The 57671-nt window shown below is 40.9% G+C and carries 63 protein-coding genes (1 of these 63 running past the window's edge); 49 read left to right on the top strand and 14 right to left on the bottom strand.

Translation table 11 applies throughout. The annotated features are described in order from the left end of the window. Positions 1 to 84: 84 nt before the first annotated feature. From HNR43_RS10125 to HNR43_RS10150, 6 genes are all read right to left on the bottom strand, one after another. The gene (locus HNR43_RS10125; protein WP_183243579.1) at positions 85 to 315 is read right to left on the bottom strand and encodes a sigma-G-dependent sporulation-specific acid-soluble spore protein CsgA; all 231 of its coding nucleotides are present in this window, start codon (positions 313 to 315) and stop codon (positions 85 to 87) included. 54 nt (positions 316 to 369) lie between these two features. Continuing rightward, positions 370 to 1407 (bottom strand): iron-containing alcohol dehydrogenase family protein, encoded by a 1038-nt coding sequence (locus tag HNR43_RS10130; RefSeq protein ID WP_183243581.1) that lies wholly within the window; start codon positions 1405 to 1407, stop codon positions 370 to 372. Continuing rightward, positions 1404 to 2054 (bottom strand): MtnX-like HAD-IB family phosphatase, encoded by a 651-nt coding sequence (locus HNR43_RS10135; protein ID WP_183243583.1) that lies wholly within the window; start codon positions 2052 to 2054, stop codon positions 1404 to 1406. Before HNR43_RS10135 ends, HNR43_RS10130 begins: the two co-directional genes overlap by 4 nt. Positions 2055 to 2089: 35 nt before the next feature. Continuing rightward, complete coding sequence (locus HNR43_RS10140; protein WP_183243585.1) at positions 2090 to 3211, bottom strand: NAD(P)/FAD-dependent oxidoreductase; 1122 nt, start codon at positions 3209 to 3211, stop codon at positions 2090 to 2092. 81 nt (positions 3212 to 3292) lie between these two features. Continuing rightward, positions 3293 to 4282, bottom strand: coding sequence for a sodium-dependent bicarbonate transport family permease (locus HNR43_RS10145; RefSeq protein ID WP_183243587.1), 990 nt, complete (start codon positions 4280 to 4282; stop codon positions 3293 to 3295). A 115-nt stretch (positions 4283 to 4397) separates the two neighbouring features. Further along, positions 4398 to 4757, bottom strand: a complete 360-nt coding sequence (locus HNR43_RS10150; protein ID WP_032099579.1) for a Na-translocating system protein MpsC family protein — start codon at positions 4755 to 4757, stop codon at positions 4398 to 4400. Between the two features lie 300 nt (positions 4758 to 5057). Between HNR43_RS10150 and HNR43_RS10155 the strand changes: the two genes are divergently transcribed. After that, positions 5058 to 5975, top strand: a complete 918-nt coding sequence (locus tag HNR43_RS10155; protein WP_183243589.1) for a diacylglycerol/lipid kinase family protein — start codon at positions 5058 to 5060, stop codon at positions 5973 to 5975. 49 nt (positions 5976 to 6024) lie between these two features. On the opposite strand, the gene HNR43_RS10160 is transcribed toward HNR43_RS10155, so the two are convergent. Further along, positions 6025 to 6162, bottom strand: a complete 138-nt coding sequence (locus HNR43_RS10160; protein WP_183243591.1) for a hypothetical protein — start codon at positions 6160 to 6162, stop codon at positions 6025 to 6027. Further along, a complete protein-coding gene (locus HNR43_RS10165) occupies positions 6159 to 6314 on the bottom strand; it encodes a hypothetical protein (RefSeq protein ID WP_183243593.1) in 156 nt (51 codons plus the stop codon). The genes HNR43_RS10160 and HNR43_RS10165 overlap by 4 nt, the downstream gene beginning before the upstream one ends. A 190-nt stretch (positions 6315 to 6504) precedes the next feature. Here HNR43_RS10165 and HNR43_RS10170 point away from each other — a divergent pair, with 190 nt between their 5' ends. The 4 genes from HNR43_RS10170 to HNR43_RS10185 are packed head-to-tail and all read left to right on the top strand — an operon-like array spanning position 6505 to position 10084. Further along, positions 6505 to 6792: a MerR family transcriptional regulator gene (locus HNR43_RS10170; RefSeq protein WP_004890703.1), complete on the top strand. Its 288-nt coding sequence runs from the start codon at positions 6505 to 6507 to the stop codon at positions 6790 to 6792. 41 nt (positions 6793 to 6833) lie between these two features. Next, the gene (locus HNR43_RS10175; RefSeq protein ID WP_246346305.1) at positions 6834 to 7118 is read left to right on the top strand and encodes a hypothetical protein; all 285 of its coding nucleotides are present in this window, start codon (positions 6834 to 6836) and stop codon (positions 7116 to 7118) included. Between the two features lie 28 nt (positions 7119 to 7146). Then, positions 7147 to 7893, top strand: a complete 747-nt coding sequence (gene yidC, locus HNR43_RS10180) for a membrane protein insertase YidC (RefSeq protein WP_183243595.1) — start codon at positions 7147 to 7149, stop codon at positions 7891 to 7893. A 46-nt stretch (positions 7894 to 7939) separates the two neighbouring features. Continuing rightward, a complete protein-coding gene (locus HNR43_RS10185; protein ID WP_183243597.1) occupies positions 7940 to 10084 on the top strand; it encodes a DNA topoisomerase III in 2145 nt (714 codons plus the stop codon). A gap of 12 nt (positions 10085 to 10096) precedes the next feature. Here the strand turns inward: HNR43_RS10185 and HNR43_RS10190 are convergent, their stop codons facing one another. Beyond that, the gene (locus HNR43_RS10190; RefSeq protein ID WP_183243715.1) at positions 10097 to 10462 is read right to left on the bottom strand and encodes a rhodanese-like domain-containing protein; all 366 of its coding nucleotides are present in this window, start codon (positions 10460 to 10462) and stop codon (positions 10097 to 10099) included. A gap of 144 nt (positions 10463 to 10606) precedes the next feature. On the opposite strand from HNR43_RS10190, the gene cysK reads away from it, so the two are divergent. From cysK to HNR43_RS10340, 30 genes are all read left to right on the top strand, one after another. Further along, positions 10607 to 11524 (top strand): cysteine synthase A, encoded by a 918-nt coding sequence (gene cysK, locus HNR43_RS10195; protein ID WP_183243599.1) that lies wholly within the window; start codon positions 10607 to 10609, stop codon positions 11522 to 11524. A gap of 47 nt (positions 11525 to 11571) precedes the next feature. Continuing rightward, positions 11572 to 12849, top strand: coding sequence for an EF-P 5-aminopentanol modification-associated protein YfmF (gene yfmF, locus HNR43_RS10200; protein WP_183243601.1), 1278 nt, complete (start codon positions 11572 to 11574; stop codon positions 12847 to 12849). Beyond that, positions 12846 to 14126, top strand: coding sequence for an EF-P 5-aminopentanol modification-associated protein YfmH (yfmH, locus tag HNR43_RS10205; protein WP_183243603.1), 1281 nt, complete (start codon positions 12846 to 12848; stop codon positions 14124 to 14126). The genes yfmF and yfmH overlap by 4 nt, the downstream gene beginning before the upstream one ends. A 6-nt stretch (positions 14127 to 14132) precedes the next feature. Further along, complete coding sequence (gene ymfI, locus HNR43_RS10210) at positions 14133 to 14846, top strand: elongation factor P 5-aminopentanone reductase (protein ID WP_183243605.1); 714 nt, start codon at positions 14133 to 14135, stop codon at positions 14844 to 14846. 65 nt (positions 14847 to 14911) lie between these two features. Continuing rightward, positions 14912 to 15160, top strand: coding sequence for a DUF3243 domain-containing protein (locus HNR43_RS10215; RefSeq protein ID WP_004890680.1), 249 nt, complete (start codon positions 14912 to 14914; stop codon positions 15158 to 15160). A gap of 180 nt (positions 15161 to 15340) precedes the next feature. Continuing rightward, positions 15341 to 16132: a DUF3388 domain-containing protein gene (locus HNR43_RS10220; RefSeq protein ID WP_183243607.1), complete on the top strand. Its 792-nt coding sequence runs from the start codon at positions 15341 to 15343 to the stop codon at positions 16130 to 16132. A 9-nt stretch (positions 16133 to 16141) separates the two neighbouring features. Then, positions 16142 to 17002 carry a RodZ domain-containing protein gene (locus tag HNR43_RS10225; protein ID WP_183243609.1) on the top strand — a complete coding sequence of 287 codons (861 nt, stop codon included), beginning with the start codon at positions 16142 to 16144 and terminating at the stop codon, positions 17000 to 17002. Between the two features lie 29 nt (positions 17003 to 17031). After that, a complete protein-coding gene (pgsA, locus tag HNR43_RS10230) occupies positions 17032 to 17610 on the top strand; it encodes a CDP-diacylglycerol--glycerol-3-phosphate 3-phosphatidyltransferase (protein ID WP_183243611.1) in 579 nt (192 codons plus the stop codon). A 22-nt stretch (positions 17611 to 17632) separates the two neighbouring features. Then, positions 17633 to 18865 (top strand): competence/damage-inducible protein A, encoded by a 1233-nt coding sequence (locus HNR43_RS10235; RefSeq protein WP_183243613.1) that lies wholly within the window; start codon positions 17633 to 17635, stop codon positions 18863 to 18865. A gap of 107 nt (positions 18866 to 18972) precedes the next feature. Beyond that, on the top strand, positions 18973 to 20010 hold the full coding sequence (gene recA, locus HNR43_RS10240) for a recombinase RecA (RefSeq protein ID WP_183243615.1): 1038 nt from the start codon (positions 18973 to 18975) through the stop codon (positions 20008 to 20010). A 210-nt stretch (positions 20011 to 20220) separates the two neighbouring features. Next, complete coding sequence (gene rny, locus HNR43_RS10245) at positions 20221 to 21777, top strand: ribonuclease Y (RefSeq protein WP_183243617.1); 1557 nt, start codon at positions 20221 to 20223, stop codon at positions 21775 to 21777. Positions 21778 to 21876: 99 nt separating this feature from the next. Further along, positions 21877 to 22671 carry a TIGR00282 family metallophosphoesterase gene (locus HNR43_RS10250; protein WP_183243619.1) on the top strand — a complete coding sequence of 265 codons (795 nt, stop codon included), beginning with the start codon at positions 21877 to 21879 and terminating at the stop codon, positions 22669 to 22671. A 126-nt stretch (positions 22672 to 22797) separates the two neighbouring features. Further along, positions 22798 to 23058: a stage V sporulation protein SpoVS gene (gene spoVS, locus HNR43_RS10255; RefSeq protein ID WP_003181955.1), complete on the top strand. Its 261-nt coding sequence runs from the start codon at positions 22798 to 22800 to the stop codon at positions 23056 to 23058. A 105-nt stretch (positions 23059 to 23163) separates the two neighbouring features. Beyond that, positions 23164 to 24087: a dipeptidase gene (locus tag HNR43_RS10260; protein WP_055441355.1), complete on the top strand. Its 924-nt coding sequence runs from the start codon at positions 23164 to 23166 to the stop codon at positions 24085 to 24087. A gap of 201 nt (positions 24088 to 24288) precedes the next feature. Continuing rightward, positions 24289 to 26025: a 2-oxoacid:acceptor oxidoreductase subunit alpha gene (locus HNR43_RS10265; protein WP_183243620.1), complete on the top strand. Its 1737-nt coding sequence runs from the start codon at positions 24289 to 24291 to the stop codon at positions 26023 to 26025. Positions 26026 to 26027: 2 nt separating this feature from the next. After that, complete coding sequence (locus HNR43_RS10270; RefSeq protein WP_055441353.1) at positions 26028 to 26894, top strand: 2-oxoacid:ferredoxin oxidoreductase subunit beta; 867 nt, start codon at positions 26028 to 26030, stop codon at positions 26892 to 26894. A 119-nt stretch (positions 26895 to 27013) separates the two neighbouring features. Further along, positions 27014 to 28594, top strand: coding sequence for a tRNA (N6-isopentenyl adenosine(37)-C2)-methylthiotransferase MiaB (gene miaB, locus HNR43_RS10275; RefSeq protein WP_055441352.1), 1581 nt, complete (start codon positions 27014 to 27016; stop codon positions 28592 to 28594). Between the two features lies 1 nt (position 28595). Further along, complete coding sequence (locus tag HNR43_RS10280; RefSeq protein WP_183243622.1) at positions 28596 to 29027, top strand: YlbF family regulator; 432 nt, start codon at positions 28596 to 28598, stop codon at positions 29025 to 29027. 158 nt (positions 29028 to 29185) lie between these two features. Further along, complete coding sequence (locus HNR43_RS10285; RefSeq protein WP_183243624.1) at positions 29186 to 29722, top strand: outer spore coat protein CotE; 537 nt, start codon at positions 29186 to 29188, stop codon at positions 29720 to 29722. Positions 29723 to 29797: 75 nt separating this feature from the next. Next, the gene (mutS, locus tag HNR43_RS10290) at positions 29798 to 32362 is read left to right on the top strand and encodes a DNA mismatch repair protein MutS (protein WP_183243626.1); all 2565 of its coding nucleotides are present in this window, start codon (positions 29798 to 29800) and stop codon (positions 32360 to 32362) included. 13 nt (positions 32363 to 32375) lie between these two features. After that, complete coding sequence (gene mutL / locus HNR43_RS10295) at positions 32376 to 34202, top strand: DNA mismatch repair endonuclease MutL (protein WP_183243628.1); 1827 nt, start codon at positions 32376 to 32378, stop codon at positions 34200 to 34202. A 116-nt stretch (positions 34203 to 34318) separates the two neighbouring features. Next, positions 34319 to 35254 (top strand): tRNA (adenosine(37)-N6)-dimethylallyltransferase MiaA, encoded by a 936-nt coding sequence (miaA, locus tag HNR43_RS10300; protein WP_183243630.1) that lies wholly within the window; start codon positions 34319 to 34321, stop codon positions 35252 to 35254. Between the two features lie 35 nt (positions 35255 to 35289). Further along, entirely contained in the window at positions 35290 to 35514 is a 225-nt protein-coding gene (gene hfq / locus HNR43_RS10305) for an RNA chaperone Hfq (RefSeq protein WP_004890637.1), read from the top strand. A gap of 115 nt (positions 35515 to 35629) precedes the next feature. Continuing rightward, positions 35630 to 36559: a stage V sporulation protein K gene (gene spoVK, locus HNR43_RS10310; RefSeq protein WP_183243632.1), complete on the top strand. Its 930-nt coding sequence runs from the start codon at positions 35630 to 35632 to the stop codon at positions 36557 to 36559. Positions 36560 to 36688: 129 nt separating this feature from the next. After that, complete coding sequence (locus HNR43_RS10315) at positions 36689 to 38248, top strand: fatty acid--CoA ligase (protein ID WP_183243634.1); 1560 nt, start codon at positions 36689 to 36691, stop codon at positions 38246 to 38248. A gap of 12 nt (positions 38249 to 38260) precedes the next feature. Next, positions 38261 to 39403 (top strand): acyl-CoA dehydrogenase family protein, encoded by a 1143-nt coding sequence (locus HNR43_RS10320; RefSeq protein WP_183243636.1) that lies wholly within the window; start codon positions 38261 to 38263, stop codon positions 39401 to 39403. 11 nt (positions 39404 to 39414) lie between these two features. After that, positions 39415 to 40515, top strand: coding sequence for a CaiB/BaiF CoA transferase family protein (locus HNR43_RS10325; RefSeq protein WP_183243638.1), 1101 nt, complete (start codon positions 39415 to 39417; stop codon positions 40513 to 40515). Further along, a complete protein-coding gene (locus HNR43_RS10330; protein ID WP_183243640.1) occupies positions 40478 to 42085 on the top strand; it encodes a long-chain fatty acid--CoA ligase in 1608 nt (535 codons plus the stop codon). Before HNR43_RS10325 ends, HNR43_RS10330 begins: the two co-directional genes overlap by 38 nt. An 11-nt stretch (positions 42086 to 42096) precedes the next feature. After that, positions 42097 to 42942, top strand: a complete 846-nt coding sequence (locus HNR43_RS10335) for a 3-hydroxyacyl-CoA dehydrogenase family protein (RefSeq protein ID WP_183243642.1) — start codon at positions 42097 to 42099, stop codon at positions 42940 to 42942. A 14-nt stretch (positions 42943 to 42956) separates the two neighbouring features. After that, positions 42957 to 44111, top strand: a complete 1155-nt coding sequence (locus tag HNR43_RS10340; RefSeq protein ID WP_183243644.1) for a thiolase family protein — start codon at positions 42957 to 42959, stop codon at positions 44109 to 44111. A gap of 35 nt (positions 44112 to 44146) precedes the next feature. Here HNR43_RS10340 and HNR43_RS10345 read toward each other — a convergent pair whose 3' ends face one another. Further along, positions 44147 to 44755 (bottom strand): trimeric intracellular cation channel family protein, encoded by a 609-nt coding sequence (locus tag HNR43_RS10345; protein WP_183243646.1) that lies wholly within the window; start codon positions 44753 to 44755, stop codon positions 44147 to 44149. 146 nt (positions 44756 to 44901) lie between these two features. Here HNR43_RS10345 and hflX point away from each other — a divergent pair, with 146 nt between their 5' ends. The 4 genes from hflX to glnA all read left to right on the top strand — a co-directional run bounded on the left by hflX (position 44902) and on the right by glnA (position 49325). Next, a complete protein-coding gene (gene hflX / locus HNR43_RS10350; protein WP_183243648.1) occupies positions 44902 to 46149 on the top strand; it encodes a GTPase HflX in 1248 nt (415 codons plus the stop codon). A 13-nt stretch (positions 46150 to 46162) separates the two neighbouring features. After that, a complete protein-coding gene (locus tag HNR43_RS10355) occupies positions 46163 to 47431 on the top strand; it encodes a methionine gamma-lyase family protein (protein ID WP_183243650.1) in 1269 nt (422 codons plus the stop codon). A gap of 101 nt (positions 47432 to 47532) precedes the next feature. Further along, complete coding sequence (locus HNR43_RS10360) at positions 47533 to 47937, top strand: MerR family transcriptional regulator (RefSeq protein WP_183243652.1); 405 nt, start codon at positions 47533 to 47535, stop codon at positions 47935 to 47937. Between the two features lie 53 nt (positions 47938 to 47990). After that, positions 47991 to 49325 carry a type I glutamate--ammonia ligase gene (gene glnA / locus HNR43_RS10365; protein WP_183243654.1) on the top strand — a complete coding sequence of 445 codons (1335 nt, stop codon included), beginning with the start codon at positions 47991 to 47993 and terminating at the stop codon, positions 49323 to 49325. A gap of 39 nt (positions 49326 to 49364) precedes the next feature. Here the strand turns inward: glnA and lexA are convergent, their stop codons facing one another. Next, on the bottom strand, positions 49365 to 49982 hold the full coding sequence (lexA, locus tag HNR43_RS10370; RefSeq protein ID WP_183243717.1) for a transcriptional repressor LexA: 618 nt from the start codon (positions 49980 to 49982) through the stop codon (positions 49365 to 49367). Positions 49983 to 50129: 147 nt separating this feature from the next. On the opposite strand from lexA, the gene yneA reads away from it, so the two are divergent. From yneA to HNR43_RS10410, 8 genes are all read left to right on the top strand, one after another. Further along, the gene (gene yneA / locus HNR43_RS10375) at positions 50130 to 50432 is read left to right on the top strand and encodes a cell division suppressor protein YneA (protein ID WP_183243656.1); all 303 of its coding nucleotides are present in this window, start codon (positions 50130 to 50132) and stop codon (positions 50430 to 50432) included. Positions 50433 to 50447: 15 nt separating this feature from the next. Further along, complete coding sequence (locus HNR43_RS10380; RefSeq protein WP_183243658.1) at positions 50448 to 51143, top strand: YneB family resolvase-like protein; 696 nt, start codon at positions 50448 to 50450, stop codon at positions 51141 to 51143. 6 nt (positions 51144 to 51149) lie between these two features. Then, complete coding sequence (locus HNR43_RS10385; protein WP_032099542.1) at positions 51150 to 51380, top strand: DUF896 domain-containing protein; 231 nt, start codon at positions 51150 to 51152, stop codon at positions 51378 to 51380. A gap of 144 nt (positions 51381 to 51524) precedes the next feature. Beyond that, positions 51525 to 53528 (top strand): transketolase, encoded by a 2004-nt coding sequence (gene tkt / locus HNR43_RS10390; RefSeq protein WP_183243660.1) that lies wholly within the window; start codon positions 51525 to 51527, stop codon positions 53526 to 53528. 119 nt (positions 53529 to 53647) lie between these two features. Further along, complete coding sequence (locus tag HNR43_RS10395; protein ID WP_003398951.1) at positions 53648 to 53860, top strand: YneF family protein; 213 nt, start codon at positions 53648 to 53650, stop codon at positions 53858 to 53860. A gap of 113 nt (positions 53861 to 53973) precedes the next feature. Further along, positions 53974 to 54678 carry a cytochrome c biogenesis CcdA family protein gene (locus HNR43_RS10400; protein WP_183243662.1) on the top strand — a complete coding sequence of 235 codons (705 nt, stop codon included), beginning with the start codon at positions 53974 to 53976 and terminating at the stop codon, positions 54676 to 54678. Positions 54679 to 54704: 26 nt separating this feature from the next. Further along, positions 54705 to 55064, top strand: a complete 360-nt coding sequence (locus tag HNR43_RS10405; protein ID WP_183243665.1) for a response regulator — start codon at positions 54705 to 54707, stop codon at positions 55062 to 55064. 21 nt (positions 55065 to 55085) lie between these two features. Beyond that, complete coding sequence (locus HNR43_RS10410; RefSeq protein ID WP_183243667.1) at positions 55086 to 55553, top strand: CcdC family protein; 468 nt, start codon at positions 55086 to 55088, stop codon at positions 55551 to 55553. Positions 55554 to 55567: 14 nt separating this feature from the next. On the opposite strand, the gene HNR43_RS10415 is transcribed toward HNR43_RS10410, so the two are convergent. Both HNR43_RS10415 and HNR43_RS10420 read right to left on the bottom strand, forming a co-directional pair. Further along, positions 55568 to 56005, bottom strand: a complete 438-nt coding sequence (locus HNR43_RS10415; protein ID WP_183243669.1) for a DUF2621 domain-containing protein — start codon at positions 56003 to 56005, stop codon at positions 55568 to 55570. A gap of 78 nt (positions 56006 to 56083) precedes the next feature. Next, positions 56084 to 56227 carry a small acid-soluble spore protein P gene (locus tag HNR43_RS10420; protein ID WP_183243671.1) on the bottom strand — a complete coding sequence of 48 codons (144 nt, stop codon included), beginning with the start codon at positions 56225 to 56227 and terminating at the stop codon, positions 56084 to 56086. A 105-nt stretch (positions 56228 to 56332) separates the two neighbouring features. Here HNR43_RS10420 and HNR43_RS10425 point away from each other — a divergent pair, with 105 nt between their 5' ends. After that, the gene (locus HNR43_RS10425) at positions 56333 to 56593 is read left to right on the top strand and encodes a hypothetical protein (protein WP_035019584.1); all 261 of its coding nucleotides are present in this window, start codon (positions 56333 to 56335) and stop codon (positions 56591 to 56593) included. A gap of 17 nt (positions 56594 to 56610) precedes the next feature. Here HNR43_RS10425 and sspO read toward each other — a convergent pair whose 3' ends face one another. After that, positions 56611 to 56760 (bottom strand): small acid-soluble spore protein O, encoded by a 150-nt coding sequence (sspO, locus tag HNR43_RS10430; protein ID WP_032099534.1) that lies wholly within the window; start codon positions 56758 to 56760, stop codon positions 56611 to 56613. A gap of 170 nt (positions 56761 to 56930) precedes the next feature. Between sspO and acnA the strand changes: the two genes are divergently transcribed. Then, on the top strand, positions 56931 to 57671 hold the 5' portion of the coding sequence (gene acnA, locus HNR43_RS10435) for an aconitate hydratase AcnA (RefSeq protein WP_183243673.1). The gene runs 1968 nt beyond the window's last position; the window shows 741 of its 2709 coding nt (coding positions 1-741); its start codon is at positions 56931 to 56933; the stop codon falls past the right edge of the window.

Raw genomic sequence — 57671 nt, forward strand, 5'->3', positions numbered from 1 at the left:
CGTTATTTTCGTCGGTTCATCAAGGGAAACAAATATCAGAATGGAATAAAATGGTTGAAAGACAACTGTCTTTCAACCATTTTGTCAACAGTCTGGGACGCGAACAGCGTCTTGTTCTTCTTTTGCATATTTCATTTCTTGGCGCAACATGCGATCTAAAAATGCTGCTTCTTTTTGTGATAAGTCGCGGACGAATTGCTCTTCATTTTTGTACGGTTTACTTATTAGTTTTTTATATAAATGAATGGCTAGCGCGTGATGGCGGTCAGCATAGTTTGCTAATGCTTCACGCAAATAAGCTAACGTTTGATTCAACCGTTCCACCTCCTTAAACAGTAGGGTGGGCGGTTTTTTGATCAAATATGTGTGCTATGTAAAAATCTCTTGTAAAATAGGGTCTTTATCAAGAAGTTCGATTGCCCGCTTTCGATATGTTTCATCGTGAATGTACGTATAGCGGTTTGGTTTGATCGTTGGTGCCATATCGATCGCTTGTCGATATTCTTCTTTATTTAAACGCAACGTTTTGACGTAGTCAAATAATCCGGTACGTGTAAACACTTTTGTGATGCGTTCAGCTCGATGTTGTTGGACACGCGCCATGATATACGTAGCGATCCCAACTTGAATGCCATGCATATGTGGCGATGAACTAATTTTATCAAGCGCATGAGAGATCAAATGTTCAGACCCGCTAATTGGCGAACTATTCCCACTAATGACGGTTGAAATGCCGCTCATCGTTAAAGAGCTAATGAGTTCCTTTAGAAAAATAGGATGTTTAATATTTTGCATGGGCGTACGAATGAAGCTATTGACCGCTTTTTTACTAATCATCGCTGCAAAAGCGTTTACACGACTAACTCCGTGGCTTTGTTCGAACTCCCAGTCGTACAGCGCTGTAATGTTGGACATTAAATCGCCCACACCAGCTAAAATAAAGCGATCAGGAGCTTGCTGAATGATGTTTAGGTCAGCTAAAATGCCGAACGGTACCTTGGCGGGAACGGTTGTTTTTTTACCGTGAACAAGTAATGAACAGTTCGTGCTTGCAAACCCATCATTCGATGCGGATGTCGGAATGCTAATAAACGGCACTTGTCGTAAAAACGCCATATATTTGCCGCAGTCAATGACCGCGCCACCACCCATTGCCATCATGACATCACAATGAGGAAGTTCAAACGCTTTTTTCATAATGTCGACGATATCAAGCTGCGGTGGTAAGCAAACAGGATGAACAGAAGCAGATGAAATGGCTCGCTTCATTTCGTTCTCGTACGTTTGGTAAGTGAAATCATCAAATAAGATAACAGCTTTGGAAAAACGATACGTTTTCATCAGCTCGTCGATGCGCCAAATGACACCTTCGCCAATTTCAAGAATGGATGGAATGGGGATGTTCATGTTAATACCCCTTTTTCTTGTAAGTAACGTTCAACGTCCGCAAATGTGTTCACAGGAACAAAAGGAATATGTTGTTCGCGCAACAACGATTGTAAAGTGCCTTTTGCAAATGTGACATCTGCGACTTTCGCTGCATGAACATCTGGTTCACTATCACCGATAAAATAAACCGTTTCATACGTCTGTTTTAATGTACGAATGACACTTGATTTATCGATGCCGTATCGTTCTGAATAATGAATATGATTCGGGTCAATACGCATGTGAATATTTTTGTCATGATAATATCCTTCGTTAGAAAAAATGTCAACGCCACGTATATCGTACTTTTTAAAAATATGGCGAATATAATAATCGGTTCCGGCACTTAATACATAAAAATCACCTTCGCTTTGTTGGACACGTTTGATAAAAGGTAAGACCGTTTCATCAATCGGAATATGGTGAATATCTTCAATGATTTTTTCTTCATCTTGATGAATGGATGTAAATACAGTTTTTAAAAAATCGATATCCTTTATTTTTCCGGCACGCCATTGTTGGAATAATTGTTCGCCTTCTGGAAAATATTTCTCAATAACAATCCAGTAAAAGTCTTTATTCGAGATTGTTCCGTCAAAATCAGAAACAAAAGCCCATTTGTTCATTCGTGAACCTCCGTTTTTGTTGTTATTATATGCATTTATGAAAGAAATTGAATGGCTTGGGCAACATCGTAGTCGTTTTGTTGTAATGAAGTAGATTGTCCAAGAATGATTTTCGTAAGCTCCGCCCCAACATATGGACCGGCAGTCAAGCCGGATGCGCCAAGACCATTTGCCGCGTAAAGGCCTTCGATTTGTGGTACTGCCCCGAATACAGGCAAAAAGTTTGGGGCATGAGGACGGAAGCCAACGCGTGTTTCCGCATGAGTCCAATTCGCTAAGTGAGGAGCGATGGTTAATGCTTTATGTAACACTTCGTATAACCCACCGGCAGTCACACGACAGTCAATGCCAACACCGTCTTCATGTGTAGCTCCAACAACTATTTTTCCGTTCGGAAAGGCAAGTAAATATTGATTGTTTGGTGGCATGACGACAGGCCAATGATCCGTATGTTGTTTAGGGTGCTGTAGGTGGACAATTTGCGCTCGCTGTGGTGTGATAAGAAAATCAATACCTAGTGGCAAAAGTAATGATTTTGCCCAAACCCCTGCTGCAACAATGACTGCATCCGCCTCATAACGATCGTTTGCTACCATGGCACCAATAACTCGCTCATTCTCGTGCAAAAGTGTGGCGCTTCCTTTTATATATGTTGCCCCTAATTGAATAGCAGCATGAATAAGAGAACGTCGCAATGCACGTCCGTCCACCCGAGCCGCTCCGCTCACATATAGCGCTTCGTATTCGTCACTTAATACAGGAAATCGTGTTTTTACTTCTTTTGGGGACAAGCGAGTAATTTCTCCAATCTCAGGAGCTTCTTCCCGTCGTTTATACACGCGTTCTTCCATACTTTGTAATTTATCAGAATCATGATGCAAACAAATGGCTCCGACACGTTTGTATCCTGTTTCGTGACCGTATGCTTGTAATTGTTCAATTAACTGTGGATAAAATGCCGCACCGCCTTTAGCAAGCGCATACCACTTTTTATTTCGCCGTTGTGACGTCCACGGGCAAATGATTCCTGCTGCTGCATCTGTTGCTTGCCCTCGGTCTTCACGGTCAATAATCATAACTTCAACCTTTTCTTTTGCGAGATGAAAAGCAACAGAGGCGCCAACAATTCCAGCGCCGATGACGATATAACGATTCATTGTTCACACCTTTTCTTTTGTTGTTTTGTACCATTACAATAACATAAGACGACGAAAAAGCAAGGACAACCCCTTGCTTTTTCAATAAAACCACTTCGCCATTTCGTAATATAATGGCATGCCGATCGTTAAGTTAAACGGAAATGTAAGTCCAAGTGCCATACCGAGATAAATGGCAGGGTTGGCTTCTGGGACGGATGCACGCATCGCAGCTGGAGCTGCAATGTACGAGGCACTTGCGGCAAGCACGCTAAGTAAAATCGTCCCTCCGAAGGATAGCCCTGAATAATAACCGATGACAACACCTAAAAATCCGTATATAGGTGGTAAGAAGATTCCTAAGGCGAGCAATTTTATCCCATACTTTCGAACAGCTGCAAGCTGATTCCCAGCTGTTAGTCCCATTCCAAGTAAAAAGAGGACGAGCACACTTGGATATAAATCAATAAATAAAGGTTTAACAATCGTAAGAGCACGATCTCCACCAACTAATCCAACGAGGAGGCTGCCGACCATTAAAAACACGCTTTTTCCGAATAACCCTTCCTTAATAATCGGTCCGTATACCGATGTAGCAGAGAAGCGATATACCATTTCTTGTTTATATGAGCGACTTTCTAACAATTTCAATATGACGAGCGACACGATGATTGCGGGACTCTCTAGTAAGACGACAAATGCGTTCATATAGCTTTCATATGAAATATTTGCTTGTTCGACAAAAGCAAGCGCGGCACCAAATGTAACGATACTAACTGATCCATATGTTGCAGCAATGCCTGTTGCATTTTTACGATCAATGCCGAGACGACGACAAACCGCAAACGTAATGATCGGGATGATAATACCAAGAGATAATGTTCCAACTAATGGGCGAATAAGCTCACGAAAAGAATGTTCCGAAAGTTCAATTCCCCCTTTCATACCGATGGCAATTAACAAATAAATGCTTAACGACTCATTTAATCCTGTTGGTAATTTTAAATCTGATTTGACGAGCGCCGCAATAATGCCGAGGAGAAAAAATAAAATAGCTGGTGATGTTAAGTTGTTGATAATCATTTCTTGCATAGCAATCCTCTCCTTCTATTTCTCTTATTCAACAAAAAAGCCAGAAACATTTTTCGATCGGGTCGAAAAATATTTCCGGCTTATCTTTTACTGACCACAATGGGCCTTTAAAAGATCAACCTTGTATATCGATTGGTTCTTGTAACAAAAAGACGATCATTCGCTCTCCAGTTTTTGTACTAATATCTGTATGCATACTTGTTACTTGTTTTCCTGTTAATGTATAAATCATTTGTTTTAACTGTTCACTACCTGACTCAATTAAATCTGAACGGATGCGTTTAATGGACAACATCCCTTCCTTTGTTTCACACAATACTTTTTCAGCAGGAGTTAAAATGCCACGTAACTGCACGATGACCATGTTTCGTAAAATATCGGTTTTTACAGAGAGTGGACCGCGGCCTAAATATTCTTTTTCCCATTGGGTGAGAGCGCGACTAATTTGATCTTCTAGTTCCCCTTTTGTTTTCACAATGACCCCCCTTTAGAAACAAAAAACGGCATGCCTCACGTATAGACCAAGTGAAACATACCGATATATTTTTAGCCTAACTCGTCCCGCTATCGACCTTTTCGTTTTTGCCATGTGGCCATGTCAAAAACGCTAAGGTAAAACAATAAAACGAGCTTGCTATCAATCGTTCGGTGCAACAATTTGTTTTTAATTGTATAAGGCTTCAAAAATTATGTCAAGGGAAAAGATTGATGCCATACATGTATATGCCATGATAGAATAAAAAGAAAGGGTGAGATAGGAAATGGGGGAGAAGGCTTGTTATTACATTTTATTGTAAATCCTTCAGCTAAAAATGGAAAATGCAAAAAAATATGGTTTAAAATAGAACAAAGACTTCGACGTCATCGTATTGATTATCATGTTGCATTTACACAAGAACAGGGAGATGGAACGAAGCTAGCACAACAATTCGCTGAACAAAAACATGAACCGTTTATATTAATTGCAGTTGGTGGGGATGGAACGATCCATGAAGTAATGAATGGCGTTGCGAAGTATGATCATGTGGCTGTCGGATACATCCCAGCTGGGACAGGAAACGATTTTGCTCGTGGGATAAAATTTCCGATCACGTGGCGAAAAGCGCTTAATCAAATGTTATTAAGTGTGGAAGGTATACATGTTGATTCGTATGATATTGGAGCATTTAAAAGTACAAAACAAGGTGTTTTTGTGAACAGTGTCGGTTGTGGATTCGATGCACATATCTCAAGAAAAGCGAACGCGTCAAAATGGAAGCAAATTTTAAATCGCTTGTACTTAGGAAAGTTTGTTTACGTTTTTTACTTATTAAAGGAAATGTTTTTATATAAACCGACCGTTATACAATTGACTGTCGATCAAAAACAATATACATTTTCAAAAGCATGGCTTGTTACTGTAGCCAATCACCCATATTATGGTGGAGGAATGAAAATAGCTCCATTTGCACAGTCGAATGATCAACGTTTTGATGTTGTTGTCGTCGATGATGTATCACGGTTAAAATTGCTCTCCTTATTTGCAACGGTGTTTTGGGGCGGTCATATAAGAATGAAAGAAGTACATACGTTTCAAGGGAAACATATTCACATTTGTAGTGATGTTCCCCTTCCTCTCCATGCAGATGGCGAGCAAATTGGCGAAGGCGACATTACGATTTCAGTAAACAAACAAATACGTGTGCTGAAGTAGCCCGCATAAAAAAAAAAAAGTGAAAGGCTCTTGCTGTCGCTAAGAGCCTTTAATATTTGTTTTGCATATGTCGCAATATTTCGTAGGCGTGATCGCCAAGAAGTGCAAGAAGCTGTTCGAACATTGCGTCTCTTTGTAAATCAAGTTCAATTATTTGTTTAGCCAGATCAATTGCTTGTTTGTTCATTTCTTAATCTCCTTTCGAAGCTGTTCATATTTTCTTCGTAACTCCGATACCGTCCAATGGTGTAACAGGCGCACATCCGTTTCCCCTCTCTTATTGAGATGGTCGATGTAAAATTGCTTTTGTTTCATCGTTTTTTGTAAAAGAGTCCCCATTTTATTCCACACCTCCGTATGTTTCGTTTGCTAATCATTATATATATTTTTGTTTTGTCGAGCACCATTTTTGTTATTTTTCATAACACAAAAACCAAATTTGTTAACTTTAATAACAAAAAACATGTAAAAATTGAGAAAATAATATATGATTGTGTTATAAAAAGTTACATTGGTCAGGGGGATGGAGATGGATTCGTATAAACATAAAAAAGTTATCTCAATTGGTATTGTTAGTGAGTTAACAGGTTTGTCACCGAGGCAAATTCGTTATTATGAAGAAAGGCAACTTATTTTTCCTGATCGATCAAAAGGGACGAGAAAATATTCATTTGCTGATGTTGAATGGCTTGTTGAAATCGCAAACAAACGTGAGGAAGGGGTACAAACGAGAGAAATTCGTTATGAAATGATGAAAGAAATTCGTGAAACGATGAGAAAAGGACAAATCAATGCTCATTTTCGTTCCCGTATGTAATTTTCTTTTCCCCATGTTATAATGATAGGGGAAGGGGAGCTATGAGCATGTTTATTGAGTTTTCATTTGACATGTTTACGTATGTATCACTATTAAGTGTGTTTGTTGTGGCGATGACGTGTTATGTGACGCGACAAGCTAATCATGTGATCTTCGTTGAACGATTCGTCGCATACGATGAGAACGGTTGTGCAAAAAAGCCAAGCGATGCATATAGACATATACTATTTCATACTCGTTTTATTATGTTTCAACAACGAAAAATTCCAACAAACGAACGATCTCATGCGAGTGATGAAGAAGGAAGGTTGCTCCTTGTTTGCTGATAAATAACAAACAAGGAGGATTTACAACGTGAGAAAATGGATCGTTTTATTTTTTGTATTATTGTTAAGTGCATGTAATCGAAATGTGCCGATTACAGAACATAGTCAAGGTATATGGGACCATTATTTTGTTTATCCGATGTCCAAGTTACTGCTAATGCTTGGACACGCATTTCAAGAAAATTACGGGCTTGCGATTATTGCATTGACGATTGTTGTCCGTTTTGGGCTGCTTCCGCTGATGGTCAAACAGTTTCGGACAAATATTGCGATGCAGCGCATTCGTCCGGAAATCCAAAAACTGCAACAAAAATATAAAGGCACAGATATGGAAGCACAACGAAAGTTGCAACAAGAGATGATGCAACTATACCAAAAACATGGTGTCAATCCAATGAGCGGTTGCTTGCCGATTTTTATTCAAATGCCTATTTTTATGTCGTTGTATTACGCGATTTCGCGAACGGAAGAAATTAAGCTACATTCATTTTTATGGATGCAACTCGGTCATCGTGATCCATATCTCATTATGCCTATATTAGCAAGTTTAACGACATTTATTTCGATGCGTTTATCTCCATCTGCGACAACAACAGAAGCGGCGACGCAAATGAAAATCATGTCATATATTATGCCTGTGATGATTTTTATGGGGGCAAGTTCTGTCCCTTCAGCTTTATCGCTATATTGGGTCGTTGGTGGATGTTTTTCAATTATCCAGTCGCTCGTGATGCGTGCACAATGGAAGAAGCATCAAGTAGAAACTGCTAAATAACCTGCTCGCAAGATGAGCAGGTTTCTTTTCGTCAAGAGGTGAAAAAATGAAAGTTATTATTGCCGAAAAACCGGATCAAGGAAAGACGCTTGCATCTATTTTTCAAACAAAAAAACGAGAAGGGTATATGGAAATTTTACCGAATGAGCTGTTTCCGAGAGGCGCTTATATGACATGGGGAGTTGGACATTTATTTGAATTAGCTTCCCCTGAAACGTATGAAGAAAGATGGAAGCGATGGACACTTCATACGTTACCGATCATTCCGGATCGTTTTCAATATGAAATCGCTCGAAAAAAAGGGAAACAGTTTGCGATCATTAAACAATTGCTTCGTAAGCCTGAAGTAACTGAGATTATTCATGCTGGTGATGCAGGGAGAGAAGGGGAATTAATCATTCGAAACATCATCTATATGAGCGGTGTAAAAAAACCGATCAAACGGCTTTGGATTTCATCGTTAACACCGAAAGCGATTGAACAAGGATTCCGTCAATTGTTGGATGAAAAACAAACGCGTCCTTTATACGAGGAAGCGTATGCACGAACATGTGCCGATTGGCTTGTTGGTATAAATGCATCGAGAGTGTATACGATTTTATTGAAACAAAAAGGAATGAACGACGTCTTTTCTGTTGGTCGGGTACAAACGCCTACGCTCGCCCTTATTGTGAGAAGAGAAAAAGAAATTGAACAGTTTCGTCCCGAGCCGTTTTGGGAAGTTGTTGCTACGTTTGATGTGAATGGAAACCGATATGAAGGAAAATGGTGGCATGAAAATGAAACAAGAACATATGATCAGCAACTTGCTGAAAAGGTGAGCGCATTTTGCCGAGGGAAACAAGTAGAGATAGAAGAAGTGACATGTGAGCGAAAAACATTTTTACCCCCGCTTTTATTTAATTTATCAACATTACAAGCAACAGCCAACAAGCGGTTTAAATATTCACCACAAAAAACACTGGATATATTACAAAAACTATATCAAAAAGGATATGTATCGTATCCACGCTCCGATTCACAATACGTAACAAAAGGAGAAGCGGAAACATTCCCACATATCTTAAAACAAATTTTTCAAAAGGAGGAATATGCGTCTTATTCTTCACTTGCCCACAAATCGATTTTACATAATAAACGTTATGTAAACGAAAAGAAAGTGACCGATCACTACGCCATTGTTCCAACTGAACAAGTGCCGAATTTGATAAAGTTAAGTCAGGATGAGCGAAATATTTACGATCTGGTCGTTCGGAGATTAATTGCTGCTCATAGTAAAGAAGCTATATTTGATTATACAACGATTGTAACTGTTGTTGATGGGAGAGCTCGCTTTATTTCAAAAGGAAAAAAACAAATACAAGCAGGATGGCGGGACGTCCTTATGTCACAAGATGATGATGTACAACTTTTACCGAATGTACAACGTGGAGAAAAAGGAACGGTATATGATGTGCATGTGAAAGAAGGAAAAACGCAACCTCCAAAACGGTATACAGAAGGAGAACTCATTACGTTAATGAAAACAGCAGGAAAATTTTTAGATGACGAACAACTGGAGAAAGTATTAGCGAAAACAGAAGGACTTGGGACGGAAGCTACGCGCGCCTCCATTATTACAATGTTAAAACAGAGGAACTATATTGAGATAAAAAATAATCAAGTATATGTAACCGATAAAGGAAAAGTTTTAATTGAAGCAATCGGTTCACATATTTTAGCGTCACCCGAGATGACAGCGAAATGGGAGCAACGATTAAGTGAAATTGGTAAACGGAAAGCGTCGGCGACACATTTTATGGAACAAGTGAAAAAATTGGCAGCCAAAATTGTGACCGATGCGGTACAAATGGCAAATCATTGGTCATTTGAAGGACTAGATACCGCTTCGATTCAGCGGAAGAAAAAAACAACGATCGGAAAACATGTTGGAATGTGTAAGCTTTGTGGGGGTTCCGTTGTAGATAAAGGTTCGTTTTACGGTTGTGTCAACTATACCAAAACAAAGTGCTCATTTACTATTTCAAAAACGATGTTGGGCAAATCGATTTCACAAGCAAACGTCAAAAAATTATTAGCAGAAGGAAAAACGAATGTTATCAAAGGGTTTAAAAAGGGAGAAAACACATTTAACGCTGCGGTTATATGGGATGAAAAAGAAAAACGTATATCGTTTTCGTTTGAAAAATAGGAGGCTCCCCTCCTATTTTTCAACTTCGCCTTTCCACTCGTTCATACCGCCAGTCACATTATATATACTTGAGAACCCTTCTTTTACTAGCAATTCGCTTGCTTGCGCTGAGCGATTACCTGAACGACAAACGACAATATACGTCTTGTTTTTGTTCAGTTCACCTACACGATCAGGAAGTTGTTGTAAAGGTAATAAAATAGCTCCAGGAATATGACCAGAAGCATATTCCTCTTCTGTACGGACATCGAGCACAACAACGTCTTCTTTTTGTATCATTTGTGCAGCTTCATCCACAGAAATATTTGTATAACGATCTTGTGCACACCCACTTACGATGAAAAGAAATGTAAGTAAAAAAGAAAACCATTTTCGCATCACATCATCGCCTCCATGTATATTAAAATACCCGCATGTGTATTTTAGCTTATTTTTTCGATTTCTTCAAACGTTTCGACACCATTGTCATGTTTATATGTAGTACAATTAGAAAAAAGGTTTACATAGAAAGAAGGAGAGAAAATGTGCGGATCTATCATTGACTTGATTGGAAATACGCCTATTGTGAAGCTCAATCGTGTCGTTTTTCCAAATGGTGCAAGTGTATATATGAAACTTGAATCGTTTAATCCGGGTGGAAGTGTAAAAGATCGTGCAGCTAGACGAATGATTGAGCGAGCAGAACAAGAAGGGAAAATTGTCCCTTATGAAAGTACGATTATTGAACCGACATCAGGGAATACAGGAATTGGGTTAGCGATGGTATGCGCAGCGAAAGGTTATCGTTGCATCATCACGATGCCAGATAATGCGACAAAAGAGCGAGTGAATTTATTAAAAGCATATGGAGCAGAAGTTTACTTAACCCCTGCAGCTTTGCGCATGCAAGGGGCGATTGATGAAGCGTATCGGCTTGCTGAGAACATTCCAAACAGCTTTATCCCCATGCAATTTGAAAATAGCGCAAATCCAGATGCTCATCGGACTAGCACGGCGCTTGAAATTATCGAAGCATTTCCAGAAGGAATTGATGCGTTTGTACTTACGGCAGGAACAGGGGGAACAGTAACAGGAACAGGGGAAGAGTTGAAGAAAAAGTTTCCTAATTTACATATTTATGTAGTCGAACCGTACGGCTCCCCCGTACTTTCAGGTGGACAACCGGGATCACATAAAATTCCAGGTACCGGGCCGGGATTTATTCCTCGTATTTTAAACCGAAATGTATATGATGATATTTTGCTTGTCAAAGATGAAGAGGCACAAACGATGGCGCGGCGATTGGCATCAGAAGAAGGAATTTTAGTAGGCGCTTCAGCTGGAGCAGCTGCTTTTTGTGCGGTTCAAGTGGCGCAAACTCTCCCGAAAGATGCACGTGTGCTTTGTATGGCACCAGATACAGGAGAACGATATTTATCATCCGATTTATTTAGCGGATAAGAGAAAGAAAAAATGTCGAGGATATAAAATAAAAAGGAAGTGATTGTATGTTTCAAGAAGAAGTGAAAACAATAGGCGGCCTTCGCCTTCATGTCATTCCAACAAAAAAATATAAAACGAATACGCTCGTGTTAAAGATGAAAGCTCCATTATGCGAACAAGATATAACGATGCGTGCGCTCGTTCCGTATGTGCTACAAAATGCTACAGAGCGACATCCTTCCATGAAGGAGTTTCGTACATATTTAGATGAATTATATGGTGCGACGTTACAAGTAGATTTGGCGAAAAAAGGGGAACATCATGTAATTACGATCCGAATGGATGTGGCAAACGAAAAATTTTTAGGCGATACATCTCCACTACTGCGCGAAGCGTTGACGCTCTTTAGCGACATGCTGTTTCGTCCGCTTACTGAGCAAGGTGGATTTTCCGTTACGATCGTTGAGCAGGAGAAACGGGCATTGAAACAAAAAATTCAATCGTTGTTTGATGATAAAATGCGATATGCTCAACATCGACTCATCGAAGAGATGTATAAAGGTTCGCCTTATGCACTCGATGTTCACGGTAAATTGAATGATATTGATACAATTGATGCTAAGCGTTTATATAAACATTACGAACACATGTTGAAACACGATGAAATAGATTTATACATTGTCGGAGATGTGATGTTAGCGGATGTAGAACATGATGTTGCTGAACGTTTTTCACTAGAAGCTCGTCCTTTACGTTCAACAGAAACGACAACACTAACGAAACGAACAAATGTGCAAGAAGTTATTGAAAAACAAGATGTGAAACAAGGGAAGCTTCATCTTGGTTATCGAACGAACACGACATATAATGATCCAGATTATGATGCGTTACAAGTGTGGAATGGGATCTTCGGTGGGTTTGCACATTCAAAATTGTTTATGAATGTGCGCGAAAAGGCGAGTTTAGCCTATTATGCAGCTTCGCGTATCGAAAGTCATCAAGGAATGATGATGGTTATGGCAGGAATTGAACCAAGCAATTATGAGCGTGCACTTGAAATTATTCATGCTCAGGAAGAGGCGATGCGCAACGGGCAATTTAGTGATCAGGAAATCATTCAAACAAAAGCAGTCATTCGTAATCAACTGTTAGAAACGGTTGATACAGCTCGGGGAATGATTGAGGTCTCTTATCATAACGTCATTGCAACACGGCAACGTCCATTAAATGAGTGGCTAGAAGGGATCGAAAAAGTGACGCGTGAAGATGTTGTTCGTGTAGGTGAAAAAATTGAATTAGATACCATTTATTTCTTAACGGAGAAGGAAGGTGAGAAAAAATGAAGGTCATTCGCTATGATCAGTTACAAGAACAATTATTTTATGAGCGGCTAAACAACGGATTAGATGTTTATATTTTACCGAAAAAGGAATTTAATAAAACATATGCAACGTTTACAACGAAGTACGGTTCAGTAGATAACTGCTTTACTCCATATGGCAAAACGAGTATGAAAAAAGTGCCGGATGGTATCGCCCATTTTTTAGAGCATAAATTGTTTGAAAAAGAAGACGGTGATGTATTCCAAACGTTTAGCAAACAAGGAGCATCAGCAAATGCTTTTACGTCTTTTACACGCACAGCTTATTTATTTTCCAGCACGACAAATGTAGAGGAAAATTTAGAAACTTTGCTCGACTTTGTTCAAGAACCATATTTTACAGAGCAAACAGTTGAAAAAGAAAAAGGAATTATCGCTCAAGAAATTCGTATGTATGACGATAACCCGGATTGGCGTTTGTATTTTGGAACAATTGAAAGCATGTATCACAATCATCCTGTAAAAATTGATATTGCGGGAACGGTGGAGTCCATTTCACATATTACGAAAGATTTATTGTATGAATGTTATGAGACGTTTTATCACCCGAGTAATATGTTGTTGTTTGTTACCGGTCCGGTTGATCCATTGACTACACTCGAACAAATACGTAATAATCAAACAAAAAAAACGTTCCGTTTACCAACAGAGATTGAGCGGTTCCAGTACGAAGAGCCATCACATGTCGCGCGCGAGAAACATGTCATTGAAATGAACGTACAGACATCAAAATGTCTCGTTGGCATAAAAGCAAAACATGTATATGCAAAGGGAAAAGAAAAATTAAAACATGAATGTGCGATGGGATTGCTGCTTGATTATTTATTTGGAAAAAGTTCGCCGCACTATGAGCGGTTATATCAACAAGGATTAATTGATGAAACATTTATGGTCGATTATACAGAAGAAAGTGATTTTGGATTTGGTTTAATTGGTGGCGACACATCGCAACCTGATGAATTAGCGAAAGAAATTGAGCGTATTCTCGTACAGTTTTCCGATATTGATGATGAACAAGTAGAGCGGATGAAAAGAAAAAAAATCGGATCATTTTTACGCTCGTTGAACTCACTTGAGTATATTGCCAACCAGTTCACTCGTTACGCATTTGATGAAATGAGTTTATTCGATGTTGTAAGGACGCTACAATCACTGACATCGGATGATATAAAAGCAGTTGCCCGCGAATGTTTTATGCGTGAACAGTTGACAGTATGTCAAGTTGTTCCAAAAAGGTGAAGGAAGATGAAATATGCGTTAATCACAGGAGCGAGCGGAGGGATTGGGCAAGCAATTGCCCGACAGCTTGCGGAAGATGGATATGGATTGTATTTACACTACTACAAAAATGAACAATCTGTTCAAACGTTAGTGAAACAATTATCAACAGACATATATACAATTCAAGCCGATTTATCTCATCCTTCTGGGGTAGATGGGGTGTTATCTTCTATTTTTCATCCGATTGATGTGCTCGTTCATAATAGTGGAATGAGTGCATATGGACTCGTGACAGATATGAATGATGAGCAAGTGGAACACATGGTACGACTACATGTGACAAGTCCATTTTTACTGACAAAACGATTGTTGCCTTCGATGATTCAACAACGTCGCGGACAAATTGTTGTTATTTCATCAATTTGGGGACTCACAGGGGCGTCATGCGAAGTATTGTATTCGATGGTGAAAGGGGCACAAAATACGTTTGTTAAAGCGTTAGCGAAAGAAGTTGCACCGAGTGGTATACGAGTAAACGCTATTGCTCCAGGAGCCATTGATACACCGATGCTCCATGAGTTTACTGAAGAGGAGTTAGAAGCGTTAACGAACGAGATTCCGCTTGGTAGAATTGGAAAACCAGAAGATGTAGCGAAAGCAGTGTCATTTTTAATCTCTGACCATGCATCGTATATTACGGGACAAATTTTATCTGTCAATGGCGGTTGGTATTGTTAAGCGAGCATAATTTTTTGTTTTATGAGGCAAACTATTCTTGAAACGAATTTCAAGGAGGTTTGCATATGTCTGTTCTTGATAATTTTGAGCAATGGAAGAGCTTTTTAGCTGATCGCCTTCATCAAGCAGAAGCCCAAGGAATGAACCAGCAAGTTATTTCGGATATTGCTTATCAAATTGGCGACTACTTGGCAAAACAAGTCGATCCTAAAAACCCAGAAGAGCGTGTACTTGCTGACTTGTGGCATGTGGCAAATGAGCAAGAGCAACACGCAATTGCGAACATGATGATTAAGCTTGTGCAAAATAAATAAGCGATATAGGCAAGCTGGTGATATTCGCCAGCTTGTTTTACTATGTTTATCTGTTCACAAAAAACAGTTGTCTGTCCTTTTCATTCTCGCATCCAGATGGTAAAATAAACATACATGCGTGTTTCGACAAAGCGTTGCTTCAATGATCGCATCGTGTAACGTAAAGGGGAGAAGGGGTATATGGAGAAAAAAGAATGGTATTTAGAATATGAAATACATATGAATCGTCCGGGGTTGTTAGGGGATATTGCATCGCTTCTTGGTATGTTGTCCATTAATATCGTTACGATTAACGGAGTGGATGATTCACGCAGAGGTATGCTGTTGTTATGTAAAAGTCATGAACAAATTGAGCGGCTACAATCCATTTTAGCGACGATGGAAGATATCACGGTAACAAAGTTGCGTGAACCGAAGCTCCGAGATCGTCTTGCTGTTCGGCACGGGCGTTATATTCAGCGCGATGCTGATGATAAAAAAACGTTCCGTTTTGTTCGAGACGAATTAGGTTTGCTTGTCGATTTTATGGCGGAGTTGTTTAAACAGGAAGGTCACAAGTTAATTGGTATTCGCGGTATGCCACGTGTTGGAAAAACCGAATCTATTGTGGCAGCGAGCGTATGTGCGAATAAACGTTGGTTATTTGTTTCTTCTACGTTAATTAAGCAAACGATTCGCAGTCAGCTTATTGAAGATGAATATAGCGAAAATAATGTCTTTATTATTGACGGAATTGTATCAACACGTCGTTCAAACGAGCGGCATTGGCAGCTGATTCGCGAGCTGATGCGATTACCAGCAACAAAAGTGATTGAACATCCCGATATTTTTGTGAGGCATACAGAATATAAATTGGACGATTTTGATTATATTATTGAATTGCGTCACGATCCAGATGAGGAGATTACGTATGATCTCGTTGACCAATCCTCTTTTTTTGGTAACGACGGTTTTTCAAATATCGATTTTTAAAGATGGAAGGTGTTTCCGTTGACAGAGTTAGGGAAGCGTTTAAAAGAAGCGAGAGAACAACGCAATATGAGTTTAGATGATTTACAACAAATCACTAAAATTCAAAAGCGATATTTGATCGCGATTGAACAAGGAAATTATGTCATTATGCCAGGGAAGTTTTATGTTCGGGCATTCATTCGTCAATATGCAGAGGCGGTCGGTCTTGATCCGGATGAGCTGTTTGAACAATACGCAAATGAAATTCCAAATGCTCAACAAGAGGAACTCCCTGGAGAGTTATCGCGTGTCAAATCGCGGCAACTATCAGAACAAGGTGAAAAAGTACTTGATGTCCTTCCAAAAATTTTAATTGGTATGTTAGCTGTGGGAGTGGCTGTTGTTCTTTGGTTTTTCTTTCAAAACAGAACAGTGAACGAACAGCCGCAAGAGCAAGTGATTAATGAAAAGACAGAATTTGAACAGTCTGAGCAAGCAACCGAGCAACAACCGAAAAAACAAAATGAACAAAAACGAGAAAAGGAAAAAGAACAACAAGAACAATCATCGAAAGCAATGGTCGAAGTAGTGGAAACGAATGGTCGAAAATCAACGCTTGAAGTGATCGGAGAACAGTTGATTATTGACATTGCAACAAAGGGTGATGCTTGGATTGAAGTGAAAAACGGGAAAGGAAAGGCATTTGCACGCAAAATGATGTATGCAAATCAAACTGAAACGTTCGATTTGACGAACGAAACAGAAGTGTTGTTAGTTATCGGACAAACATTAAATACAGAAGTGAAAATCAATGGACAAACACTTCAATACCCTGTTAATCCAAGTGATCACGTACGTCAAGATATTACAATTATTTACAAAAAACAGTGATGTTGTATGACGTGTTGGAGGTTAGTGCTGTGAATATACCGAATCAAATTACGATTGCGCGAATGTTACTCATTCCTTTTTTCCTTATTTTCTTGTTAGCACCAATTGACTTAGGGATGATTCAAATTGGGCCAGAACAGTTACCAATGACACACGCTGTTGCTGCGCTTATTTTTATTATTGCATCAACAACAGATTGGGTTGATGGATACTATGCACGAAAATATGGGTTAGTAACGAATTTAGGGAAATTTCTTGACCCGCTTGCAGATAAATTGCTTGTGTCCGCTGCGCTCATTGCCCTCGTTCAATTGGATTTGGCGCCAGCGTGGATGGTCATTGTTATCATTAGTCGTGAATTTGCAGTGACGGGATTGCGGCTTGTATTAGCAGGAGAAGGGGAAGTTGTAGCGGCAAATATGCTTGGGAAAATTAAAACATGGACGCAAATTATAGCGATTGCGGCTCTTCTTTTGCATAATATTCCTTTCTCATTGCTGTCGTTTCCGTTTGCAAATATTTCTTTATGGATCGCACTCATTTTTACGATTTGGTCAGGGTGGGACTATTTCGCAAAAAATAAACATGCATTTCGTCATTCAAAGTAGATAAAAGGGGGATGGGAGAAAAATGAAGGCAGAAATCATTGCGGTCGGCTCGGAGCTTTTACTTGGTCAAATTGCAAATACCAATGCACAGTTTTTATCGCAACAATTAGCTGAAATAGGGATAGATGTATATTACCATACGGTTGTTGGGGATAATCCTCAAAGGCTTACACATGCGATTGAAGTAGCTAAGCAACGCTCCAATTTAATCATTTTCACAGGGGGACTTGGACCAACAAAAGATGATCTAACAAAGGAAACGATTGCAAAGATGCTAAACAAATCGCTTGTCTTAGATGAAGAAGCATGGCGTTCCATTTGTGATTATTTTTCGAAAACAAATCGTCCGATGTCCCCTAACAATCGAAAACAGGCACTTGTGTTGGAAGGAAGTTGTGTGCTAAAAAATGAACATGGGATGGCTCCGGGAATGGCACTTACTGTTGATCATATTACATATATGCTTCTACCGGGACCGCCAAAGGAAATGAAGCCGATGTTCATGAAATATGGACGTCCTTTTTTATTGCAAAAACGTCACGTTCACGAAAAAATTGTTTCGCTTGTTCTTCGTTTTTTTCACATCGGTGAATCACAACTAGAAGCGGAAATTGAAGATTTGATCGATGCTCAAACGAATCCGACAATTGCTCCACTTGCGTCTGATGGTGAAGTGACTCTCCGCCTAACAGCGAAGCATGAACATGAAGAAGAAGCGAAGCGGATGATTAACGAGGTAGAACAAAAAATTTTAACACGCGTGCGCCCTTACTTTTACGGATACAACGATGAAACGTTGTTTAGCAAACTGTTGGCTACATTAAAAGCAAAGAATAGAACACTTGCTGTTGCTGAGAGTTTAACGGGGGGGTTATTTTTAGAGGAAATGACTGCGCTTCCGACAGCTTCTTCAGTTATATCAGGAGGAGTTGTATGTTATACAAATGAAATAAAGGAAAATGTGCTTCATGTGCCGAAAGAAATATTACAAACAGAGGGAGCAGTGAGCGAACGATGTGCCCAATTGTTGGCAGAAAACGTTCGAAAGCTTTGCCGGAGCGATATTGGAATTAGTTTCACAGGCGTCGCAGGGCCAAGTGAGTTGGAAGGGAAACGAGTAGGAACAGTTTGGATTGGAATAGCGACTGAGCAAGGAACGAAAACATTTCTACTCACATTATCTGGGGATCGTCAAACCATTCGGATGCGTGCAGCGAAATACGGTTGTTATTATTTACTACAACTGCTACATTGATTTACGAACATTTATTCGTTTTTTTCTTGGCAAATAAACATAAAACATGTATAGTAATAGGTAGCAGTGACTGCTTTATTTTTTCACAAGCAAAAGGAGGAGTTTCTTTGAACGATCGTCAAGCAGCTTTAGAACAAGCGTTAAAGCAAATTGAGAAACAGTTTGGAAAAGGTTCCATTATGAAGCTAGGGGAGCAAACAGATCGACAAATTTCGACTGTATCGAGTGGTTCCCTTGCACTTGATATTGCACTCGGAGTAGGAGGATATCCGCGTGGACGTATTATTGAGATTTATGGTCCGGAATCCTCAGGAAAAACAACAGTTGCTCTTCACGCCATTGCTGAAGTACAAAAGCAAGGTGGTCAAGCAGCGTTTATTGATGCAGAACATGCCCTAGACCCTGTATATGCTGAAAAGTTAGGTGTGAATATTGATGAATTGTTGCTTTCACAACCAGATACAGGAGAGCAAGCATTAGAAATCGCGGAAGCGCTCGTACGCAGTGGAGCAGTTGACATTATCGTTATTGACTCCGTTGCAGCCCTTGTTCCAAAAGCGGAAATTGAAGGAGAAATGGGCGATGCTCACGTTGGATTACAGGCACGCCTCATGTCTCAAGCGCTACGAAAATTATCTGGTGCTATTAATAAATCTAAAACGATCGCTATCTTTATTAACCAAATAAGGGAGAAAGTAGGGGTTATGTTCGGAAACCCTGAGACAACTCCTGGTGGTCGTGCATTGAAGTTTTATGCATCTGTTCGTTTAGAAGTCCGTCGTGCTGAACAAATCAAGCAAGGTAACGACATGGTTGGAAATAAAACAAAAATTAAAGTCGTGAAAAACAAAGTGGCACCACCATTTAAAACAGCAGACGTAGATATTATGTATGGGGAAGGAATTTCAAAAGAAGGCGAGATCATTGATATGGGTGCTGAACTCGACATTATTCAAAAAAGCGGCGCTTGGTATTCATATAAAGATGAACGGCTAGGGCAAGGGCGCGAAAATGCCAAACAATTTTTAAAAGAAAACCCACACATCATGGAAGAAATTGCGCGTGAAATTCGTCAACATTATGGCATTACAACAGGTGTATCAACAACACCTGTGCGTGAAGATGATTTAGATTTCTTAGAGTAAAAAGAGGCACGTTGTGTCTCTTTTTCTCTTTGTTTTAGAAAATTCAACCATATGAAGCGCTTTCCCGCAATGACAAGCCTTGACAATATGGAAGGTCACCTTTAAAATGTACATGTATATTTGACAATTTTGAAGTGTATGTTGAATGGTTGCAATGTACATGCCGACATTGATGAAGTAACGAATTTATAGCAAGAGGAGGTGAGGACAATGGGTGAAACGATCATCTCCGCTTTGCTTGCCCTAGTCGTCGGTGCAGTTGTTGGCTTTTTTGTTCGTAAATCCATTGCCGAGGCAAAAATTGGTGGTGCACAAGCAGCTGCCAAGCAAATGATCGAAGAAGCGAAACGAGAAGCAGACGCATTAAAAAAAGAGGCTCTCCTTGAAGCAAAGGATGAAATTCACAAACTTCGTGTGGAAGCAGAACGAGAAATTCGCGAACGAAGAAGTGAATTACAAAAACAGGAAAATCGTTTGTTGCAAAAGGAAGAGAATCTCGATCGAAAGGACGAATCTTTAAACAAACGAGAAGCGTTGCTTGAGAAGAAAGAGAATTCTCTCAATGAAAGACAACAGCATATTGAAGAGATGGAAAGCAAAGTGGAAGAACTCGTTCGAAAAGAACAAGCAGAACTTGAGCGCATTTCTAACTTGACGCGTGAAGAGGCACGGCAAATCATTTTAGAGCGTGTAGAGAAAGAACTTTCTCATGAAATCGCACTCATGGTCAAAGAAGCAGAGACGAAAGTGAAAGAAGAGGCCGATAAAAAAGCAAAAGAAATTTTATCGCTTGCTATTCAACGCTGTGCTGCTGATCATGTGGCAGAAACGACTGTATCGGTCGTTAACTTGCCAAATGACGAAATGAAAGGTCGTATCATTGGTCGCGAAGGGCGTAACATTCGGACGCTAGAAACGCTAACGGGAATCGATTTAATTATCGATGATACACCAGAAGCGGTAATTTTATCCGGATTTGACCCAATTCGTCGCGAAACGGCTAGACTTGCTTTAGATAAGCTTGTTCAAGACGGGCGTATTCATCCGGCACGAATTGAAGAAATGGTCGAAAAAGCGAGAAGAGAAGTGGATGAGCATATTCGTGAAGTTGGAGAGCAAACAACGTTCGAAGTTGGTGTTCACGGATTGCACCCAGATTTAATTAAAATTTTAGGACGATTGAAGTTCCGTACAAGCTACGGACAAAATGTCCTTAAACATTCGATGGAAGTCGCATACTTAGCTGGTTTAATGGCAGCTGAGTTAGGAGAAGATGAGATGCTTGCAAGACGAGCGGGTCTACTTCATGACATCGGAAAAGCTGTTGACCATGAAGTAGAAGGAAGCCATGTTGAAATTGGTGTAGAGTTAGCAACTAAATATAAAGAGCATCCGGTTGTCATTAACAGTATCGCTTCCCATCATGGTGATACGGAGCCAACGTCTATTATTGCTGTTCTTGTTGCTGCTGCAGACGCATTATCGGCTGCCCGACCAGGTGCTCGTAGTGAAACATTAGAAAACTATATTCGTCGCCTTGAAAAGCTTGAAGAGATTGCTGAGTCATATGAAGGGGTTGAAAAATCATATGCTATTCAAGCAGGGCGCGAAATTCGTATTATGGTGAAACCAGATATGATCGATGACTTGGAAGCTCATCGTTTAGCACGTGATATTCGCAAGCGCATTGAAGAGGAGCTTGACTATCCAGGTCATATTAAAGTTACTGTCATTCGTGAAACGCGAGCTGTGGAATATGCAAAATAAAAGCTACTCCTCATATGGGGTAGCTTTTTCGTATTGATAAACGCTTTATTTTGTGCGAAACTGAAAAATAGAAATCATGAGTATAGAAAGGGTAATACGATGAAAATATTATTTATCGGTGATGTTGTTGGACAGCCGGGAAGAAAAATGGTTGATGAATACGTCCCGAAACTAAAGGCAAAATATAAGCCACATGTGATTGTTATTAACGGCGAAAATGCCGCTGGTGGGAAAGGGATTACCGAAAAAATATATCGCCGTTTTTTAGAGTTGGGAGTGCATGTGGTGACGCTTGGAAATCATTCGTGGGATAATCGTGAAATTTTCGAATTTATTGATCAAGCGAAAGCACTTGTTCGTCCGGCAAATTTTCCAGTAGGTACACCTGGAAAAGGGATTGTGTTTATTCAAGTAGAGGGATATGAAGTCGCAGTGATGAGTTTGCAAGGAAGAACGTTCTTGCCAGCAATTGATTGCCCATTTAAAAAAGCAGATGAGTTAGTAGAAATGGCGCTTGCGCGGACTCCTGTGATTCTTGTAGATTTTCATGCGGAAGCAACGAGCGAGAAACAAGCGATGGGATGGTATTTAGACGGTCGAGTAAGCGCTGTTGTTGGCACGCATACACACGTTCAAACGGCTGACTCACGCATTTTGCTAAACGGAACGGGTTATATTACCGATGTCGGTATGACGGGACCTTATGACGGGGTTTTGGGAGTGGATCGTGAGGCAGTGTTGCGCAAATTTTTAACGGGCTTACCTGTTCGTTTTGAAGTCACCACAGGACGCGCGCAGTTGAATGCTGTGCTCATTGAGGTAGATGAAAAAAGCGGAAAAACGAAATCGATTCAACGGATTATGATTAATGACGATCACCCATATTTCGACTAGTTCCTCTTTTAAGATTTTTCAGAAAAATTTCATATGGTAGCAGGAATACAGGCAAACAGGGATGAATATATAATGAACAGTACAACTTTTTTACAAGCAATTGTTAGAAACGAGGAGGAGCTAGAAATGGAAATATTAAAAGTTTCAGCAAAGTCTAATCCTAATTCCGTAGCTGGTGCACTTGCAGGCGTGTTGAGGGAGCGCGGTGCAGCCGAAATTCAAGCAATTGGCGCAGGTGCATTAAATCAAGCCGTTAAGGCAGTAGCAATCGCGCGAGGATTCGTAGCACCGAGCGGAGTTGATCTCATTTGTATTCCTGCATTTACGGACATTCAAATTGATGGAGAAGAGCGGACAGCAATTAAACTCATTGTTGAGCCGCGTTAATACGCATAAACCTGTTTGCTTGTTAAGCAAACAGGTTATTTTTGTAATTTGATCATTTATTAGCTATAAAAAAGTGAAGCCCTATTTTTTTACGGAGGGATCGTTGTGCGTATATTTGACGCTCATTGTGACGTTTTATATCAATTATTTTGTGACCAAGATGTATCGTTTGAACGCAGTCCGTCGTTACATGTAACGTACGATGGATTAAAGCAGGCAGGTATAACTGTACAAGGATTTGCTATTTATATCCCAAAACATGTAAGGCCTGAGTCACGTTTTTTCGTAGCTTTAGAGATGATTGATTATTTTTATGAGAAGGTTGTGTCACAGCCAAATATGAAAGTTGTTCGTTCAAAAAAAGAAATTGATCAATTACAACCAAATGAAATTGGCGCCATGCTCACATTAGAAGGATGTGAAGCTATTGGTGAAAGTTTAACGCAACTGCGTACACTTCTTCGACTTGGTGTTCGTTCTGTCGGTTTAACGTGGAATGATGCAAATATGGTAGCGGATGGGGCACTCGAGCAACGGGGGGGAGGTTTGACGAAATTCGGGAAAGAAGTTGTTCATTTATTAAACGAACAACAATGCTGGACAGATGTGTCACATTTAAGTGAACGAGCGTTTTGGGATGTCATTGAATTGGCTCATTATCCGATTGCTTCACATTCAAATGCGTACACCCTTTGCCCGCATCCGCGCAATTTGCGTGATGATCAAATTGAAGCGCTGATTAAGAAAAATGGGGTCATTGGTGTGACGTTTGTTCCACAATTTTTACGTCATGACACGCAAACGACGACGGTAACAGATGTATTGCGTCATATCGACCATATTTGTTCATTAGGTGGGGAAAATCATATTGGCTTCGGATCTGATTTTGATGGCATTTTTGAAACAGTCGATCAATTAGCGAATGTTTCCCATTACACTCATTTCATTGACGAGTTGCTAAAACATTTTAAAGAAGAGCAAGTGAGAAAATTTTTGTTTTGCAATTTTTATGAGCGAATTCCTCAATAAAAAATCGGAAGAAAAATTCACATTTTTGTAACAAATATGTTGCAATTTTTTTGCAATAGGGCTAGAATGAAAGCGTTTAGTATATGAAATTTTTCAAAAAATTTATTAAGCGAAATGGTAGAGCTTTTTTTGGAAAAGTGCTACACTTATAATCGTACAATGTTACGTCACAATTGATGGAACTTTAAAGGGGTGTAAGACATGATTAGTCAACTTTCATGGAAAGTTGGAGGACAACAAGGGGAAGGTATTGAAAGTACGGGAGAGATATTCTCCATTGCGCTCAACCGACTAGGCTACTATTTATACGGTTATCGCCACTTTTCATCTCGAATTAAAGGTGGTCACACGAACAATAAAATTCGTGTTAGCACAACACAAGTTCGTTCGATTGCCGATGATCTTGATATATTAGTAGCTTTTGACCAAGAGACAATTGATTTTAACTTTCACGAGTTGCGTCAAGGCGGGATCGTCATCGCAGACGCGAAGTTTAATCCGACGATTCCAGATGAGTCAAGAGCTACGTTGTATGCGGTTCCATTTACAGATATCGCAACAGAATTAGGAACAGCTTTAATGAAAAACATGGTTGCAGTCGGAGCTTCCAGCGCAGTGCTCGGTCTCGATATTAGCGTATATGAAGGGGTCGTTCAGGAGATTTTCGGTCGCAAAGGCGAACAAGTCGTTGCTAAAAACATGGAAGCGATCAGAGCGGGCGCTCAGTTTATGCGTGAACAACTTGGTGACAACATTCAATTAATGCAACTTGATAAGGCAGATGGCAAAAAGAGAATGTTTATGATTGGAAACGACGCGATTGCGCTTGGTGCACTTGCTGGTGGCGCTCGTTTCATGGCTGCTTACCCAATTACGCCAGCATCTGAAATTATGGAATACTTAATTAAAAAACTTCCACAGTTCGGTGGCACTGTCATTCAAACAGAAGATGAAATCGCAGCTTGTACGATGGCTATTGGCGCAAACTATGCTGGTGTACGTACGTTGACAGCTTCAGCTGGTCCTGGTCTTTCGCTTATGATGGAAGCGATCGGATTAGCTGGAATTACAGAAACACCAATTGTCATTGTTGATACGCAACGCGGTGGTCCAAGCACAGGTCTTCCGACAAAACAAGAGCAGTCAGATTTAATGGCAATGATTTACGGTACGCACGGAGAGATTCCGAAAGTTGTCATGGCGCCAAGTACTGTGCAAGAAGCGTTTTACGATATGGTTGAAGCGTTTAATATTGCAGAAGAGTATCAATGTCCAGTCATTGTTTTAACAGACTTGCAACTTTCGTTAGGTAAGCAAACCGTTGAGCCGCTAGAATATGATAAAATTGAAATTCGTCGTGGCAAGCTCGTAACAGGGGAGCTTCCTGAAATTCCAGACAAAGGTTGTTTTAAACGATATGAAGTGACAGAAGACGGCGTGTCACCGCGTGTATTGCCTGGAATGAAAAATGGTATTCATCATGTCACAGGCGTTGAGCACGATGAAACAGGTCGTCCTTCTGAAGTAGCAGCGAATCGTATTGCGCAAATGGATAAGCGTTTACGCAAACTAAAACATATTCAATTCCCGACACCAGTTCATAAACATGTGAAGCATGAGGAAGCGGATTTATTAATCGTTGGGTTTAACTCAACGCGTGGGGCAATTGAAGAGGCGATGGAACGTTTAGAGCGCGATGGCATCAAAGTAAACCATGCACACGTTCGTCTCATTCATCCGTTCCCAACTGAAGAAATGTTGCCGCTTGTGCAATCAGCGAAAAAAGTTGTTGTTGTTGAAAATAACGCAACAGGACAACTTGCCAACATTTTGAAAATGAACGTTGGACATGCTGAGAAAGTATTTAACGTGTTGAAATATGATGGCAACCCGTTCTTACCGCACGAAGTTTATACAAAATGCAAGGAGTTGTTTTAAACATGGCGACATTTAAAGATTTTCGAAATAACATTAAACCGAACTGGTGTCCAGGTTGTGGTGACTTTTCCGTGCAAGCAGCCATTCAACGCGCAGCTGCCAACGTTGGACTTGAACCACATGAACTTGTTGTTGTATCTGGAATTGGTTGTTCTGGGCGTATTTCTGGTTACATTAATTCATACGGTTTCCACGGTGTTCACGGTCGGGCACTTCCAATTGCCCAAGGGGTGAAAATGGCCAATCGTGACTTGACTGTCATTGCTGCTGGTGGTGACGGTGATGGATTTGCGATCGGAATGGGACATACGATTCATGCGATTCGTCGTAATATCGATATTACGTACATCGTCATGGACAACCAAATTTACGGTTTAACAAAAGGTCAAACATCACCGCGTAGTGAAGTGGGCTTTAAAACGAAAAGTACGCCACAAGGGTCAGTTGAACCAGCATTGTCGATTATGGAAATGGCGTTAACTGCAGGAGCAACGTTCGTCGCTCAAAGCTTTTCTAGCGACTTAAAAGAATTGACGCAATTAATTGAAGAAGGAATGAAGCATAAAGGATTTTCGCTCATTAACGTATTTAGCCCTTGCGTCACATACAATAAAGTGAACACATACGATTGGTTTAAAGACAATTTAACGAGTTTAAGCTCTATTGAAGGATACGATCCTTCAAATCGTGAAATGGCGATGCAAACGTTAATGAAACATAAAGGACTTGTTACAGGGCTTATTTATCAAAATAAAGAGCGTAAATCATATCAAGATCTTGTACCAGGTTATAGCGAAAAACCACTGACAGAAGCGGATTTAACAATTAGTAAAGAAAAATTTGAACAACTTGTGGCAGAATTTATGTAAGAAAGAAAAGAGGATGGCTTTCACCATCCTCTTTTTTATGGAAAAACATTGTTTAAAAGTCCGGAAAATAATATACTATGTTAGTGTGCACGTACGAATAAAAGAAAGGAGAAATAACAATGAATGAAAAACAACGTTTACAGTACACAGCACAAATTGAACCCGATCATCCAACGGACAAAAAATCCGCTTTGGATGAAAATTTACAACGTCTAAAGCAAAAAACGAGTCAAGACTATGAAAAATATTTTTCAACTGTATTTGTTCCCCCATCTTTGAAAGAGGCGAAAAAGCGAGGAAAAGAGGAAGTGAAATACCATAAAGATTTTTCGATTCCAGAAGAATTTCGTGGTATGGGGAACGGTCGAAAATTTTACATCCGCACGTACGGCTGTCAAATGAATGAGCACGATACAGAAGTGATGGCTGGAATTTTTATGGCTCTTGGTTATGAACCGACGGATCGTCCAGAAGATGCCAACGTCATTTTGTTAAATACGTGTGCGATTCGTGAAAATGCAGAGAACAAAGTATTCGGAGAAATTGGTCACTTAAAGCCATTGAAGCAAAACAACCCTGATTTATTGCTTGGTGTATGTGGCTGCATGTCACAAGAAGAGTCGGTCGTCAATAAAATTTTAAAACAATTCCAATACGTTGATATGATTTTCGGTACGCATAATATCCATCGTCTTCCGTATATTTTGAAAGAAGCGTACATGTCAAAAGAAATGGTTGTTGAAGTATGGTCAAAAGAAGGCGATGTCATCGAAAACTTACCAAAAGTGCGAAAAGGAAATATTAAAGCGTGGGTTAATATTATGTATGGCTGCGATAAGTTTTGTACGTACTGTATTGTCCCATATACACGTGGCAAAGAGCGTAGCCGCCGTCCAGAAGATATTATTCAAGAAGTACGTCACTTAGCCGCACAAGGATATAAAGAAATTACTCTTTTAGGACAAAACGTGAATGCGTATGGAAAAGATTTCACTGATATGAAATATGGTCTTGGTGATTTAATGGATGAGTTGCGTAAAATTGATATTCCACGTATTCGCTTTACAACAAGCCATCCACGTGATTTTGATGACCGTTTAATCGAAGTGTTAGCGAAAGGTGGAAATTTAGTGGAACACATTCACTTGCCGGTTCAATCGGGAAGTAGTGAAGTGTTAAAAATGATGGCACGTAAATATACACGTGAACAATATTTAGAGCTTGTTCGCAAAATTAAAGAAGCGATTCCTGGTGTAGCGCTCACAACAGACATTATTGTCGGTTTTCCAAATGAAACAGATGAGCAGTTTGAAGAAACGTTGTCGCTATATCGTGAGGTAGAGTTCGATTCTGCATTTACGTTCATTTACTCGCCACGTGAAGGAACGCCAGCAGCAAAAATGGTCGACAACGTACCGATGGAAGTGAAAAAAGAACGTTTACAACGATTAAATGCATTAGTAAACGAAATTTCTGCGAGAAAAATGAAGGAGTACGAGGGACAAGTTGTCGAAGTATTAGTCGAAGGGGAAAGTAAAAACAATCCGGACGTTCTCGCTGGATACACACGCAAAAACAAGCTTGTTAATTTCGTCGGACCAAAGTCTGCGATTGGTCAACTTGTGAAAGTGCGAATTACAGAGGCGAAAACGTGGACGTTAAACGGAGAAATGATAGAAGAAATGATCGAGGTGAAATAGCGTGGCGAAATATACGAAAGATGACATCGTACAAAAAGCAAAAGAATTAGCTAAAATGATCGCTGAAACAGAAGAGGTAGAGATTTTTAAACAAGCAGAAGCAAAAATTCACGAAAATGAAAAAGTACGCACGATGGTTGCTAAAATTAAATCGTTACAAAAACAAGCTGTCAACTTACAGCATTATGGAAAAATCGAAGCGTTGAAAAAAGTGGAAGCAGAAATTGACGACATTTACGAACAGCTATCAGACATTCCAATTGTAGAACAATTTAAACAATCGCAAGTAGAAATTAACGACTTATTGCAACTTGTTGCTTCCACTATTTCAAAGACAGTAACAGATGAAATTATTACATCAACGGGCGGAGATGTGCTGCGAGGAGAAACAGGAGCTCAAGTGAAACATAGCCATTGTGGCCATTGTCATTAAAGAGTCCATTTTTATGGGCTCTTTTTTATGTTTTTGTACATATTTCGAAGAAGCTGCATACAATGAACTATACGGAATGATTGTTTTTTTATGTACACTTTTAGTTTTTTCGTGCATAGGATAAAATGAACAATGCATTTTTGAGGAGGGTTTGTTTCATGTCCCAATACAGAGAAATTATTACAAAAGCGGTTGTGGGAAAAGGCCGAAAGTTTACGCAATCGACGCATACGGTTTCCGCTCAACATCGTCCAACAAGCGTGCTCGGTTGTTGGATTATTAATCATCGGTACGAAGCAAAAAAAGTGGATCGTAGTGTTGAAATTCATGGCAAGTATGATGTGAACGTTTGGTATTCGTACAATGATAATACAAAAACGGAAGTGCTCACAGAGACGGTATCGTACACGGATGTGATTCCGTTAAAGTATCGTAACGAAGAGCTTATTAGTGAAGAACAAGAAGTAATCGCGCGGGTTGTTCAACAACCAAATTGTTTAGAATGTACGATTGCTCCAAACGGAAATAAAGTAACTGTCGAAGTAGAGCGAGAGTTTGTTGCAGAAGTCATCGGAGAAACAAAAGTACGTATTGCAGTCGTCGATACGTCATCAGACGAAATAGAGGAAGATATTGAGGCGGAGTTAGAACAGTTAGATGAGGAACTTCTTCAAGAAGGGAGCAATAAAAACTAGGAAGTTTATTCTTCCTAGTTTTTATTTTTGTTATAATAATTGAAGTCAATATCTCGGAACGTTGGAGGAAAGAGCATGACTTACACACCGATGATTCAACAATATTTAGCAATTAAGTCACAATATAAAGATGCTTTTTTATTTTTTCGCCTCGGTGATTTTTATGAAATGTTTTTTGAAGATGCAATTAAAGCATCACAAGAATTAGAAATTACGCTTACAAGCCGAGATGGTGGAGGAGAAGAACGCGTACCGATGTGCGGTGTGCCGTATCATTCGGCTGCTATGTACATCGAACGTTTGATTGAGAAAGGATATAAAGTTGCGATTTGTGAACAGGTTGAAGATCCAAAAACAGCTAAAGGGGTAGTACGCCGAGAAGTTGTTCAACTTATTACACCAGGAACGGTCATGGAAGGGAAGCATCTTGAAGAGAAAGCAAACAACTATTTAGCCTCATTGACGTCATTTGAAGATGGTACGTACGGACTCGCGTATACAGATTTAACAACCGGGGAAAGTCGCATCACGCTTCTTCATTCGTTTGAAGATGTGTTCAATGAAATTTATTCCATTGGTACAAAAGAAATTGTTGTTGCGACGACGTCTAAAGAACAATGTCAATCCCTACAAGAACGATATGCTCTCACGGTTTCATGTGAGGATGAAACAATGATTCCACCGTCTTGTGAATCTGTTGTTTCACATTTGAAACAAGAAAAATTGCTTGTGACGTTTGGAAGATTATTAAATTACTTAATAAAAACACAGAAGCGAAATTTGACTCATTTGCAACCAGTCGAGCTGTATGAAGTTAATTCGCATATGAAAATCGATATGTATTCCAAACGGAATTTAGAGTTAACGGAAACGATGCGGACAAAAGGAAAAGCAGGTTCCCTTTTTTGGCTTCTTGATGAGACGATGACCGCAATGGGCGGGCGTCTACTTAAGCAATGGATTGATCGTCCGTTATTAGATCGTGAAAAAATTGAACAGCGATTGCATTTTGTTGAACAATTTTTGATACATTATTTTGAGCGACAAGAATTACGTGAATATCTTCGCAGTGTATATGATTTAGAGCGGTTAGCTGGACGTGTGGCGTTTGGAAATGTGAACGCGCGTGATTTAGTTCAATTGAAAAAGTCGTTAAAACAAGTACCTTTCATTTCCTCACTTCTTATGCAAATTCATGATAAGCACATTCAATCATTTGCACAACAGTTAGATGCATGCGAAGAACTTGTTCAATTGTTAGAAGAAGCAATTGAAGAAAATCCCCCTCTTTCTGTGAAGGAGGGTGGAATCATTAAAGATGGTTATAACGAAACGTTGGATCGATTTCGAGATGCTAGTCGAAATGGGAAAACGTGGATTGCGCAGTTAGAAGCGAAAGAACGGGAATTAACGGGAATTAAATCGTTAAAGATTGGTTATAACCGAGTGTTTGGATATTATATCGAAGTAACAAAAGCAAATTTGCACTTATTACCGGAAGGACGATATGAACGTAAACAAACGCTAGCTAATGCCGAGCGTTTTGTGACGAAAGAGTTGAAAGAAAAAGAAGCACTTATTTTAGAAGCAGAAGAAAAAAGCATAGAATTAGAATATGAATTATTTGTTTCTATACGTGAACAAGTAAAACAATATATTGCACGTTTACAAAAATTAGCGAAAAACATGAGCCAATTAGATGTTTTACAATGTTTTGCTACTGTCAGTGAAAAATATAATTACTGTAAACCGCAGTTTTCCCACGATCGTCGTCTTGTAGTTCGACAGGGGCGACATCCTGTTGTTGAAAAAGTATTAGGATCAAATATTTATGTTCCAAACGATTGTTATATGGATGCTGAACGAGAAATGCTGCTTATTACAGGACCGAATATGTCTGGAAAAAGCACATACATGCGTCAAATTGCATTAACAGCTATTATGGCACAAATTGGTTGTTTTGTTCCAGCGGAAGAAGCGATATTACCGATCTTTGATCAAGTATTTACGCGTATTGGAGCGGCTGACGATTTAGTTGCAGGTCAAAGTACATTTATGGTTGAGATGTTAGAAGCACGTCATGCGATCGTTCACGCGACGCAAAATAGTCTTATTTTATTTGATGAGATTGGTCGTGGAACATCCACATATGACGGTATGGCGCTTGCTCAAGCCATGATCGAATATATTCATGATCGCATTGGTGCAAAAACTCTATTTAGTACTCACTATCATGAATTAACGGCGCTTGAACAACGATTGCCGCGCCTAAAAAATGTTCACGTGAGTGCAATTGAAGAAAATGGTAAAGTTATTTTTTTGCATCAAATTAAAGAAGGTCCAGCGGATAAAAGTTACGGCATTCATGTAGCTCAATTAGCTAAGTTGCCGTTAGATTTGATTCGACGGGCTGAACAAATTTTACTTGAATTTGAATCAAATTCGACACCGATCATAAAAGAGAAGAAAGAGAAGTTTGAGCAGTTAAGCATGTTTGAAGAACAACATGACAAAGTGCGTTCGGATATATCGAAGAAAGAAAAAGAAGTAATTAAGCGTATTCAGGCGCTCGATTTACTTGATATGACGCCGCTTGAAGCGATGAATAAACTATATGACATTCAAAAGCTATTGAAGTGAAAGGAGGGAAAACGTGGGGAAAATTCGCAAACTGGACGATGCGTTAGCGAATAAAATTGCAGCAGGGGAAGTTGTAGAACGCCCGGCTTCTGTCGTGAAGGAACTTGTTGAAAATGCGATTGATGCTCATAGCACGATCATTGAAGTGGAGTTAGAAGAAGCGGGATTAGCGAAAATCCGCGTGGTGGATAATGGTGATGGTCTAGAGGAGGAAGATTGTTTTTTAGCTTTCGAACGACACGCAACAAGTAAAATTAAAGAAGAAACAGATTTGTTTCGCATTCGTACACTCGGTTTTCGAGGAGAAGCGTTGCCTAGTATTGCTTCCGTTTCCCATTTAGAATTGAAGACGAGTACTGGTGAAGGACCAGGAACGTGGCTCGTTTTAAAAGGCGGGGAACTTGTGCAACATAGTCGGACGAGCAGTCGAAAAGGAACAGATATTACTGTTTCCCATCTATTTTTCAATACACCAGCTCGTCTAAAATATATGAAAACCATTCATACGGAGCTTGGTCATATTGTTGATGTGATCAATCGTCTAGCGCTTGCACATCCGCATATTTCATTTCGGTTAACACATAACGGAAAACAACTGTTTTATACGAACGGAAATGGGGATGTACGGCAAGTGTTAGCTGCGATTTACGGAATTGATATTGCAAAAAAAATGATTGCTATTCGTGCGGAGACTCTTGATTTTACAATTAACGGTTATGTTGTTTTACCTGAAGTGACGCGTGCGTCCCGGAACTATATGACGACCATCGTCAATGGACGATATATTAAAAACTATTCGTTATATAAAGCGATTGAAGAAGGATATCATACGCTTCTTCCAATTGGACGGCATCCGATTGCATTTTTAAATATTGTTATGGATCCACTTCTTTTAGATGTGAATGTTCATCCAGCCAAGTTGGAAGTGCGTTTTAGTAAAGAAGGAGAATTAAACGAACTCGTTCAACAAACGATTCGCCAAGCATTTCAAAAAAAGACGCTCATTCCCGAGATAACCATACCACGAGTGGAAAAACCGAAAACAGAACAACAAACGTTTTCGTTTGAACATATCGTGAAAGAATCCAATGGGGTGTCACCTCGTGTAATGAAGGTACATCATGATCAGGAAAAGAAAACAGAAAAGCGAATCGTTTTAGAGAGAAGTGACGAGCGTACCCGTGATCAAGATGTTAAGACACTCGATGTAGAACCTGTTGTTCCAAGTGAACATGTAATAGAAGAGATGGATCGAGAACGCATTCCGCCATTATATCCGATTGGCCAAATGCACGGGACATATATTTTAGCTCAAAATGAAAACGGGCTGTATATTATTGACCAACATGCTGCACAAGAACGAATTAAATACGAATACTTCCGTGAAAAATTAGCAAGTGTTACAAATGAGTTACAGCCTTTACTTATTCCACTGACGCTTACTTATTCATCAAGTGAGTATTTACTTATTGAAAGTTACCGCGACCAATTAGCTGCGTGCGGTGTGTTTTTAGAGCCGTTTGGTCATAACAGTTTTATTGTTCGCTCTCATCCTCAATGGTTTCCAAAAGGGGAAGAAGCAGTAATTATCGAGGAAATGATTAAGCAAGTGTTAATAATGAAAAAAGTAGACATCAAGCAACTCCGGGAAAAAGCAGCGATTATGATGAGTTGTAAACAGTCGATTAAAGCGAATCAATTTTTGCGCAACGATGAAATATTTGCATTGCTCGAGTCGTTGCGTAAAACAAGCAATCCGTTTACATGCCCGCACGGTCGTCCAATTATTATTCATTTTTCTACTTATGAACTAGAAAAAATGTTTAAACGTGTCATGTAGAAAGCGGATATTTTTCGTCCGCTTTCGAATGAAATTTTTCAAAATGAGATGATAAAATGTACATGGTTTGTCCATAATAAATGAATGTGAATTAGAGTGGAAAGTAGTGGTATTTTATGGAAGAAAAAGTCGTTGTGTTAATTGGTCCAACGGCTGTAGGGAAAACAAAAATGAGCATAGAGTTAGCCAAGCGTTTAAACGGAGAAATTATTAATGGAGACTCGATGCAAGTATATAAAGGACTAGATATCGGAACGGCTAAAATTCGTCAAGAAGAAATGGAAGGTATTCCACATCATTTACTAAATATAAAAGAGCCGCATGAATCTTTTTCTGTTGCAGAGTTTCAGACGCTTGCTCGCTCACTTATTACAGATATAACGAAACGAGGAAAGCTTCCGATCATCGTTGGTGGTACAGGGCTATATATCCAGTCTGTTATTTACGATTATCAATTTTCAGATGCACCTTCCAATGACTTGTATCGTCGGTCGCTTGAACGTTGTTCGCCTGATGAGTTGTATGAACGACTGAAACGTACCGATCCTTTGAGTGCGGAACGTATTCATCCGAATAACGTTCGTCGTGTCATTCGTGCGTTAGAAATTTATCATTGCACGGGAAAGACAATGACAGAATGGCTAAAAGAACAAAAACGACAACTTGTATACAATGTAGCGCTCATTGGACTGACAATGGAACGAGAGAAACTATATGAACGCATTAATCAACGAGTAGATCAAATGATTGAGCAAGGATTGATTGAAGAAGCGAAACGATTGTATGAACAAGGCTTGCGGAACTGCCAATCTATTCAAGCGATCGGTTATAAAGAGTTATATGCATATTTCGCTAGGACAATTACGCTTGAAGAAGCTATTGAGCAGCTGAAGCAAAACTCTCGTCGCTATGCAAAGCGTCAGTTTACATGGTTTCGTAATCAAATGCCTGTTCAATGGTTTGACATGACCGATGACACAATATTTGAAAGGCGAGTAAATGAAATTTTGCATTACATAGAAGGAAAGTTTCACTTTCAGTCGAATATGTAGACGTAATGTAGAGAGAAAAAGAGGAGGACAGAGCAATGAAAAACACAATAAACATTCAAGATCAGTTTTTAAACCAATTGCGGAAGGAAGAAACAACGGTTACTGTATTTTTACTAAATGGATTTCAATTGCGAGGGCTAGTGAAAGGATTTGACAATTTTACAGTGTTATTAGAAGTGGACGGAAAACAACAATTAATTTATAAACATGCGATTTCTACATTTGCGCCACAAAAAAATGTGAAAATCGAGATCGAGTAAGCTAAATCGCTCACCATATCGGTGAGTGATTTTTTCGTTAGGCATTTGTCACGAAATGGGCGCCAACAGCGTATATTGATAGAAGAAGCAACGACGAAGGAGAGGTGACAGCGCCTTGTCAGAGTTGACAATGAAGCAAACAAAAAGTCAAATTAACATCGTCCTTAACGCAAAAAACGTCAATTACTTACCAAAAGAAGAAACGACAAACCGAATTGATTATCATCAACATGCAGTGTTAAAAGAGATTCAAAAAGAGCTAGATGAATTAGTTGGACTAAGTGAAGTGAAAAAATTAATTAAGGAAATTTACGCGTGGTTATACATTAATAAAGCGCGTCAAGCAAACGGATTAAAAGGAAATAAACAATCGCTTCACATGATTTTTAAAGGGAATCCCGGCACAGGAAAAACAACAGTAGCTCGTATCCTTGGAAAGCTGTTTTTAGAAATGAACGTTTTATCTAAAGGACATTTTATTGAAGCAGAACGTGCTGACTTAGTTGGTGAATATATTGGTCATACGGCAAATAAAACACGCGACTTAATTAAAAAAGCACGCGGAGGCATTTTATTTATTGATGAAGCATATTCGTTGGCACGTGGAGGAGAAAAAGATTTTGGAAAAGAAGCTATCGATACGTTAGTAAAGGGAATTGAAGATTTTTCCGACGATTTAGTCGTTATTTTAGCCGGATATCCAGCTGAGATGGATTATTTCTTATCGTTAAACCCAGGATTGCCATCACGTTTTCCGTTAATGCTCGAATTTCCAGATTATACAACAGAAGAACTTGTGCAAATTGCAAAACAAATGTTTCATATAAGAGAATATGAGCTCACTTCTGAAGCAGAACGGAAGCTGCGTGAACATATTGAGCAACTATTAGCGGGGGGATACGAAAGAAAATTTAGTAACGGTCGTTACATTCGAAATTTGATTGAAAAAGCAATTCGAAAACAAGCGGTACGCCTGTTGCATGAAGGGCGCTACGATAAAAAGGAATTGATGATTATACGAGAACGGGATTTAGTTGTTGAATGAATAGGGGAGGGGGAACCTTTCCTATTTTTTATGTGAGTAAAGAAGGGTTTCTTTTTTATTTGTAGAATAAAATTTGAAAATAAAAAATATTATTTATATTAACTATAAAGAGATAAGGAGGGATTTGTTTTGTATTTAACGATTAGTGACGTGTTCGCACAGACAGTAAGAAAGTTCCCGAAAAAAGAAGCGCTCGTTGATGTTCGTACAGGACTTCGCTATACGTACGAACAATGGGCAAAAGAAGTGGACAAACTTGCAAACGCTTTCTTAAAAGCAGGTGTGCGAAAAGGAGATCGTGTTTCGACCGTGTTATTTAATACGGCAGAACTTGCGACCGCTTTTTTTGCGTGTGCAAAAATTGGCGCTGTTTTCAATCCAATTAATTTTCGCCTGCGCCCGAAAGAAATCGCTTACATTTTAGCGGATGCTACCCCAAAAATTGTGTTGTTTGAACAAGCAGTCGAACCACAAATCACAGCCATTCATCATGAATTTCCGCACATTTCTTTTTGGATCATTGACGGACAATCGCCAGCGTACGCGGCTTCTTACCACAAACAAATCGAGCGTGCAAGCGACGAACTTCCAACAATAGACGTTTCCGAAAATGACTTGTACGCGATTATGTATACAAGCGGAACGACAGGGCGACCAAAGGGAGTGATGCATCGCCACCGCGACATGATTGAACAAAGTTTAATTTGCAATTCGGTGATGCGCATTCGCGAAACAGAGCGGGGGCTTGTCACCGCACCGATGTTCCATTGCGCGGAATTGCATTGTTGCTTCCTTCCACGCGTCCATGCTGGCGCAACAAATGTGATTGTTCACCATTTCGATCCGAAACAAGTATTAGCTGTCATTGAACAAGAACAAATTACCGTCTTATTTGCTGCACCGACGATGTGGAATATGCTGTTGCAAGAAAAATTGTCGGAGTATGATTTATCGTCGCTTCGCATCGGGTTGTACGGAGCCGCTCCAATGGCGCCAGTGCTTGTAAAAGAATGCAAAGAGAGGTTGGGCATTGATTTAATCCAAGCCTATGGTATGACAGAAATGGGTCCAGCGGTAACGTTCTTATACGAAGATGAGCAGTTAACGAAAGCAGGATCTGCCGGACGCGCATGCTTAAACCACGAAATTCGCATCGTCAAACCGCGCGAAGACGGCCCATCCGATCCAGACGACATCTTGCCGCCGGGACAAGTTGGCGAAATTATCGTCAAAGGTCCGTGCATGATGGTCGGCTACTACAACCGCGAAGATGCGACGGAAAAAGCGATGTATAAAGGATGGTATCATTCTGGCGATTTAGGCTATATGGATGAAGACGGCTATTTATACGTTGCCGACCGTGTCGATGACATGATTATTAGCGGCGGTGAAAACGTTTATCCGCGCGAAGTAGAAGACGTGCTTTATGAACATGAAGGCGTGCTGGATGTCGCAGTGCTTGGCGAGCCAGATGCGCTATGGGGAGAAAAAGTCGTTGCGTTTGTTGTGAAAAAGGATCAACAGCTTACCGCGGAACAGTTAGAGGCGTTTTGCAAACAAAGCGACAAGCTCGCTCCGTATAAACGACCGCGTGCCTACTATTTTGTCGACGCGTTGCCACGCAATGCGAGCGGGAAAATCCAAAAATTTTTGTTGCGCGAGCAAATGAAAAAAATGGCACAATCATAGGATGGTGACAACATGGCGATGTATTTGCACGAAGAGCATCACATCTTTCGTGAGGCGTTCCGAAAGTTTTTGCAAAAAGAAGCGTATCCATTTTATGCCGACTGGGAAAAACAAGGGATTATCCCGCGCGAGTTTTGGCGGAAAATGGGGGAAAACGGGTTTCTTTGTCCGTGGGTAGATGAAACATACGGTGGATTTGGTGCCGATTTTGGCTATTCAGTCGTCATCAATGAAGAGTTAGAAAAAGTAGGGTCAAGCCTTGTCGGCATCGGCTTGCATAACGATATCGTCGTCCCATATATCGCCTCATATGGAACGGAAGAGCAGAAGAAAAAATGGTTGCCAAAATGTGTGTCTGGCGAAATCGTTACCGCCATTGCGATGACCGAACCAGGGGCAGGTTCTGATTTAGCAAGTATCAAAACAACGGCGGTGAAACAAGGCGACCATTATATCGTCAACGGGCAAAAAACGTTTATTACAAACGGCATTCATGCGGATTTAGTCATCGTCGTTTGCAAAACGAACCCGAGTGCGAATCCACCGCATAAAGGCATGAGTCTCCTTGTCGTCGAAAGAGGAACGCCGGGATTTACACGCGGTCGGAAGCTAGAAAAGGTGGGATTGCATGCCCAAGATACGGCCGAACTATTTTTTAGCGATGCAAAAGTTCCAGCGGAAAACTTGCTTGGAGAAGAAGGAAAAGGGTTTTACTATTTAATGGAGAAATTGCAGCAAGAGCGGCTCATCGTTGCGATTGCTGCGCAAACAGCGGCAGAAGTGATGTTTGACTTAACGAAACGGTATGTGAAAGAGCGTACGGCGTTTGGGAAAACGATTAGCCAATTTCAAACCGTCCAATTCCGGCTCGCGGAAATGGCGACGGAAATTGCGTTAGGGCGCGCGTTTCTTGACGATGTCATCGAACAACATATCGCAGGCAAAGACGTCGTGGCAAACGTATCAATGGCGAAATGGTGGATGACGGAAATGGCAAAGCGTGTCGCTTCTGAAGGAATGCAGCTTCACGGAGGATATGGCTATATGGAAGAATACGAGATTGCAAGACGCTATCGTGACATTCCGGTTAGCGCCATTTATGCCGGAACGAATGAAGTGATGAAAATGATCATTGCCAAACATCTTGGATTGTAGGGGGGATTTTGTTGCTGGATGGAATTAAAGTGATTGATTTTTCCCATTATCTCCCCGGGCCGTTTGCGAGCCTTCGCTTAGCAGATTTAGGTGCGGAAGTAATTAAAATCGAGCCGAAAACAGGTGACCGGATGCGGGGGCTAGCTGCTGACTGCCTTTTTGACGCGAACAATAAAAACAAAAAAAGCATCGCGCTAGATTTGAAAAATACACGAGATGTTCAAACGGTGCAACACCTCATCCGTCAAGCCGATGTCATCATTGAAAGTTTCCGTCCCGGTGTCATGAAAAAGCTTGGACTTGGCTATGAGGAAGCAGTGGCTCTCAACCCATCGATTGTGTATTGCTCGGTTAGCGGTTATGGCCAACATAGCCGGTATGCGTCGTTCGGAAGCCATGACTTAAACTATATGGCGCTTTCAGGTGTCTTAGCCCAGCTGAAAGCGGACGGTCGTCCGATTCACCCGACGATGACGTTTGCCGATCTCATCGGGAGCATGCATGTCGTCGAACAAATTACCGCTGCTTTGTATGCCCGAGAACGGACGGGAAAAGGACGTTATATAGACGTTGCCCTTGTTGACGGCTTGCTTTCGATGATGACGAACCATTTTGTATTAGAGCATGATACCGGACAAAAAAACGGCATTCCAATATTAGCTGGCACGGTCGTATCGTATCATCTGTACGAAACGAAAGACGGGCGCTATATGGCGCTTGCCGCGCTTGAAGCACACTTTTGGCGCAATTTTTGCGACGCAGTCGAAAAGCCGGAATGGTACGAAGGACATCTATCGGCAGCCTGTGACGACAATCCTCTCTTTCTAGAAATAAAGCAGTTGTTTCGCACGAAAACGTTCCAACAATGGATCGATTTTTCGCAACAAGTCGACTGTTGTTTAACGCCGGTATTAGAAACGAATGAAGCGAAAACGTGGTTTGCAAATAACGCGTACCGAAAAATGATTCATATCGACAACGACCGGACCGAAGTAGCAACTCGCTATGATGAACACTTTTTCACTAAGCGCACACGAGCGCCAAAGCTAAACGAACATGGAGGAATGATAATAGATGATGAACGTTCCATTAAATATTGCGACAATGCTTGAACGGGCAGAAATGTTTTTTCCGAAAAAACAAGTCATTTCGCGGATGAAGAACGGGCTTGTCCGCCATACGTATAAAGAAATTGGCGAACGGACGAGAAAGCTTGCTAGTGCACTACGAACACTTGGCGTCCATACAGGAGACCGTGTTGGTACATTTGCGTGGAACCATCATCGCCATTTAGAAGCGTATTTTGCCATTCCAGGCATTGGGGCGGTGTTGCATACGATTAACATTCGCCTGTCGCCGCAACATATCGCGTATATTATTAACCACGCCAACGACCGTGTGCTATTGATTGACGACGATTTATTGCCGCTCATTGAACGGGTGAAAGACGAAATAAACGTCGAGGCGTTTATTATTATGACCGATGAGCCGACGCTTCCGGAGACGACGCTGTCACCTGTTTATCATTATGAGGAATTGTTACAACAAGCCGAGCCGATTTCATTTGTCAAAGATATCGACGAGCATCATCCTGCTGGCATGTGCTATACGTCTGCGACAACCGGGAATCCGAAGGGCGTATTATACTCCCATCGCGGCATCGTTCTCCATAGCATGGCGCTAGGGCTTGCCGATAGTGCGGCACTATCGGAATCGGATGTGGCGCTGCCGGTCGTGCCGATGTTTCATGCGAATGCGTGGGGCTTGCCGTTTGCGGCGGTTTGGTTCGGAACGACGCTTGTCATGCCGGGGGCGGCATTTACGCCGAAAATATTGGTCGAACTGATGGAACAAGAAAAAGTGACACTTGCCGCTGGTGTGCCGACCGTTTGGCTTGGCTTATTGAACGAATTGGAGAAAGGCACGTACGATTTACGCAGCGTAACGCGCATTTTATGTGGCGGTTCAGCAGCGCCGAAAGGAATGATTCGCGCCTTTGAAGAAAAATACGGCATCCCGTTCGTGCACGCATACGGCATGACGGAAACGAGTCCGCTTGTCGTCTTGTCGCGTCTAAAAAGCTACCAGCAGCACGTATCGAACGAAGAAAAACTGGACATTCGTGCGAAACAAGGCTTTCTTGTGCCAGGGGTAGAAATGAAAGTGATCGGCAAAGACGGCGAAGTAGCATGGAATGGAACAGAAATGGGCGAACTATGCTTGCGCGGTCCGTGGATTGCCGACGAATACTACAACGATGAACGAAGCAAAGACGCGTTTCGCGACGGGTGGCTATATACAGGCGATGTCGTTACCGTCGATGAGGAAGGATTTATTAAAATTGTCGACCGCACGAAAGACGTTATTAAAAGCGGTGGCGAATGGATTTCATCTGTCGATTTAGAAAATGCGTTAATGGCGCATGAAGCGGTGTTTGAAGCGGCGGTTGTTGCTGTGCCGCACCCGCAATGGCAAGAGCGACCGATCGCTTGCGTTGTAGTGAAGGAAGGAAAACATGTGACAAAAGAGGAACTATACGACTTTTTACGCCCGCAATTTGCGAAATGGTGGCTGCCAGATGAGATCGTCTTTATGAACGAAATTCCGAAAACAAGTGTCGGAAAATTTTTGAAAATGAAATTACGTGAACAATTGCGCGACTATTTTACAAACGTTCAATAGGAGGAGTAACGATGCAAATAATGGCTGTCATCGGTGCTGGTTTAATGGGGAGCGGCATCGCCCAGTCGCTAGCGATGGGCGGAAAAACGGTTTATTTATACGATATTTCCGAAGCGGCGCTTGAAAAAGGAATGCAGTCCATTCAAAAAAGCCTTTCTCGTTTTGTAAAGGCTGGCAAACTACAAGAACAAGAGGCAACGGCTGTCCTTGCTCGCATTCAAACCGAAACGAACTTGCAAGAAGCAGTAAAAGAAGCGGACGTTGTCATCGAAGCGGTGCCAGAACATTTGCCGCTCAAAAAACAAGTGTTTGAACAGCTTGACCGTTATGCGAAACAAGAAGCAATTTTAGCGACAAATACGTCGGAATTAAGCGTCACGGCGATTGCCGCAGCGACCAAACGTCCGAGCCAAGTCGTCGGCATGCATTGGTTTAACCCAGCGCCAGTCATGAAGCTCATTGAAATCGTGAAAGGCGTGGCGACGTCCGAGCAGACGATGGAAGCGATTCAACAACTGTCCGAAGAAATTGGCAAAGAAACGGTCATCGTAAAAGATATGCAAGGGTTTGTGACAACAAGGGCGCTCGCGGCGCATATGATTGAATGCATTCGCATGTATGAAGAAGGGGTCGCTTCTGCGGAACATATTGACAAAGCGATTCGCCTCGGGCTGAATTACCCGATGGGACCGCTTGAACTTGCCGATTTAGTTGGGTTAGATACGATGCTATTTGTCAGCGAAAATATGACAGAAGCGTATGGCGACCGATTCCGTCCGCCGCAAACGCTTCGCAAACTTGTCGAAGCAGGACATCTCGGCCGAAAAACAGGCAAAGGATTTTACACATACGAATGAAAGAAGGGAAAGATATGCGAGAAGTGGTGATTGTCGAAGCGGTACGCACTCCTGTCGGCAAGCGAAACGGGGTGTTTCGCGACAAACATCCTGTTCACTTAGCAGCTGTGGCGCTCGATGAAGTCGTCAGACGAGCGGGAATTGCAAAACAGCTAGTCGAAGATATTGTGATGGGATGCGTGACACCGATTGGCGAACAAGGCTACAATATCGGGAGGTTAGCAGCATTAGAGGCAGGCTTTCCAGTGGAAGTACCTGCGGTGCAAATCAACCGGATGTGCGGTTCCGGCCAGCAAGCGATTCATTTCGCTGCCCAAGAAATTAAATCAGGCGATATGAATATTACGATTGCGGCTGGCGTCGAAAGCATGACGAAAGTGCCGATTTTAAGCGACGGAAACGAGCGAACGATTCCACCGTCACTCCATGAAAAATACGAATTCGTCCACCAAGGCGTTTCTGCCGAACTGATTGCCGAAAAATACGGATTGACAAGAGAACAGTTAGACGAATATGCGTACGAAAGCCATCAACGGGCGCTTCGGGCGCAAGCGGAAGGTCGTTTCACCGAAGAAATCGTACCCGTCCACGGGCTTGATAAAGACGGCAACGATATGATCGTAACAGCCGATGAAGGACCGCGCCAAGATACATCGCTTGAAGCATTGGCGGCATTGAAGCCGGTTTTTAAACAAGACGGAAAAATTACCGCTGGAAACGCAAGTCAAATGAGCGACGGCGCAGCGGCCGTGTTACTGATGGAGCGCGAAACAGCGCTTCACCTCGGCTTGAAGCCGAAAGCAAAAATCGTCGCCCAAACTGTCGTCGGCTCCGACCCGACATACATGTTGGACGGCGTCATTCCGGCGACGAAAAAAGTATTGCACAAAACGAACCTCACGATGGACGATATCGATCTTGTCGAAATTAACGAAGCGTTCGCGCCTGTCGTTCTTGCTTGGCAAAAAGAACTCGGTGCTCCGCTTTCGAAAGTGAACGTCAACGGTGGGGCGATCGCTTTAGGTCATCCGCTTGGCGCAACGGGTGTAAAACTGATGACATCGCTTGTCCACGAACTCGAACGACGAAAGGGGCGCTACGGCTTATTAACGATTTGCATCGGGCACGGCATGGCAACCGCGACTATTGTTGAGAGATGGGAAGAATAAAAAGAAACCGGATGTTTCCGTCGAGACATCCGGTTTTAGTTTCCCGCCTTCAATGATTTATTCGGCAATTTCCAGTTGTACGTATATGATAAAATGCGCAATGCCGCAACGATGACAAACAATCCATACAATCCAACGGGGGAGTCGGCGATGCCGGTTCCGACGGCGATGCCGGCTAAAATCGCCCAAGCGGCGTAAATTTCATCACGCAATACAAGGGGCTTTCTTCCAGCTAGTATATCACGAATCATTCCGCCGCCACTCCCAGTTAATACAGCCGCAACAATAACTGCGCTTAGCGGACGATTCATTTGAGCAGCATACAGCGCACCTTGAATGGCGAAAGCTGAAAGCCCGAGGGCGTCGAAAAAGTTTCCCCAACGTTGCCAATGTGGTAGCGTTTTTTGGGGAAACAAATAGACAATTGTCATTGCAATAAATGCAATAAAAAAAAGTGTTTGTTGTTGCCAAAGAATAGATACGGGTACACCAATTAATACGTTGCGCACAGCACCACCACCGAACGCCGTGACAATTCCAAGGATGTACACACCTAAAATATCGTATTCTTCTTCCATAGCGACAATAGCGCCACTAATTGCAAACGCAATGGTGCCAATCATACTTAATACTTCCCAAGTCATTCTCGCAATCCTTTCTATGATGTAACATTACATTAAAATTCTATGTATAAAATATGAAAAAATCAACGATCATTTTTTCAGTCATAGCACTTTTGCCTAAGATTTGTTATGATGAGAACAGACGTTCAATAGGAAAGAGGGGAAATATGGAAAAGGAGAAAGTCATTATTGTTGGGTGTCAATTACCACATGTTGACGATGAACGGTTTTCGTATTCGCTAGAAGAGCTTGCTTCACTTGTTCATACCGCAAACGGTGAGGTCGTCATAAGTCTCACACAAAAACGGGACACGATTCATCCGGCGACATATATCGGCAAAGGAAAAGTGGAAGAACTTGTTCGGCTTGTTGAGCAGTTTGAACCAGATGTTGTTATTTTTAATGATGAATTGTCACCAAGCCAAAATCGCAACTTAACGAAGTTATTAAACGTGCGCGTCATTGATCGGACGCAGCTTATTTTAGATATTTTCGCAAGCCGTGCGCGCTCTAAAGAAGGAAAATTACAAGTCGAGCTTGCCCAGTTACAATATATTTTGCCACGCTTAAGTGGACAAGGTACAGAACTTTCTCGGTTAGGCGGTGGAATTGGAACGAGAGGACCGGGGGAGACGAAGCTAGAAACAGACCGCCGTCATATTCGTCGCCGCATCGATGAAATTAAAGCACAACTAAAAGTCATTGTTGAACATCGCGAGCGCTATCGCGAGCGGCGGAAGAAAAACGCGGTGTTTCAAATTGCGCTAGTAGGCTATACAAACGCGGGCAAATCAACGCTTTTTAACCGGCTCACGAACGCGGATGCGTTTGAAGAAAATTTATTATTTGCCACCTTAGATCCGCTCACAAGAAAACTTGTGCTGCCAAGCGGCTATACAGCGCTTCTAACGGACACGGTCGGTTTTATTCAAGACTTGCCGACGACGCTCGTTGCAGCGTTTCGTTCGACGTTAGAAGAAGTGAAAGAAGCTGACTTGATTTTACATATTGTCGATTCATCAAATCCGGACTATATTCAACATGAACAAACCGTTTACCGTTTGCTTGAGGAGTTGGAAGCAACGAACATTCCGATGGCAACGATTTATAACAAACGTGACATCGTTCTTCCAAGCTTTGTCCCAAGCCCGAAAACCGATTATATGTTAGTGAGCGCATTCAACGAACAAGACGTTCAAACCTTGCGCCAATTTATTGAAGAAAAAACAAGTGAAGCGATGGAACGTTACGACGTGGCGATTCCATCGTTTGAAGGGAAATTGCTTGCGCAACTAAAAGGAGAAACGATTGTACAACACATGCACTACAACGAACAAAGTGGCATGTATGAATGTAGCGGCTACCTATTGCCAGAGCATCCAATTTTGTTACAACTAAGAACATACAGTAAATAGAAAGGGTTTTGTTATGTTTCAGCATTTAACACATGGAGAAACCATTGCAGCGCTCGTCAAAGAAGTCGAGGTACAAATTGCCCCGATTCACCGCGCGATTGACGAGCGTATTGATTCCAATCAATATCGCGTATTACAAAGCTTTCGTCGCCATCAAGTAAGCGATGCGCATTTTATTCCATCGACAGGATATGGCTATGATGATATTGGACGGGACACGCTCGAAAAAGTGTATGCGGACGTATTTGGCGGGGAAGCGGCGCTCGTTCGTCCACAAATTATTTCTGGTACGCATGCGATTACAATTGCCTTATTCGGCATTTTACGTCCAGGCGATGAACTTTTGTACATTACCGGCAAACCGTACGATACGCTTGAAGAAATCGTCGGCATTCGCGGCAAAGGAATTGGCTCGTTAAAAGAGTTTCATATTGGTTATAACAGCGTACCGCTCACTCCAGAAGGAACAGTCGATTTTGCAGCGGTCAAACAGGCAATGAACGAACGAACGAAAATGATCGGCATTCAACGTTCAAAAGGGTACGACCCGCGCCCATCGTTTACTATTGCTGAAATAAAAGAGATGATTGATTTTGTCAAAGCAATCAAACAAGACGTCATCGTGTTCGTCGATAACTGTTATGGAGAATTTGTCGAAGAGCAGGAACCGTGCCATGTTGGTGCAGACTTAATTGCTGGTTCGCTTATTAAAAATCCAGGTGGCGGATTGGCGAAAACGGGAGGATATCTCGTTGGTAAACGCGAATATATCGAAATGTGTGCGTACCGAATGACATCGCCGGGAATTGGGGCGGAAGCGGGCGCTTCGCTGTACAGTTTGCAGGAGATGTACCAAGGTTTTTTCCTAGCGCCACATGTTGTCGGACAAGCGTTAAAAGGCGCGGTCTTTACTGCGGCAATGCTTGAGCGTATCGGCATGAATACGTACCCGACATGGAACGCAACACGTACAGATTTAATTCAATCGGTGCAATTTGATGATGCAGAACAAATGATTGCATTTTGCCAGGCGATTCAATTTGCATCACCAGTCAACGCTCATTTTACCCCATACCCGAACTATATGCCAGGTTATGAAGATGACGTCATTATGGCGGCAGGGACGTTTGTTCAAGGAGCGAGCATCGAGCTATCTGCTGATGGACCGATTCGTCCACCGTATGTCGCGTACGTGCAAGGAGGATTAACGTATTCGCACGTCAAAATCGCTGTTTGTATGGCTATTGATCAGTTACTTGAAAAGCGTTTAATTCAATTATAAAATATTTCAGAAAAAAATATGTAATAAAATATAACATACCATTGACATGTAAAATAACATAGAATAAAATGAAAATACGTATTATGTGAGGAGGGGTCGACATGAATAGTCACATTCGTCGCTCCATGCCGTTATTTCCTATCGGTATCGTTATGCAGTTAACTGATTTATCAGCGCGACAAATTCGTTACTATGAGGAACACGGTCTCGTTTCACCTGCGCGAACAGAAGGCAATCGTCGGTTATTCTCGTTTAATGACGTGGATCGTTTGCTTGAAATTAAAGATCTAATCGAGCAAGGTGTTAATTTGGCAGGTATTAAACAAATTTTTGCCTCACGTCAACAACAGCATACTGAAACAACGCCATCTGTTGCACCGAAAGTGGTGAAGCAAGATTTGTCAGAAGCAGAGTTGCGTAAGCTGCTGCGTGCCGAGTTAATGGAAGCAGGGCGTTTTAATCGCGCCTCGCTTCGTCAAGGGGATATCGCTCGCTTTTTCCACTAAGGATTTATGTTTTTAACATAAATGATCTTTTTCATTTTGGGGGAGGAATATGTATGGGTAAGTACACAAAAGAAGACGTTTTTCGTATTGTAAAGGAAGAGAATGTAAAGTATATTCGCTTGCAGTTTACCGACATTCTCGGCACGATTAAAAACGTGGAAATTCCAGTAAGTCAGCTACAAAAAGCGCTCGATAATAAAATGATGTTTGATGGATCATCGATCGAGGGATTTGTTCGCATCGAAGAATCGGATATGTACTTATATCCAGATTTAGATACATTCGTTATTTTCCCGTGGACAGCTGAAAAAGGGAAAGTGGCACGTTTTATTTGTGACATTTATAACCCAGATGGTACTCCATTTGAAGGGTGTCCGCGTTATAACTTAAAACGTGTATTGAAAGAAATGGAAGATCTTGGTTTCACTGAATTTAACTTAGGTCCAGAGCCGGAGTTTTTCTTATTTAAGTTGGATGAAAAAGGAGAGCCGACGTTAGAATTAAACGATAATGGTGGTTACTTTGACTTAGCACCAACGGATTTAGGTGAAAACTGCCGTCGTGATATCGTATTAGAGCTAGAAGAGATGGGCTTTGAAATTGAAGCATCTCACCATGAAGTTGCGCCAGGGCAACATGAAATTGACTTTAAGTATGCCAATGCCGTAAAAGCGTGTGACGACATTCAAACGTTTAAACTTGTTGTAAAAACGGTCGCGCGTAAACACGGTTTACATGCAACGTTTATGCCAAAACCGCTCTTTGGTGTGAACGGTTCTGGTATGCATTGTAATTTATCGCTCTTTAAAAATGGTGAAAATGCCTTCTTTGATCCAAACGGTCAATTGCAACTAAGCGAAACAGCATTGCAGTTTATCGCAGGTGTGTTAAAGCACGCGCCAAACTTCACAGCAGTAACGAACCCAACAGTAAATTCATACAAACGTCTCGTTCCAGGATATGAGGCACCTTGTTACGTTGCGTGGTCAGCACGCAACCGTAGTCCGCTCATTCGCATTCCTGCGTCACGTGGCATGAGTACGCGCATTGAAGTGCGTAGCGTAGACCCTGCAGCTAATCCATATTTGGCAATGGCTGTATTATTGGCAGCTGGACTAGATGGAATTAAAAATAAATTAACACCTCCTGCCCCAGTTGATCGCAATATTTACGTGATGACAAAGGAGGAACGCTTAGAAGAAGGTATTGTTGACTTGCCTGCAACATTAGCAGAAGCGCTTCAAAACTTAAAGTCGGATGAAGTAATTGTTAATGCGCTTGGTAAGCATTTGTTCGAACACTTCGTCGAAGCGAAAGAAATTGAATGGGATATGTTCCGTACTGCAGTACATCCATGGGAACGTGAGCAATATATGAGCCTTTACTAAAAAAGCTAACGGTTTTTCCGTTAGCTTTTTTATGTTCTCTTAATGAATAGCACGATATACACCTATAACTTTTCCTAAAATTGTGGCATTTTGAACAATAATTGGTTCCATCGTTGAATTTTCAGGTTGCAAACGGATATAGTCTTTTTCTTTAAAAAATCGTTTCACTGTCGCCTCATGATCTTCAGTCATCGCTACAACGATATCTCCGTTATTAGCGGTTTGTTGTTGACGAACGATCACATAATCTCCGTCTAAAATACCGGCTTCAATCATGCTTTCTCCGACAATTTGTAGCATAAATACTTGATCATCTGGTGAGACGAACCGTTCTGGAAGAGGAAAATATTCTTCAATGTTTTCAATCGCAGTAATTGGTTGTCCGGCTGTGACTTTTCCAACGATTGGAACATTGATGACATTGGTTTTCGGGATGGATTCGTGCTCGTCCAAAATCTCAATAGCTCGAGGTTTTGTAGGATCGCGTCGAATGAAGCCTTTACTTTCTAAACGAGCTAAATGGCCGTGGACGGTAGAACTCGAGGCTAAACCAACGGCTTCGCCAATTTCTCTTACTGACGGTGGATACCCCTTTGTGCGCACTTCTTGTTTAATAAAGTCCAAAATTTGTTGTTGCCGTTTTGACAATTTCGTCATCATTATACACCTCTTCCTTTTCAATCTTTGCCCATATTATAACATAATTTTGTATGTTAATACAAACATAAGTTCGAAAAAATAGTTGACACGAACAGAAGTTCTCGTTATTATGTATACAAACAAATGTTCTAGGGGGTAGGTTGTATGGGGAAAATACATTATGTGATGATGGTTTTGTTTAGTGTACTATTTGTATGGGCATTTTTACACGTAACACAATCTGTTGATAAAGAAAAATATGTTGAAATTACGGTATCAGCCGGCGATACGTTATGGGAGCTTGCAGATCAATATAAACATGAGCATCAATTGTCGCACCAGCAATTTATTGAATGGGTGATGAAAGTGAATGGACGTTCGGATGATCGATTAATCGTTGGTGAGAAAATTGTCATTCCTGTGTTAAAATCAAATCGTGAAAATCAACTTGTTGCTAACAAACCATAGAGAAAGGGATGACGGATGAACGCAATTATTTATTGTCGAGTAAGTACGACAAAACAGGCGCAAGAAACATCGTTACAAAGACAAAAAGAGGAGCTTGAAAAGTTAGCCCAAGAATATGAAATGAATATTATCAAGATCATTGAAGAACAGGCAAGTGGCTATGACATTGAACGTGTAGGGATTATGGAGTTGCTTGATGCCATTAAACAACATCGGATTGATGTCGTTCTTGTTCAAGATGAAACAAGGCTTGGACGAGGAAATGCAAAAATTGCGCTCCTCCGTTGTTTACAAAAAGAAGGTATTCGCGTGTATACAGTTAGTCATCGCGGAGAGCTCCAGTTGTCAGAAGCAGATTCGATGGTGTTAGAAATCATTAGTATTGTAGAGGAATATCAAAGAAAAATACATAACTTAAAAATTAAACGTGGGATGCAACGAGCTGTTCAAAACGGCTATCGACCGGAAAATAATTTGCGCAATGTTGGCGAACAGGCCGGACGAGATCGAAAAGACGTACCGATAGAAGACATTGTTCGTTTGCGCCAAAATCGCTTAACGTTCGCAGAAATTGCGGCCATGCTCCGTTCACTAGGGTATGATGTATCAAAAGCGACCGTTCACCGCCGATACAAAGAATATGAACAACTTGTCAACAAAGAAAAGTTTTTGTATGATGATACGAGTGAAAAAGTCAATACGAAGGAATGAGGTTGAATGTTGTCTTCTGAAAAAATAGCACGAATTAATGCGCTAGCTAAAAAAGCAAAAGTAGAAGGTCTTACAGATGAAGAAAAACAAGAACAGCTTCAACTCCGTACGGAGTATATTGCTGCCTTTCGAGCGTCAATGATCGAAACGTTGCATGCTGTAAAAGTTATCGATCCAAATGGCAATGATGTTACACCAAAAAAATTAAAGGACAGTAAGAAAAAACGTTTGCATTAATGTGCTTATCATGGAGAACATACTACATAGATGTTCTCTTTTTTCGTTGGTTTGTCAAAAAAAATGTTGTGAACCATTGTACATTTTACGAACTTTTCTATATCATAAAAGGTGAGAATGCTTGCAAACGAAAGGATGAAAAGAATGACACACTCTATCGAACAATTATCAATTACAGCCATTCGTACGTTGTCAATTGATGCTATTGAAAAAGCAAATTCCGGTCACCCAGGCATGCCAATGGGTGCAGCGCCAATGGCGTATACATTATGGACGAAGTTTATGAATCATAATCCACGCAATCCAAAATGGTTCAATCGAGATCGCTTTGTATTATCAGCAGGGCATGGTTCAATGTTATTGTATAGCTTGCTCCATTTAAGCGGTTACGACGTCACAATGGAAGATATTAAACAGTTTCGTCAATGGGGAAGTAAAACACCGGGACATCCAGAATACGGTCATACGCCAGGTGTCGAAGCAACGACTGGACCGCTTGGGCAAGGGATTGCGATGGCTGTCGGAATGGCGATGGCAGAGCGTCATTTGGCGGCTACATACAACAAAGATAACTTCGAAATCATCAATCACTTTACATATGCCATTTGCGGTGACGGTGACTTAATGGAAGGGGTTTCTGCAGAAGCTGCTTCGTTAGCTGGTCACTTAAAACTCGGTCGCCTCATTGTCCTTTATGATTCGAATGATATTTCGCTAGATGGTGAATTAAATCTTTCGTTTTCGGAAAGTGTAGAACAACGTTTCAAAGCGTACGGATGGCAATATATTCGTGTAGAAGATGGTAATAACATCGAGGAAATTGCTCGAGCTATTGCTGAAGCTCAAAAAGATTTAGAACACCCGACATTAATTGAAGTGAAAACAACAATCGGTTACGGTTCACCAAACAAGGCAGGAACAGCAGATGTACATGGTGCCCCGCTTGGGAAAGATGAAATTAAGCTAACAAAACAAGCATATAAATGGACGTTTGAAGAAGATTTTTATGTTCCAGACGAAGTGTATGCTCATTTTGAAAAAGTAGTAAAAGAAGCCGGAGAGAAAAAGGAAGCAGAGTGGAATGCTTTATTTGCTGAATATGAAAAGGCGTATCCAGACTTAGCAAAACAATTACGCATGGCGATTGATGGCAAACTTCCTGAAGGATGGGAAAAAGAGTTACCGGTATATGTAGAAGGAAAAAGTCTAGCGACACGTGCTTCTTCTGGAGAAGTACTGAATGCAATCGCAAAAGTCGTACCACAATTTTTAGGTGGATCCGCAGACTTAGCAGGTTCAAATAAAACGTTGATTAAAGGAGCAGGGGACTTCTTACCTGGAAGTTATGAAGGTCGTAACATTTGGTTTGGTGTACGTGAATTTGCGATGGGCGCAGCGTTAAATGGTATGGCGCTTCACGGCGGTGTGAAAGTGTACGGTGGTACGTTCTTCGTCTTTTCAGATTATTTACGTCCAGCGATTCGACTTGCTGCGCTTATGGGATTACCTGTCACATATGTATTTACACATGACAGCATTGCGGTTGGTGAAGATGGTCCAACGCACGAACCAATTGAACAACTCGCTTCATTAAGAGCGATGCCGAATGTATGTGTCATTCGTCCAGCAGATGCAAACGAAACAGCAGCTGCATGGCGATTAGCTGTAGAATCCACAGATCGTCCGACGGCACTTGTGTTGACACGTCAAAATCTTCCTACCCTAGCGACGACAGCGGAACGTGCATATGAAGGAGTGAAAAAAGGAGCGTACGTTGTTTCTGAAGCGCAAGGGGAAGTACAAGCATTATTGCTTGCATCTGGTTCAGAAGTGAGCTTAGCGGTAGAAGCACAAAAAGCGTTAGCGAATGAAGGTATTCATGTTTCTGTTGTAAGCATGCCTTCATGGGATCGTTTTGAAGCGCAACCAGCGCAATATAAAGAGAGTGTCATTCCAAAGCATGTGAAAAAGCGTCTTGCTATCGAAATGGGTTCATCTCTTGGTTGGGAGCGCTATACAGGTGATGAAGGTGATATTTTAGCTATCGATCGCTTCGGAGCCTCGGCACCTGGTGAAAAAATTATGCAAGAATATGGATTTACAGTGGAAAACGTCGTGGCACGAGTTAAAGCATTATTAGACAAATAATAAAACGGGGAGCATATCTCCCCGTTTTATTATCGAATAAAGATTTTTTACTGAACATATTGTACAAACCGTTATTGTTTAGTATAGTGTAATGTAGACAACATGAAGGAGGAAAAAATATGTGGGAAATGATTTTAGTAGGCATTGTAGCGCTTGCTGCTGGCGTTGCCCTAGGATTTTTTATTGCGCGTAAAACAATGATGAACTACTTAAAGAAAAATCCACCGATTAATGAGCAAATGATTCGAATGATGATGATGCAAATGGGTATGACTCCATCCCAGAAGAAAATTAATCAAATGATGAAAGCGATGAACAACCAATTAAAATAAAAGCAAGGCACTCGTGACGAGTGTCTTTTTTAGCACAGGAAGAAGCTGTTGCTCGTATTTGTATTTTTTTGATAAAATATGATTAAATGAAGGAAGAATGGAGTGTCAATCATATGGACATTCAACTGCTTGTTGCGTTTGGGGCAGGTGTGCTTTCGTTTATATCCCCATGCTGCTTACCACTTTATCCAGCTTTTTTATCATATATTACAGGAATTTCTGTTAGTGATTTAAAATCCGATTATGCATTGTTACAAAAAAGAAGTTTGTTACATACGTTATTTTTTTTGCTTGGATTTTCATTTATTTTTATCGCCATTGGTTTTGGTACATCTATGCTTGGACGATTTTTTCATACATACCAAGATCTCATTCGTCAAATTGGTGCAATATTGATGGTATTTTTCGGATTTGTTATTATCGGCATCTTTAAGCCCACCTTTTTAATGACTGATCGTCGTTTATCATTTCAACAACGTCCATCAGGTTACATTGGCTCTTTTCTTATTGGTATGGCGTTCGCTGCTGGTTGGACGCCGTGTACAGGTCCGATTTTAGTATCGGTCATTGCTCTAGCAGCGACGAACCCAAGTTTAGGTGTTGTTTATATGACGGCCTATTCTCTTGGTTTTGCTTTGCCGTTTTTACTTTTATCTTTTTTTATTGGAAAAATGGGTTGGATTCGAAGACATCATGTTAAGCTAATGAAAGTCGGTGGATATGTCATGATTGGTATGGGGGTTGTATTGTTTTTTGACTGGATGACGAAAATCACGATTTATATAACAAATATATTTGGTGGCTTTACAGGTTTCTAGTTTCTTAGGGTGTGGAGGGAAAGAAAATGGCGAGAATTTTAATTGTCGATGATGCAAAATTTATGCGCATGACATTAGCGAATATTTTAAAAAAAGCAAATCATGAAGTGATTGGGGAAGCGGAAAACGGGCAAGAAGCTATTGAGCTCTATATACAGTTAAAGCCAGATGTGGTGACACTCGATATTACGATGCCAGTGATGAGTGGACTTGAAGCTGTCAAGGAAATTAAACTGCATGATCCGGATGCAAAAATTATTATGTGTTCAGCAATGGGACAACAAAAGATGGTCGTTGAAGCCATTGAAGCAGGAGCGCTAGATTTTATCGTAAAACCATTTGATGAAAGTCGCGTCATGGAAGCTATTCAACGTGTGTTACAGTAAGATGGGAAAGGAAGATTTACTTTGGCTATTTTTAGTTCGGTATTTGCGGTAGTTATGGCTGGACTCGTTTTTTTTATTCGTATGAAGGCAGCTGAAAAACCGACAAACGCCAAAAAAATTATATTACCCCCTATTTTTATGAGCACAGGTGCTCTTATGTTTCTTCATCCGATGTTTCGGGTAACGGCGCTAGAATGTGTAGAAGCAATTTTTGTTGGAGCGCTTTTTTCTATTTTGTTAATTAAAACATCTTCGTTTGAAGTTCGAGGCAACGACATTTATTTACAACGATCGAAAGCGTTCGTTTTTATTTTTGTTGGTTTAATTGTATTGCGTCTAGCTCTAAAAACATATTTAAGTCGCACCATTGAGTACGAAGAACTCGCGGGAATGTTTTGGATTTTAGCCTTCTCCATGATCGTTCCGTGGCGCATAGCGATGTATACATCGTATCGTCGACTTCAACGTGAAATAAAAGAAAAAAGCTAATCAGCAATAGGCGATTAGCTTTTTTTTGCTAGTAAATGCTCGTATTTTGTAAAATCAATTTGCTTTTCTCGTAGCGCTTTCATTAAAAATTTATGATCCCGTTTTGGTGTGGCGAGAATATAGCCACGGACAACTAAATCTTCTGTAATTCGATTCGCTTTCTCTTGTAACGCCAACTCGCCAATTTTGCCAGCGATTTTTTGGCGAGCCACATCACGAAACAGCTCTGGAACAGGACGAACTAAATCTTCAAGTAACTCTTTTTCTTTTTCAGACCATAAATGACGCGTTTGTTCAATGTAATACTCTTGCCAGTCTAATTCAGATTTCCCATCTTCTTTTGGCAAACGTTTTAAAAATTTTCGAAACATAAAAAACCCACCGATCGACATCATAACAAGAAGAAAAACGACCCAAAATAAAATAAACCATAAAAACCAACCTGTTAGCATACATTCCACCTCAACGTTTATTATGTAAAAAAATAATAACGGAATCAAGTAAAAGAGCTGACAATGGCGTCAGCTCTTTTACATATCGTGACTTGAGTTATGCTTTTGACGGGTATGATTCTGATTTTTTACTTTTTTTGAACCACTAAGTGGTTCTGGTTGTCCCGAGTTATCTCCTTTTGGAGCATTTTTGCGCATATCTTTGCTTGTATTTTTGTTCATGTGGATACACTCCTTTCTTTCATATGATGGCATGATAAACGGTATTTATGCATATTTCGTCCGTGAATAGGCACGATAATAGTAAAAAGAGAGGAAGTGAATAACATGCCTTACCATAAAAACAAACAACAAGCATTTGAAGCTGCGCAACAAGGAACAATGGAGGCAAAAGAATGGTATGATCATCTTGTGAAAAGTGATGCAGATTACGGAAGTCAATTGCACCACTTAAAACAGGAGGTAAATGAGGCGTTTGAGCAAATTAATAACGCACTCGAAGTAGCTTCCGAAAAACAAAGAAAACAGCTTGAACAATTTCGTCACGACTTGCAAGCAATTGTGGACGAAGTGAACATGTATGAATAATCCCGCTTCGAGCGGGATTATTGATTTTTCTTCCGTTTTTTATTATTTTGTTTTTGGGCTTCTGTTAGCGGTTCATTGGAAAACTCTTCATTGTAGCCCGCACCTTTTCCTTGTGCGCTCGCATCGTTCATGCCAGGAATGACATGATTCGCTTTTCTCTTTACCATCTTTTTTCACCTCCTACAACTATTGTTGGAAAGAGAGCAAAAAAATATGCATTTATCTGAAACTTATAAACAATTATTATTTACTTATGTAGAGCATTGTATTAAGATAAAAGCGTAGGAATTTTGTGGGTGTGGGAGAAGATGATTTGTTTAGAAGGGGGTAATACATAATGGTGAAAAATGATGTGTTTCAAGCGCGTTCTACATTTGAGGTAAACGGAAAAAAATATCATTACTATCGCTTGCAAGCGCTTGAAGAAGCAGGAATCGGGAACGTATCACGTCTTCCGTATTCCATTAAAGTACTTCTTGAATCAGTACTTCGTCAAGTTGATGGACGTGTCATTACGAAAGAGCATGTTGAAAATTTAGCGAAATGGGGAACGAGCGAACTAAAAGATGTAGATGTTCCATTTAAACCGTCTCGCGTTATTTTGCAAGACTTTACAGGTGTTCCTGCTGTTGTTGATTTAGCATCTATGCGCAAAGCGATGGCGGACATCGGTGGAGATCCGTATGAAATTAACCCCGAAATTCCTGTTGATCTTGTGATTGACCACTCTGTTCAAGTGGATAAGGCTGGAACAGAAGATGCGCTCGAGTACAACATGAATTTAGAATTTGAGCGCAATGCAGAACGCTATAAGTTTTTAAAGTGGGCACAAAAAGCGTTTAGCAACTATCGTGCTGTTCCTCCAGCAACGGGTATTGTTCACCAAGTTAACTTAGAGTATTTGGCGAATGTAGTGCATGTTGTTGAAGGGGAAAATGGTGAGTATGAGGCGTTCCCGGATACGCTTGTCGGTACAGACTCCCACACAACGATGATTAATGGCATTGGTGTACTCGGTTGGGGCGTTGGTGGTATCGAAGCAGAAGCAGGTATGCTTGGACAACCTTCTTACTTCCCA

The sequence above is a fragment of the Anoxybacillus mongoliensis genome (assembly GCF_014201515.1).
In the GTDB taxonomy this organism is placed as follows: Bacteria; Bacillota; Bacilli; order Bacillales; family Anoxybacillaceae; genus Anoxybacillus; species Anoxybacillus mongoliensis.

Excerpts from the sequence above, each read along its gene's own strand:
- HNR43_RS10130 (WP_183243581.1), bottom strand. The coding sequence starts at position 1,407 with ATGAACATCCCCATTCCATCCATTCTTGAAATTGGCGAAGGTGTCATT.
- HNR43_RS10135 (WP_183243583.1), bottom strand. The coding sequence starts at position 2,054 with ATGAACAAATGGGCTTTTGTTTCTGATTTTGACGGAACAATCTCGAAT.
- HNR43_RS10140 (WP_183243585.1), bottom strand. The coding sequence starts at position 3,211 with ATGAATCGTTATATCGTCATCGGCGCTGGAATTGTTGGCGCCTCTGTT.
- HNR43_RS10145 (WP_183243587.1), bottom strand. The coding sequence starts at position 4,282 with ATGCAAGAAATGATTATCAACAACTTAACATCACCAGCTATTTTATTT.
- HNR43_RS10160 (WP_183243591.1), bottom strand. The coding sequence starts at position 6,162 with ATGAACAAACAAGCAATTGATCTGGCTAAACAAATAATTGAACTTGAT.
- HNR43_RS10165 (WP_183243593.1), bottom strand. The coding sequence starts at position 6,314 with ATGGGGACTCTTTTACAAAAAACGATGAAACAAAAGCAATTTTACATC.
- HNR43_RS10170 (WP_004890703.1), top strand. The coding sequence starts at position 6,505 with ATGGATTCGTATAAACATAAAAAAGTTATCTCAATTGGTATTGTTAGT.
- HNR43_RS10175 (WP_246346305.1), top strand. The coding sequence starts at position 6,834 with ATGAGCATGTTTATTGAGTTTTCATTTGACATGTTTACGTATGTATCA.
- HNR43_RS10185 (WP_183243597.1), top strand. The coding sequence starts at position 7,940 with ATGAAAGTTATTATTGCCGAAAAACCGGATCAAGGAAAGACGCTTGCA.
- HNR43_RS10190 (WP_183243715.1), bottom strand. The coding sequence starts at position 10,462 with ATGCGAAAATGGTTTTCTTTTTTACTTACATTTCTTTTCATCGTAAGT.
- cysK (WP_183243599.1), top strand. The coding sequence starts at position 10,607 with ATGTGCGGATCTATCATTGACTTGATTGGAAATACGCCTATTGTGAAG.
- yfmF (WP_183243601.1), top strand. The coding sequence starts at position 11,572 with ATGTTTCAAGAAGAAGTGAAAACAATAGGCGGCCTTCGCCTTCATGTC.
- yfmH (WP_183243603.1), top strand. The coding sequence starts at position 12,846 with ATGAAGGTCATTCGCTATGATCAGTTACAAGAACAATTATTTTATGAG.
- ymfI (WP_183243605.1), top strand. The coding sequence starts at position 14,133 with ATGAAATATGCGTTAATCACAGGAGCGAGCGGAGGGATTGGGCAAGCA.
- HNR43_RS10215 (WP_004890680.1), top strand. The coding sequence starts at position 14,912 with ATGTCTGTTCTTGATAATTTTGAGCAATGGAAGAGCTTTTTAGCTGAT.
- HNR43_RS10220 (WP_183243607.1), top strand. The coding sequence starts at position 15,341 with ATGGAGAAAAAAGAATGGTATTTAGAATATGAAATACATATGAATCGT.
- HNR43_RS10235 (WP_183243613.1), top strand. The coding sequence starts at position 17,633 with ATGAAGGCAGAAATCATTGCGGTCGGCTCGGAGCTTTTACTTGGTCAA.
- rny (WP_183243617.1), top strand. The coding sequence starts at position 20,221 with ATGGGTGAAACGATCATCTCCGCTTTGCTTGCCCTAGTCGTCGGTGCA.
- HNR43_RS10250 (WP_183243619.1), top strand. The coding sequence starts at position 21,877 with ATGAAAATATTATTTATCGGTGATGTTGTTGGACAGCCGGGAAGAAAA.
- spoVS (WP_003181955.1), top strand. The coding sequence starts at position 22,798 with ATGGAAATATTAAAAGTTTCAGCAAAGTCTAATCCTAATTCCGTAGCT.
- HNR43_RS10265 (WP_183243620.1), top strand. The coding sequence starts at position 24,289 with ATGATTAGTCAACTTTCATGGAAAGTTGGAGGACAACAAGGGGAAGGT.
- HNR43_RS10270 (WP_055441353.1), top strand. The coding sequence starts at position 26,028 with ATGGCGACATTTAAAGATTTTCGAAATAACATTAAACCGAACTGGTGT.
- miaB (WP_055441352.1), top strand. The coding sequence starts at position 27,014 with ATGAATGAAAAACAACGTTTACAGTACACAGCACAAATTGAACCCGAT.
- HNR43_RS10285 (WP_183243624.1), top strand. The coding sequence starts at position 29,186 with ATGTCCCAATACAGAGAAATTATTACAAAAGCGGTTGTGGGAAAAGGC.
- mutS (WP_183243626.1), top strand. The coding sequence starts at position 29,798 with ATGACTTACACACCGATGATTCAACAATATTTAGCAATTAAGTCACAA.
- miaA (WP_183243630.1), top strand. The coding sequence starts at position 34,319 with ATGGAAGAAAAAGTCGTTGTGTTAATTGGTCCAACGGCTGTAGGGAAA.
- hfq (WP_004890637.1), top strand. The coding sequence starts at position 35,290 with ATGAAAAACACAATAAACATTCAAGATCAGTTTTTAAACCAATTGCGG.
- HNR43_RS10320 (WP_183243636.1), top strand. The coding sequence starts at position 38,261 with ATGGCGATGTATTTGCACGAAGAGCATCACATCTTTCGTGAGGCGTTC.
- HNR43_RS10330 (WP_183243640.1), top strand. The coding sequence starts at position 40,478 with ATGATGAACGTTCCATTAAATATTGCGACAATGCTTGAACGGGCAGAA.
- HNR43_RS10335 (WP_183243642.1), top strand. The coding sequence starts at position 42,097 with ATGCAAATAATGGCTGTCATCGGTGCTGGTTTAATGGGGAGCGGCATC.
- HNR43_RS10340 (WP_183243644.1), top strand. The coding sequence starts at position 42,957 with ATGCGAGAAGTGGTGATTGTCGAAGCGGTACGCACTCCTGTCGGCAAG.
- HNR43_RS10345 (WP_183243646.1), bottom strand. The coding sequence starts at position 44,755 with ATGACTTGGGAAGTATTAAGTATGATTGGCACCATTGCGTTTGCAATT.
- hflX (WP_183243648.1), top strand. The coding sequence starts at position 44,902 with ATGGAAAAGGAGAAAGTCATTATTGTTGGGTGTCAATTACCACATGTT.
- HNR43_RS10355 (WP_183243650.1), top strand. The coding sequence starts at position 46,163 with ATGTTTCAGCATTTAACACATGGAGAAACCATTGCAGCGCTCGTCAAA.
- HNR43_RS10360 (WP_183243652.1), top strand. The coding sequence starts at position 47,533 with ATGAATAGTCACATTCGTCGCTCCATGCCGTTATTTCCTATCGGTATC.
- glnA (WP_183243654.1), top strand. The coding sequence starts at position 47,991 with ATGGGTAAGTACACAAAAGAAGACGTTTTTCGTATTGTAAAGGAAGAG.
- lexA (WP_183243717.1), bottom strand. The coding sequence starts at position 49,982 with ATGACGAAATTGTCAAAACGGCAACAACAAATTTTGGACTTTATTAAA.
- yneA (WP_183243656.1), top strand. The coding sequence starts at position 50,130 with ATGGGGAAAATACATTATGTGATGATGGTTTTGTTTAGTGTACTATTT.
- HNR43_RS10380 (WP_183243658.1), top strand. The coding sequence starts at position 50,448 with ATGAACGCAATTATTTATTGTCGAGTAAGTACGACAAAACAGGCGCAA.
- HNR43_RS10385 (WP_032099542.1), top strand. The coding sequence starts at position 51,150 with ATGTTGTCTTCTGAAAAAATAGCACGAATTAATGCGCTAGCTAAAAAA.
- tkt (WP_183243660.1), top strand. The coding sequence starts at position 51,525 with ATGACACACTCTATCGAACAATTATCAATTACAGCCATTCGTACGTTG.
- HNR43_RS10395 (WP_003398951.1), top strand. The coding sequence starts at position 53,648 with ATGTGGGAAATGATTTTAGTAGGCATTGTAGCGCTTGCTGCTGGCGTT.
- HNR43_RS10400 (WP_183243662.1), top strand. The coding sequence starts at position 53,974 with ATGGACATTCAACTGCTTGTTGCGTTTGGGGCAGGTGTGCTTTCGTTT.
- HNR43_RS10405 (WP_183243665.1), top strand. The coding sequence starts at position 54,705 with ATGGCGAGAATTTTAATTGTCGATGATGCAAAATTTATGCGCATGACA.
- HNR43_RS10415 (WP_183243669.1), bottom strand. The coding sequence starts at position 56,005 with ATGCTAACAGGTTGGTTTTTATGGTTTATTTTATTTTGGGTCGTTTTT.
- HNR43_RS10420 (WP_183243671.1), bottom strand. The coding sequence starts at position 56,227 with ATGAACAAAAATACAAGCAAAGATATGCGCAAAAATGCTCCAAAAGGA.
- HNR43_RS10425 (WP_035019584.1), top strand. The coding sequence starts at position 56,333 with ATGCCTTACCATAAAAACAAACAACAAGCATTTGAAGCTGCGCAACAA.
- sspO (WP_032099534.1), bottom strand. The coding sequence starts at position 56,760 with ATGGTAAAGAGAAAAGCGAATCATGTCATTCCTGGCATGAACGATGCG.